We start from the raw sequence: 57671 nt of genomic DNA, 5'->3' as shown, positions 1-57671 counted from the left end.
ATCCCGATTGTTTACAAAAAACAGCAAATCATCCCGATGAGGACCGAACAAAGTGGTTCCTCTGTCAATTTCCCTTGATTTCACCTTGGAAAACTTTTCTTCAAAGCTTGCTACCATTTTCGACAAATCTTGGTCTTCTAATACCTCTACCGAAGGTTTATAACTGATTTCAAGTGTTTCGAGCCCTCTTGAGATCCCTTGGTGAATTGGTTTCGCCCAATTTTCGAGCATGTGAAGAAACTCAAAACGTTTCCGAACAATCTTCACGGCCATTTGGATGAATTGTTCAGTTAATATTTCGAGCATTGTTTCATCGGTCTGTTTTTTAATTTGCATCATTTTCAGGAAATGATTTCTTTGCTGGAGTATTTTTTGATATTGGCTCATATCATGTAAATAAATAGGTGATATTTGGCCAATCTCCATATCAATAAATCGTCTGCGAATCTGTGGACTTCCTTTAACCAGATTGAGGTCTTCGGGAGCAAACATGACTACGTTCATATTCCCGACATATTGACTCAGTTTTTGCTGCTCAATATGGTTCAATTTTGCTTTTTTCCCTTTTTTAGATATGACTAATTGCAGTGGCAGGGAACTGTGCTGTTTTTGTACCCTACCTTCTATTTTAGCATAATCCTGATCCCAACGAATAAGATCTTTATCATTTGAGGTTCGATGTGATTTAGCCATGGCTAAAACATATATGGATTCCATCACATTTGTTTTCCCTTGGGCATTTTCACCTAAGATGACATTTACCTTATTTTCAAATTCAATGGATAATTCATCATAATTTCGATAATTTTTTAATCCTAAGCTTTCAATATGCATGCTCCGACGTCATCCTTTAGTTACTCGGTAATCACGAACTCTCCAAATCCGGGAATGTTAATCTTGTCATCAGTGCGAAGTTTTCTGCCTCGTCTTTGATCCTGTTCTCCGTTGATAAATACATCATGTTCACTTAAAAACCATTTTGCCATTCCGCCTGTTGAAATGACATCTGCGAGCTTTAAAAACTGCCCTAAAGTAATAAATTCTGTATCGATCTTTATTTGTTCAGGCAAAATAATCACCCTCATTCCTAAATGGTCTCAATACTTTATTTTACTAAAAAATCTCGTCGAGTACAAAGGTCATCTAAAAATAAAGCCACCAGCGGGGGTGGCTTATCATTTGTTGGATTTAGATTAATAAGTTCTTACAGGCAAAATCAATTGCAGAATGGTTTCATCATGAAGTGGACGAATCACAAATGGACGCATCGCCCCTGTAAAGTTAATGTGAATATCCTGACCTTCAAGTGCTTTTAATGCATCCATCATAAATTTCGCACTAAAGGAGATTTTTAAGTCTTCTCCTTGAATGGATTCGCTTTGTATTTCTTCCACTACTTTACCGATCTCCGGGGTGTTTGAAGAAATCTCGATAATGCTGCTGTCAATGGTCGATAGCTTGACCACATTATTTCTTCCTTCACGTGCAAGAAGTGATGCCCGGTCAATGGCTTGAAGAAATTCCTTCGTATTCACGGTTATATCGGTTTTGCTGTCTGTAGGAATTAATCGGGAGGTATCCGGATAATTTCCTTCCAACAAACGAGAGAAGAACAATAAATGTTTCGCTTTAAATAAAATTTGATTCTCGGTAATGACAATATCAATTAGATCACTGGAGTCATCGATAATTTTGCTTAGTTCATTTAAACTCTTGCCTGGTATGACGACATTATAGTTTTCATCATTCTCAGTATCAATTTTTGCTTTTCTTAAGGCTAGGCGGTGGCTATCTGTTGCAATACAGGTTAACTCGCCATTTTCTATCTTCCAGTTTACACCTGTCAAGATGGGGCGTGTTTCTGAGGTGGACACTGCAAAATGGGTTTGCCGAACCATCGCTTTTAATAAATCAGCCGCAATATGGAATTTATTATTTTCTTCAATTTGCGGTAGGTGAGGATATTCCTCGGCATCTAGACCAATAAGGTTAAATTCAGATTTACCAGATCGGATGACCGTCTGCAGATGATTCAGTACCTCAATTTCTACTGAGTCTGTTGGCAGTTTCTTAACAATTTCACTAAAAAATTTAGCCTGCAAAACAATGGCACCAGCCTGTTTGATTTCAACAATTTCATCGCCAGCTTCTTCTTTAGGAATAAACGATTCAATCGAAATATCTGAATCACTTCCGGTTAGTGTGACTCCCTCATCTGTAGCTGTAATTTTAATACCAGTCAAAATAGGAATCGTTGTCCGTGAAGTGACTGCTTTCATAACATCTTGAACACTTTGTACTAGACGGTCCCGTTGGATGATAAATTTCATTTTTTATATCCTCCGATTTTAAAAGTAATTTTTTTATCGCCATAGGCATATATTATTATTTATTTTTTAAAAAAAAACAGTAGAAGTACTAGTAGGCCTTGTTGATATGTGGATAACTATTATTTTAACACGGAAACACAGCCTATCCACATGTGGACAGACTGTGCACGACAGTGGCCAAGTTATTCACATAAACCCTAAACTTTCAACAACTCATTTAGTTCTTTCATCTGTTTTTGTAATTGTGGATCGGTTTGGAGCAGCTTAGAAATCTTTTCATGAGCATGGATTACGGTCGTATGGTCCCTGCCGCCGAATTCTTCGCCGATTTTCGGAAGTGAATAATCGGTCAGTTCCCGGGACAAATACATAGCGATTTGTCTAGGAAAGGCAATGGACTTTGTCCGCTTTTTGGCTTTAAAATCCTCCAGCTTAATATTGTAATGCTCGCCGACAACTCTTTGAATTTCAAGTATTGTAATCACTTTTGGCTTTGAACTTGGAATGATATCCTTTAAAGCTTCCGCCGCAAGATCAGCGTTTATGTCTTTGTTGATTAAGGATGAATAGGCAACAACGCGAATTAAGGCGCCCTCTAATTCACGAATGTTTGAGTCAATTTGATTAGCAATATATAGCATGACTTCATTTGGTATATCCAGTCCGTCTGCCTTTGCTTTTTTCCTTAAGATCGCAATCCTCGTTTCTAAATCAGGAGGAGTGATATCGGTAATCAGTCCCCATTCAAACCGCGAACGAAGTCTGTCCTCTAATGTTGGTATTTCCCTTGGCGGCCGGTCACTAGAAATAACAATTTGTTTACTGTCTTCATGCAGTGCATTAAAGGTATGGAAAAATTCTTCCTGGGTTGATTCTTTTCCCGCCAAAAATTGAATATCATCTATCAAAAGAACATCCACATTTCGATATTTATTGCGGAAATTCTCAGCTTTATTGTCACGGATGGAATTAATAAATTCGTTTGTAAATTTCTCAGACGATAAATAAACCACTTTAGCAGCTGGATTATGCTCAAGTACATAGTGTCCAATGGCATGCATCAAGTGGGTTTTTCCTAATCCTACACCCCCGTAGATAAAAAGCGGATTATAGGCTTTGGCCGGTGCTTCTGCAACGGCAAGGGAAGCTGCGTGGGCGAAACGGTTGCCGGAACCAATTACAAATGTATCAAAAGTATATTTTGGGATTAAGACACTGGGTGGAAACTCGGTATGATCCTCGTCTTTTTTACTTTTTTTCGCCGGCGCTGGAATTTCAAATTCTTCCTCTTTAGGATTTTGCGGAATAATAAATTTTACGGCTAACTCTTCTCCGGTAATTTCATAGAGGATTCCAGAAATTAATTGAGAATAACGCTCCTCCAGCCAATCCCGGGCAAACTCATTTGGAGCTGTTATGACAAGCAGATCTCCTTGAAGGGAATGAGCTTTTGTGGATTTAAGCCAGGTATCAAAGCTGGGTTTGCTGATTTTCTTCTCAATATTGGCCAGGGCTGCATGCCAAAGATCCGCAATGTTTTCCAACTAGTATCCCTCCTTTTTTAAAATTGCATAATATGACAGTGGTTTTAGTTGATACTCCCAAAACATTTCCGATAAAAAGTTTTTGTCCCTGCTGCGCATGTCAAAAAACAATAAAATAAGTGCTTTGTGCATATAATAAAGGCTATGAATTTATCATTATACGAAACAGTGGTTGTGGAAAACATATAATAAGGAAAAAATGTGGAGTTTCGACAATATCCACCTCTTGTGGACAACTTTTTACAGAGCCTCTGAATAAACTGTCCACATGTTATCCACAATCTGTGGATAATAAAGATATGACTTCTAGATATTCAGAGTGAAAACACAAATATAATATCAAATAATACTAAGGTATGCAATGGTTTTTCAAAGTTTATCCACAAGTAATCCAGCTGTGAATAAAAATTGTCCACAGGTTGATGGTTTGTGAAAAACCTGTCAATATCTTGTGTGGATAACGAAAAAAATGTCGATTTTCTTATCCACAGCCCAGAAAAACGGATGCACTTGGTATTTTTTTCTGAAGGTCAGAAGATCGATAAGTTCCTTTTGAGGAAAAATTGGAAGAGAACAATATTGGGACAATGGTTGACAATTTCTAGTTATCATCCTTATAATGTATAAGACTGTCTATAACAATTTCAGCAGCAATTCCTCAGGGAGGTGTCATATAATGAAAAGAACATATCAACCAAATAAGCGTAAACACAGCAAAGTTCACGGATTCCGCAGCCGCATGAGTTCAGCAAACGGACGTAAGGTTCTTGCTCGTCGTCGTCGTAAAGGAAGAAAAGTATTATCAGCTTAGACCACTGAAACGTCTCAGTGGTCTTTTTTCTAATAAGACGCAGGAGCGCTTTTGCGCTTTAGGCGGATAAAACAGTTGGACAAGCGCTCGGTTATGTTTATCACACTGGGCGCTTTGCCTAAACTACAAGAGGAAGAAAACTATTTATACATAAAAACGGTGACCAGACTGAAGGTGAAACTGTTGAAAAAAGAATTCAGGATCAAGAAGAATAATGACTTTCAAGCGGTATTCCAAAACGGACGGTCATTTGCCAATCGGCAATTCGTGGTTTACTCCTTGCCAAAAGAAAACCAGGCTTACTTTCGGATCGGTTTGTCGGTCAGTAAGAAACTCGGCAATGCGGTAACCAGAAACCGAATTAAACGATTTATCCGGCAATCAATTTTGGAGTTAAGAGATCAAATCACCACAGGTAATGATTACGTCATTATTGCTAGAAAACCTGCTGCGGATATGGATTTCTTTGAGGTGAAAAGCAGTTTAACGCACGTATTGAAGGTAGGAAAGGTGCTAAAGCGTGCCAATCGCTAGTGAAGGAATTTTCTTACCCGCGACCTCAAGAGGTTGAAGACAAGCTCGAGGTGAACATGGTAAAATAGCAAATGAAACTATACATAAAGCTGAAAACCCACTTGATAATACATGAAGATAGAGGAGGAAATCTTGGTTGAAAAAACGAATATTATTATTATTCGGGATTATTTCGGTATTTTTGCTGCTGGCTGGCTGTACAGAAGTTAATAAGCCAATAACCGCAGAAAGTACGGGCTTTTGGAATGAATATATTGTCTATCCATTATCATGGCTGATTGTTCACATGGCAGATTGGCTTGGCGGCAGCTTTGGATTATCGCTTATTGTGGTTACAATTATTATTCGGACGATTATTTTGCCACTAATGATTAAGCAAACGAAAAGTTCTAAAGCGATGCAGGCTCTTCAGCCAGAAATGGAAGCGCTCAAAAAGAAATATAGCTCCAAAGATCAAAAAACACAGCAATTGCTGCAGCAGGAGACGATGGCGCTATTCCAAAAGCATGGCGTCAATCCGATGGCAGGATGTTTCCCGCTAATAGTCCAAATGCCAATACTTATTGGTTTTTATCATGCGATCAGCAGAACAAGGGCAATTGCCCAAGATAATTTTCTTTGGTTTGATTTAGGCGATAAGGACCCCTATTACATTTTACCAATAGTAGCGGGCATCACAACCTTCATCCAGCAAAAGATGATGATGGCCGGTCAGACGAACCAAAACCCGCAAATGGCTATGATGCTTTGGATGATGCCGATTATGATTGTTATTTTTGCGTTAAACTTTCCAGCAGCTCTGTCCCTGTACTGGGTTGTAGGGAATATTTTCACAATTGTGCAAACATATTTCATAAAAGGACCGGAATTGAGGGCACCAGCCACCGGTAAAGCGGGAGGAGCAAAAAAGTGAAACAGGTAACTGCTACAGGACAAACAGTCGAAGAGGCAGTAGTATCAGCTTTAGCTCAATTGAATACCACCAAAGACCGCGCAGAAGTTAATGTCATTGATGAAGGTAAAAAAGGGATCTTCGGCATTTTTGGGTCACGGCCAGCAGTTGTGAAAGTGACATTAAAAATTGACCCAATTGATGAGGCAAAGAAGTTTATCCAAGAAGTCAGCAGGTCGATGGGGGCACCCGTGGAGATTGATGTTAAGCGGGAAGGAAAACAGGTTAATTTAGTCCTTTCTGGTGAGAAAATTGCTTTATTGATTGGGAAGCGGGGACAAACGTTAAATTCGCTTCAATATTTGACTCAATTAGTAATTAATCGCAATTCAGAACAGTTTTTAACGGTGGTTTTGGATGCAGAGAATTATCGCAACAGAAGAAGTGATACTCTGATTCAGTTGGCAAACCGCCTAGCCCTAAAGGCGGTCAAAACAGGCAAAGATGTTGCTTTAGAGCCGATGCCATCTTATGAACGAAAAATCATTCATAGCGCCTTATCTGAAAACAATCGGGTAAAAACCCTCTCGGATGGAACGGAACCTCATCGTTTTGTGGTAATTTCACCAATAAAAAATAAATAAAATACAAAGTCACAAGGAAAGACATCCTATCTAAAAATAGGGTGTCTTTTTTTGTCGATTTTATTTCTCTTGTTTCATTTTTTCGGGGATATCCACTGTCGGAAAAAATTCATGTTGTTGTTATTCACATGTGGATAAGTTAAAATAGAATTTGACTTTTATTTTGTTGTGGATAAGTCAGTTTGCTCCAAAAGCTGGCTTTTTTATGATATCTTTATACTTTGCAAAAAAATTATGTGTGTGTATATAAATAAGATGTTTTTTTAGTGAGGTGAAAAAAATGGAGATGGATACGATTGCTGCAATCTCGACTCCGATGGGAGAAGGAGCCATTGCGATAGTTAGGTTAAGTGGTGTTGATGCGATACCGATTGCGGACAGACTATTTAACGGTGTCGGTGGTAAAAGGTTGATTGAAGTGGCATCGCATACGATTCATTATGGTCACTTGAATGACCCTAAGACAGGGCAAGTGGTTGAAGAGGTTATGGTCTCGGTTATGAAAGGACCAAAAACATTTACGAAAGAGGATGTAGTAGAAATCAATTGCCATGGTGGGATTGTTTCTGTAAATCGAGTCCTCCAGTTGGTACTAAGGTCAGGTGCACGGCTTGCTGAACCTGGTGAATTTACGAAGCGGGCGTTTTTGAACGGAAGAATTGACTTATCGCAGGCCGAAGCAGTAATGGATTTAATTCGTGCCAAAACAGATAAAGCGATGAATATGGCACTTGGGCAAATGGAAGGACGTTTATCGAGACTGATTCAGAGATTGCGTCAAGAAATCTTAGAGGTCCTCGCACAGGTAGAAGTGAATATTGATTATCCTGAGTACGATGATGTCGAAGAAATGACCCATAAAATGATGAAGGAAAAGGCACAGTATGTACGAGTTGAAATTAGCAAACTGCTGCAGACCTCACAGCAAGGGAAAATCCTGAGAGAGGGACTTTCAACTGTTATCGTAGGAAGGCCTAATGTGGGCAAATCATCCCTACTAAATAGCCTTGTTCAAGAAAATAAGGCTATTGTAACAGATATTCCGGGAACAACGCGGGATGTCATTGAGGAATATGTCAACGTACGCGGCGTGCCGCTTAGACTGCTGGATACGGCCGGAATCAGGGAAACAGAAGATATTGTGGAACGGATTGGCGTAGAGCGCTCGCGTCAGGTCCTTAAAGAAGCGGATTTAATTTTACTCGTATTGAACTATTCCGATGAACTGACCAAAGAGGACGAAAACCTATTTGAAGCCATTGAAGGAATGGATGTCATTATCATTGTTAATAAAACGGACTTGCCTCAGAAAATTGATCTGGAAAGAGTCCAACAGCTTGCGCAAGGCCGCAAGGTGGTCACTACTTCACTGTTGGAAGACCAAGGTGTCGATCAGCTTGAAGAAGCTATTGCAGCCATTTTCTTTGGCGGCCAAATCGAGGCCAAGGATGTTACGTATGTATCGAATAGCCGACATATTGCGTTGCTGCATCAAAGCCTCCAAGCAATTGAGGATGTATTGGAAGGCGTAGAATTGGGAACACCGATAGATATTATTCAAATTGACATGACCAGAACCTGGGAGCTGCTAGGAGAAATCATTGGTGACACGGTCCATGAAAGCCTGATTAATCAATTATTTTCTCAATTCTGTTTAGGAAAATAGAATAGAAAGAGTTTTTCCGCGAGGCTGCGGAAAAAGGAGGAACAAACCATGCAATACGAAGCAGGAAACTTTGACGTTATTGTCGTCGGTGCCGGCCATGCTGGCTGTGAGGCGGGCCTCGCGGCGGCAAGACTGGGTGCCAAAACGTTAATGATCACAATTAATTTGGATATGGTGGCCTTTATGCCATGTAACCCTTCCGTAGGCGGCCCGGCTAAAGGGATAGTTGTCCGGGAAATTGATGCGCTCGGTGGAGAAATGGGCAAAAATATCGATAAAACGTATATCCAAATGCGCATGCTTAATACTGGAAAGGGCCCTGCAGTGCGTGCATTAAGAGCACAGGCCGATAAATTTGCTTATCAGCATGAAATGAAGAAAACACTCGAGGAAGAACCGAATTTAACTTTGCTGCAAGGGATGGTTGAAGAACTAATTGTCGAGGATGGAATATGCACGGGCGTCATAACAAAAACTGGTGCAATCTACCATGCCAAAACAGTGGTGATTACGACCGGTACTTTCCTACGCGGCGAAATTATTATCGGAGAATTAAAATATTCAAGTGGTCCTAATAATCAGCAGCCATCCATTCGGTTGTCAGAACACTTAGAACAGCTTGGGTTTGAGCTAGTTCGATTTAAAACAGGTACGCCGCCACGGGTAAACAGTAATACGATTGATTACAGCAAGACGGAAATTCAGCCTGGTGATGAAGAGCAGAGGGCATTTTCTTATGAGACAACAAAATTTATTACCGACCAGCTCCCCTGCTGGTTAACCTATACCAGTGAGCAAACACATCAAATCATTAATGACAACCTGCATCGTTCACCGATGTATTCTGGAATGATTAAAGGAACGGGTCCTCGCTATTGTCCATCTATTGAGGATAAAGTGGTCCGGTTTAGTGATAAACCGCGGCATCAAATTTTCTTAGAGCCAGAAGGCCGAAACACAAGAGAAGTTTATGTTCAAGGTTTATCAACTAGCCTCCCTGAAGATGTTCAAAAAGAGATCTTAAAAACGGTCCCTGGTTTGGAACAAGCAGAAATGATGCGTGCCGGCTATGCCATTGAATATGATGCTATCAAGCCGACTCAGCTTTGGCCAACCTTAGAAACAAAGGTAGTCAAAAATCTCTATACAGCAGGTCAAATTAATGGTACCTCGGGTTATGAGGAGGCCGCAGGGCAGGGAATTATGGCAGGTATTAATGCGGGATTACGTGCACTTGACCGCGAGGAACTGGTACTAAGCCGATCAGATGCCTATATAGGTGTATTAATTGATGACTTGGTTACCAAGGGGACCAATGAGCCCTACAGATTGCTCACCTCGAGAGCTGAATATAGGCTGCTGCTGCGCCACGATAATGCTGACCTGAGACTGACTGAAGTTGGTTATAAGATTGGCTTAATCAAAGATGAACGTTACTCGAAATTTTTAGCTAAAAAAGCAGCGGTTGAGGCAGAAAGACAAAGACTGCAGGAAACCATCCTCAAGCCATCCGATAAAAGGCTTCAGGATTTGATTAAATCAATCGGCGGCAGTGAATTAAAGGATGGTATTCGTGCCTCTGATTTACTGAAGAGGCCGGAAATGACTTATGCCATGCTTGAGTCCATTACACCATCAGAAGCCCCATTAGATGATGAAATTAAGGAACAAGTGGAAATACAAGTCAAATATGAGGGTTACATTGAAAAATCATTACAGCAGGTTGAACGATTAAAGAAAATGGAAGATAAGCGAATTCCAGAAAATATTGATTATGATGCTATCTCTGGGCTCGCCAATGAAGCAAAACAAAAGCTAAAGAAAATCCAGCCATTAACCCTTGCACAAGCGTCGAGAATCTCCGGAGTCAATCCCGCGGACATTTCCATCCTGTTGGTTTATTTAGAACAGGGCAAAATTGCAAGAGTGGCAAGTAATTAAATATATGCTGGAAAACCAGCTTGTATAGAATAAATTAACTAATGTGAAGCGCCCAGTCTGTGCAGCCGGGCGCCAAGCATGGTTAGGTTAGCGAGGAATAAGAATGAATAGCGACCAATTTGCCGCAAGTCTTCGAGAAAAAGGAATCAACCTTACAGAACAGCAGCTGGACCAGTTCGAAACATATTATCAGACGTTGGTGGAATGGAATGAAAAAATAAACTTAACCGCGATTACTGAAAAAGGGGAAGTTTATTTAAAACACTTTTATGACTCCATTTCGGCTGCTTTTTATTTTGATTTTTCAAGACCCATTCATATTTGTGATGTCGGTGCCGGTGCTGGTTTTCCGAGTATTCCATTAAAAATTGTTTTTCCCCATCTTAAAATAACCATTGTAGATTCATTGAATAAACGAATTCAGTTTTTAAACCATCTTGCTGATGTCCTGAAGCTAGACAATGTTTATTTTGTTCATGACCGGGCGGAAACGTTTGGGTCCAATTCGCAATACCGTGAAAGTTTTGATGTGGTGACTGCAAGAGCTGTAGCAAGAATGTCAGTGCTTAGTGAATTATGTCTGCCACTAGCAAAGCAAGGTGGGCATTTTGTAGCCCTAAAGGCAGTAAATGCTGATGAAGAATTGGCAGCTGCTAAAAAGGCCATTTATGTTCTCGGGGGAAAACTGGAACAAAAGTTTACCTTTACCCTGCCAATTGAAAATTTTGAACGAACTGTCATAGTGATTGAAAAGGAAAAGCCTACCCCAAAAAAATATCCGCGTAAGCCTGGAACGCCAAATAAAACACCAATTGAATAAGCAATCAATGAAGATATTTGGGGAACCTGCCAGCCTATCCCCTGTGGAAGGGGATGACTTTTATAAAGGAAAAATGATATCCTTAGGCAGGAAGAACATTTGTATATAGAGAATAAGTAATAGGGAGTTTTCGTAAAGGTGGTGTTGGGGATGAAGAATTCGTTTACACGCTTTTTTGGTCTTGGTGATAAAGAACAACAAACGGTCGAATTTGAAGAAGAATTAAATCTCGAAAAGAACGAGGAAATCCAGAAGATTCCCATTGATCGAATCGTTCCTAACCGGTTCCAGCCTAGAACTGTTTTTGATGAAGACAAAATTGAAGAATTATCCAGAACGATTCACATACACGGAATTATCCAACCTATTGTCATCAGGCAATTTGATACGAATCAATATGAAATTATTGCCGGGGAACGCCGCTGGCGGGCTATGAAAAAGCTTGGGTGGACGGAAGCACCAGCTATTATTAAAAATTTTACCGATACTCAGACAGCATCCGTCGCGCTAATCGAGAACCTGCAGCGGGAAGAATTATCTCCAATTGAGGAAGCAATTGCCTATGGCAAGCTGCTGGAATTGCATAACTTAACCCAAGAAGCATTAGCCCAGCGGCTCGGAAAGGGTCAGTCTACTGTTGCCAATAAACTGCGCTTGCTTAAATTGCCGCAGCCAGTTCAAGATGCGTTATTGAATAAAGTCATAACTGAGCGGCATGCCCGTGCGTTGATACCGCTGAAGGACCCGGAAAAGCAGGTTGCTTTGCTCGGAGAAGTAATCGAGAAAAACTTGAACGTGAAACAGACTGAAGAACGGGTAGTTAAGTTCTTGGAACAAAAAACCGACAAGCCAAAGCCAAAGCGGAAAGCTTTCAGCAAGGATATGAGAATCGCCGTTAATACGATTCGCCAGTCGTTAAACATGGTCAGCGACAGCGGAATAAATTTAGATTCAGAAGAACAAGAATTCGACGAATTTTACCAATTTACAATTCGAATTCCTAAGAAAAAGTAAACAGTTCATTTCAGAGGATGGCTTTTTTTGCTGTCCTCTTCTTTATTGCCTTCACCGCTCTCACTATTCCTCGGGAAATGCTAATGAATGACAAATAATTGCTTGACTGGATGAATATTTTTTCGAAAAAAAATTCCAAGCTTATCATTTCATGATAAAATAAAGGAATGGTGTTTAAATATTATTCTGTTGGACAAAAAGTGACAAAATTCTCGTCATTTTTAAAAATTACTAGGATTCAAGATTAAAATTTTTGGAGAATTAAAAGGGTAGGTGACATCGTGGGTAAGATCCTTTCTATCGCGAATCAAAAAGGCGGAGTCGGTAAAACGACTACGGCTGTCAACCTAGGCGCCTGCTTAGCTTTTATAGGCAAAAAAGTCTTAATAGTCGACGTAGACCCACAAGGAAATGCTACGAGCGGTGTTGGCATTGAAAAGGCAGAAGTTGACCAATGTATATATGATGTATTAGTAGATGATGTGGAAGCGAAGGATGTAATTCGGCCAACAGCGATTGAAAATTTATCTGCTATACCGGCTACTATACAGTTAGCAGGGGCAGAAATCGAACTTGTTCCAACTATTTCCAGAGAAGTTCGTTTAAAGCGGGCACTGGAGGAAGTAAAAGATCAGTTTGATTATATTATTATTGATTGTCCACCGTCATTAGGACTATTAACGCTGAATGCCCTTACTGCTTCCGACTCGGTTATAATTCCAGTTCAGTGTGAATACTACGCTTTGGAGGGCCTTAGCCAGTTATTGAACACGGTAAGACTCGTTCAAAAGCACCTTAACCAGGATTTAAAAATTGAAGGCGTATTGTTAACGATGTTGGATGCCCGAACTAATTTAGGTATCCAAGTCATTGAAGAAGTGAAAAAGTACTTTCAGGATAAAGTCTATAAAACCATCATTCCAAGAAATGTGCGTCTAAGTGAGGCTCCAAGCCATGGGGAACCAATTATTACATATGATTCCAGGTCCCGCGGTGCTGAAGTATATTTAGACTTAGCAAAGGAAGTGGTCGCAAATGGCTAAAGGTTTAGGAAAAGGCTTGAATGCTTTCTTTAGCATGGAACCTGGTAAAGAGGAAACAGTCCAGGAGATTAAAGTACAGGATCTCCGTCCTAATCCCTATCAGCCTCGAAAAACCTTTCACCAAGAGGCAATTGACGAACTAAAAGCTTCGATTCTCGAGCATGGAATTTTACAGCCGCTTGTGGTTAGAAAAAGTATTAAAGGCTATGAAATTGTGGTTGGGGAACGCCGTTATCGCGCTGCTAAGGAGGCCAAGCTGGGAACTGTTCCTGCAGTGGTCCGGGAACTTTCCGAGCAACAGATGATGGAACTGGCTGTGCTGGAAAATCTGCAGCGGGAAGACCTAAATCCGATTGAAGAAGGACAAGCTTATCAAACTTTAATGGAGAATTTGAAACTGACCCAGGAAGAAGTAGCAAAACGATTAGGCAAAAGCCGGCCCCATGTTGCTAATCATATTCGGCTCCTCTCTCTTCCGCCAAAAATTCAAGTGCTCATTGCCGAAGGGAAAATTACCATGGGCCATGGCCGTGCCCTATTAGGTCTAAGGCAGAAAGGCAAGCTGCCAAGTCTAGTGGAAAAAGTCATTAAGGAATCACTAAATGTACGACAGCTTGAAAAATTGATTCAGGAATTAAATGAAAGTGTTCCACGTGAAACAAAAAAGCCGGAAAAGAAAAAGGATGTTTTTCTACTAGAGCGAGAGCATTCCTTAAGGGAGCGGTTTGGAACAACTGTTAATATTAAACAAAATAAAAGTAAAAATAAAGGTAAGATTGAAATTGAATTCTTCTCCCAGGAAGACTTGGAGCGGATATTAGAAATGCTGGGACAAGAGGAATCAGAGTAGGCCATCTTAAGGGTGGTTTATTTTTTTATGAGAAAAGCGGAAGCGCTAGGGCGCTAGAGCTAGACAATTCTAAGAGGGGTTAAAACAGCATGTTTTTATTAGGTACACTGGTAAATGGATTGTTGATTATCATCGGGACTATGCTTGGCAAGCTGTTAAATCGGATTCCGGAAAGCATGAAAACAACTGTCATGTATGGAATTGGCTTGTCTGTTATGGTTTTAGGATTGCAAATGGGGCTGAAATCAGAGAACTTCCTGATTGTGATTATTAGCTTAGTAGCAGGGGCTGTTATTGGGGAATGGATTCATTTAGAGGAAAAATTAAATCAATTGGGACAATGGTTAGAACGAAAAGTTGGTTCAAGTGACAAAGGCAGTATTTCAGAAGGGTTCGTCACGGCCACACTCATATTTGTCATTGGCGCTATGGCAATTATTGGTGCTCTTGACAGTGGGATTCGCGGCGACCATGATGTCCTTTATACTAAATCTGTTATTGACGGGTTTACGGCGTTAATTCTAACTACCACATTAGGAATTGGAGTCATCTTCTCCGCTATTCCAGTTATGCTTTATGAAGGCTTAATTGCCTTATTCGCCACTCAAATAGACAGGTTAGTGCCTAAGGTACTAATGGATCAATTCATTGTGGAGATGACTTCTGCTGGTGGCATCATGATTTTTGCCATCGGGTTAAATATGATCGGTTTGACAAAGATTAAGGTAGCAAATCTGTTGCCGGGCATCCTAGTAGTTGGTATTTGTGTAACAATTGTATATCTTTACCAAACAGTAATCTGAACGAAAAAAGGAGCATTCACCTATGATGCTCCCATTTTATTATCTAAACCTGAATTAGTTTGTTCTCTCTTCTTCAGCCCATTTCAATTCTGCCCAGCTTTGCCGTTGATGCATTAAACTGGCTTCGTAAATGCCATTTGCAATGGTTTTGGCCATGCGCATGACCAGATTTAATCTGGTGTTTTGCAACACAAAAAACTCCATGAATCCACTAACATTAACGATGCCGGTAATGTGCAATTCGCCGACGGCAGGAAGCTCCTTATTTACTCCTGCACCAGGCTTAACGGGGCCGGCTCCTAACTGGATCATTCCGACATTTTTGATGCGTCCTAGGCAGGCATCGATGCCAATAATATAAGGGTCAATATGCTTGGTTTGAATCTCGGTTAATTTTTCAGCTAGATTTACCGCATGAATTGGGTCATCTAAAGTTCCATATACGGAAAATTGCTTAAGCCCTTTTTCTTCTAATAATGTTCCAACAAGTGGTCCTAATGAATCGCCTGTGGAGCGGTCCGTGCCAATGCAAATGAAAACAATGGGACGGCTTGTCACAGTTGGCAGGTGCTCTAGTAATTCAACAGCAAGGTTTTCAGCAGCGTGGAAATCATCATGCATGAATTGCACCTTGCCACTCCGATCAAATAACTTGGATTTGAGATTCATTAAGTCCACTCCCTAACATTATAAATCCGATAATATGCTTTAACAGTATACGGAAAATAATAGAATTCTATACATTACCTTGGAAGAAAAAGTAAATACACAATGCTATTCTCTACCGAGAAAAATTGCTAAAATAGTAAAAGAAAAAGCGAAGTGCTTGGGCACCTGAGCTGAACAATTCTTAAAATTGGTCATTTTTTAAAATGAAGGAAGGTGCTTACATGAGTTTTACAGAAAAAAGCATGCAGAAAGTTCTTAATAAGTTTCAAAACGAAGATACTTGGCTCCATTTGGGCGAAGGTCTGCTAAAAATTTTAATTATTCTCCTTGTTGCAAATGTCTTGATTCGAATTATTAAGGTGGCCATACGCAACGTTTTTAGGATTAGAAATTTATCGCCGCTCAGCACAAATGTCCGGCGGGAAGAAACATTGGCAAGATTGCTTGATAATGTGGTTGTTTATGTAGTTTATTTCATCGCAATTATGATGATTCTGTCTGTCATGAATATTGATGTAAAGGCATTGCTTGCTGGTGCTGGAATCGTTGGCTTGGCAGTTGGCTTTGGTGCACAAAGTTTAGTGAAAGATATTATTTCAGGATTCTTTATTATATTTGAAGATCAGTTTTCTGTAGGAGACCACATCCGAATTAACCAGTTTGAAGGGGACGTTGAAGCAATTGGCCTCCGTACAACAAAAATAAAAAACTGGACAGGTGAGGTTCATATTTTGCCAAATGGCAGTATTACAGAGGTTACCAACTTTTCACTTCATAATAGTTTAGCAATTGTCGATGTTGGAATTGCCTATGAGGAGGATATTGAAAAGGCTGAAAGGATTTTAAGTGAATTACTGGATACTTTGCCGGATAAATACGAAGAACTGGTAAAGCAGCCTGACCTTTTGGGAATTCAAAACTTGAGCCCATCAGAAGTGGTATTTCGGATTGTGGCTGAGACCCGGCCAATGATGCATGGCGCCGTTGCTAGAAAGATTAGAAGAGATGTAAAACTTTATTTAGATGAGCAAGGAATTGAAATTCCTTATCCAAGAATGGTTATGCTGTCAAGAGAGGAACAATTAAAAGAATCTGGTATATAAAGGGGGATGTTAGCGAATGGAGGAAAAACAGTTTGGAATCAATGATGTAGTCGAGATGAAGAAACAGCATCCATGCGGCACTAACCGTTGGAAAATCATTAGGCTAGGAATGGATATCCGGATTAAATGTGAAGGCTGCGGTCATAGTGTTTTAATCCCTAGAAAAGAGTTTGCCCGGAAAATGAAGAAAATATTGGTGAAGCATGAGGAGTAGTTCATGCTTCATTTTTTTTTAGGATGATAGTATTCTTATTAAATAATAATAGTAATTATTTGGGGGTGAGGAGTTGGCCATAGTCCGTAAGGCGGCATGTCCATTAAATTGCTGGGACAGCTGTGGTTTTCATGTAACGATAGAAAATGACCGGGTAACCAAAGTAGAGGGCGACCCAGATCATCCGATTACACAAGGGAAAATTTGCGCCCGCGGCCGGATGCTCGAAGCGAGAACCAACTCGCCTGAGCGGCTGACTTTTCCTTTAAAAAAAATAAATGGCCGGTTTGAACCCATTTCTTGGGAACAGGCTCTTGATGAGATTGCAGCTGAAATGGTACAAATAAAGGAAATGTACGGCTCGACTGCTATTCTGCATAGTCATGATTATGCGAATAACGGAATCCTAAAGAACCTGGATCAGCGGTTTTTTAATTGTTTTGGCGGGGTAACAGAAATTTATGGTTCGCTGTGCTGGGGTTCTGGGATTGAAGCACAAAAATGGGATTTTGGTAATGCTTTAAGTCATGAACCGGAAGATGTGCTAAATAGTAAAACAATCATAATCTGGGGGCGAAACGTCGCCAGGACCAATATGCATTTTTACGAAAAACTTCTCGAGGCAAAGAAACATGGCGCCCGTCTTTATGTCATTGATCCGCTGTTCAATGCGACAGCTAAACTAGCAAATCGCCATATTACAATAAGGCCGGGAATGGACGGAATTCTTGCTGCAGGTATTATCAAAGAACTGTTGCGATTAGGGCTGGAAGACAAGGAATTCATTGACAAGTTTACTCATGGGTTTAAGGATCTGGTTTCTTTGATAAACTGCGTGTCGCTTGACGAAATTGTGGACATGACAGAGGTACCACGGGAAGTAATAACGGAGCTGGCAAATGTCTATGCTGACAGGCCGGTGTCCACCTTTATGGGCCTTGGCATGCAAAGATATGAAAATGGCGGAAACACCATTCGGTTAATTGACGCACTATGCGCCGTTAGCGGAAATATTGGAATAGCTGGCGGCGGAGCGAATTATGCCAATCTTCAAGTTGGCCAAAGCTTTGCGTTTGATGAGCTGACATTGACAAACCGCAAGCAAAGCCACCGGCAGTTTTCGATTATGAAGCAGGCAGAAGGAATTTTGGAAGCAAAAAGTCCCGAAATTAAAATGATTATCGTGACCTGTGGAAACCCGATGAACCAATTACCTGATACCAATGTGGCAGAAAAGGCATTTTCCTCGGTTGATACTTTGGTGGTCATTGATCAATTTATGACAGATACCGCTAGACTGGCAGACTATGTTCTGCCGACAGCCACAGCCTTCGAGGAAGAAGATATTTATTATTCCTCCATGTACCATCACTATGTGAATTATGGCCCCAAGCTGGTTCCATCACCGGGTGAAGTGAAGTCTGATTTATGGATTTGGTCCCAGCTGGCGGACAGGCTTGGCTTTGGTGCTGATTTTCAGTTTACTAGACAAGAATGGTTAAAGATGACACTAAAACCTTTAGAGGAAAAAGGGTATACACTAGAAAATTTAAAAGAGCGACATTTCATGGAATTACCAGTAAAGAAAATTCCATGGGAAGATAAAAAATTTATAACTAAATCGGGAAAGTTTGAATTCACCTCCTATCTCGGCGAGCTCAAAACCGGGAATGGAAAGTTAACATTAGCTGTCCCAAAAGAATCAAAATGGCGGAATTCTGCTTTGGCAAAGAAATATCCATACAGTTTGCTGACCATTCATCCCATGCGTTCTAACCACTCGCAAAACTATCATTTGTTAGGCAATCGTGTAAAATTGAAAGTGGAAATTGCTGTAAATATTGCAAATGACCGCAACTTAAAAACCGGCGACGTTGTGAGGGTATGGAATGACAGGGGTGAAGTTCAAGGGGTTATCTCTGTTCTCCCTCAAGCCCATCCTAATACCATTAATATCGATGAAGGAATTTGGAGAAAATTTGGGGGCTCGGTAAACCAGCTAACCTCCAGCACTGAATCCGATAATGGGCTTGGCAGCACATTATACGATTGTTTGGTTAATCTAGAAAAAATAGAATAAAAGAAACGGGGCCTCCTCCATGGATCGCCCCGTTTTTTTTACTTGTATTTTGGAATCTCTAATACAAGTTTATATGAATCTAATAAACTATAAAGATTATATATTTGTGACACTTGTTTAGCCGCCCAGCCGATATCGGATGCATATTGGTGGGATGCATAACCTTTTTGTGCAGTTGAAGCTGGATTCCATCTCATTTTATAAAGGGTATCCTGCCCTGCATTTATATAGCCGTTGGCAATAAATTGTGCTCCGCCAATAATAGCCTCTTCGGGTGTGAACCATCCAGCATTATAGGCAAATTGGGCACCGCTGGCTACGGCACTGTTATCGTAAGCACCAATTCCATACATATTGTAAACCACCTTGCCATTGTATAAGACTCCTTTAGCAAGCTCCGATGTCCCATTAGAAGTCTCCAATAAGGCATGGGAAATCAAATACATTTCATTAACTCCATAGGTCATTCCAGCTGTGATAAAAGTGGCGGCAGTGCCTTGTAAAATTCCTTTGCCAGCTAAGACTCGTTCATTTACTTCCTTTGCATCTAAATTAGCAGTTACCGACAATTTAAGGAATTGCAATGAATCAACGGCACTGTTTGTGAAGTTATTGGGATTTACATAATAGGTAACATCATCCGGACTGGCATTAACCCAGGTTTTATTGTATGCCACCTGATACCACTTAATCCCATTGGCATCAGTGGCTTCGCCCAGTATTTGAAGTGTGTCCTGGTTTTTAACTTGACCGACTGTCCAATACTCTGTGCCTGCTCCTCCCCGCAAGTTCCAGCCTGTCCCATTCACAATACCTGTTGCAGGTGTAATTGGCGTTAAAGCATCAGCCCTGATAAAGGTGTTATAGGACTTATCTGTTTGCGGGTCAACTGCCATTTGCAGCTTCACCATATCGTTTAGACTGATATTATAACTTTCCATGACTTTTTCAACGCTGCTGTTAGTTGTATTAGGATTAAATGGTGGAAGATCCGATAAGTATAGGGCACTGACGTAGCCAGTTTTTCCGTTTGCCGTAATCTTGACCCAATTGTTTTCTTCAGACTCAACGTTGACAATGGTTCCACGTGCTAGCTTTGTCACTAAGGCAGCGCTAGTGGAAGGGTTAGAGCGCATATTTAAGCTGGAACCATAAATGACATTGACATATTTAGTTATCTGAGCTGGATTTTGCTGCTCTTGGTCTTGGTCTGGTGAAGAAATGGGCCCTGTTGCAGGGGAATCTCCCGTTCCTGGACTTGGCTGAGGCTCAGCAGGTGATCCGGTTTCTGTGCTTGGATTTGGACTTTGTTCTCCATTTGGAGCAGGCTGTGTACTAGGCTCCGTTGTGTTGTTAGCCGGTTTTCCAAGACTCTTATCTGCTGAAAGGAATTCAGTGCTTACATAGCCCGTTTGTCCATATGCCTCAATTTTTGCCCAGCCATTCGCTTCAGAGAGCACTTTGACCTCCAGTCCTCTGGCTAGTTTCACTAATATGGATGCATTTGCTGCCGTACTTTTGCGCATATTTAATGATGAGCCAACATTGACATTAACGTACTTAGTAATGGCTGCTGGCGGTACCGGTTGTTGGACAGCTGAACCTGGCTTGACGGCTGCGAGAAAACTAGAGCTAACAAAACCTTCTTTCCCGTTCAGTTGTACTTTTGCCCAGCCATTCGTTTCGGAGATTACCTGGACTTCGGATTGAGCGTCAAGTTTTCCAATGACTGCTGAACTGGTTGAAGGAGTCAAACGGACATTCAGACTTGACCCTGAGTTGACATTAACATACTTTGTTGTCAACTGCGGTGCCGGTTTAGGGGAAGCTGATGTGCTGTTAGAATTCGGTGGTGTATCCGATAAAAAGTCAGTACTCACATAACCGGTCTTTCCATATGCTTCTACTTTCGCCCAGCCATTTACTTCAGAGTACACTTTTACAGCAGTCCCTTTTGCCAGCTTGACAATGATCGATGCATTTGGTGAGCTGCCATTGCGCATATTTAAAGAACCGCTGCTAACATTAACATACTTATCCTTTACGACAGTTGGAGCTGGGGGTGGTGCCGGTGTAGAGCCTGGACTTTGCGCTGATAAAAATTCAGTGCTTACATATCCTTGTTTCCCGTTTACTTGAACCTTTGCCCAGCCATTCGCTTCAGAGTAGACAGTAACGGCAGCTCCTTTCACAAGTTTGGCAAGGATAGAACCGCTTGCTGCCGGCTGATCCCGAAGATTTAGCGAGCCACTTTCTATGTTGACGTATTTTACTGTAGTAACAGGTGCAGATGTATTGCTCTTTGCAGTGATAAAAGCGGTGTTGACATAGCCGTCAATGCCATTGACCTGAACATGGGCCCAGCCATTTGCCTCCGAATGGACGGTTAAAGCTGTTCCATTCGTAAGCGAGGCGAGAATGGGCGAACTTGTTGAAGCGGTTTTCCGTAAATTTAATGAGCCGCTGGCTAGCTTTACATACTTCACCGTATTAGAAACCTGGCTGTTTACTCCAGCAGTTGGATTTGCTTCAGCAAATACAGCCTCTTCATAAGCAATTGTAGATAGTACAGCAAAACAAAATGTTGGAATTATCGCTTTTTTAATAACCCCTTTTGATCCATGGGGATGGGTTGTTCTTCTGCTCTGTTGCAGTTCATTTGTCCTTCTCATTACTCTCCTCCAATAAGTGATTCTTTCTACAAATATGTATGGTTTTTCCTTAAATAATGACAAAAGTAGTAGTTTTTATAATAAATTTTACCATATTTACTAGAAAAGTTGGGAAACATTGTAGAAAATTGCTAAAATAATAGGTTGTTTTGTATGATTATAAGATTTTAAATATACACCTGGTGTTTATCTGAGGTGTTAAATATAATGGGTCATTCTTGTCATTTCCTTTGTAAATGCCTATAATTGTGAAAGGCTTGTTTATTTATATATCGGCAACTTACCAGTTAAAATAGATACTTTTTTATAAGGAGTGAACGACAATGGCATTAACAGCAGGTATTGTAGGTTTGCCAAACGTGGGCAAATCAACATTATTTAATGCAATTACGCAAGCAGGAGCGGAATCAGCGAATTACCCTTTCTGTACAATTGATCCCAATGTAGGGATTGTAGAGGTACCAGATGCACGTTTGCAAAAATTAACCGAGTTGGTCCAACCGAAAAAAACCGTCCCAACTGCATTTGAATTTACCGATATTGCCGGTATTGTGAAGGGTGCAAGTAAAGGCGAAGGGTTAGGAAACAAATTTCTATCCCATATCCGTGAAGTAGATGCAATCTGTCAGGTAGTTCGCTGCTTTGCAGATGAAAATATTACCCATGTATCTGGAAAGGTAGATCCGATTTCTGATATTGAAACCATCAATTTAGAGTTAATTCTGGCTGATATGGAAACGGTAGAAAAGCGGATTGGCCGTGTCGAGAAGATGGCAAAGCAAAAGGATAAGGAATCAATGGCGGAGTTTGAAGTGCTGTCTATACTCCGTGATGCATTTGAAGCAGAAAAACCCGCGCGTTCTGTTGAATTCACCGAAGACCAATTAAAAATTGCTAAACATTTACATCTTTTAACGATTAAACCAGTTCTTTATGTAGCGAATGTCAGCGAAGATGATGTAGCAAATCCATCTGAAAATGAGTATGTGAAGCAAGTCCGTGAATATGCGGCTAATGAAAATGCCGAGGTAATCGTGATCTGTGCCAAAATTGAAGAGGAAATTGCCGAGCTTGAAGGGGAAGAAAAGGAAATGTTCCTTCAAGAGTTAGGAATTGAGGAATCAGGACTTGACCAATTAATCCGTGCTGCCTATCATCTGCTGGGTCTTGCTACTTACTTTACTGCTGGTGTGCAGGAAGTCCGAGCTTGGACCTTCAAAAAAGGGATGAAAGCTCCGCAATGTGCCGGTATTATCCACTCTGATTTTGAACGGGGATTTATTCGAGCAGAGACCGTATCGTATGATGACTTAGTTGCTGCCGGAAGTCATCAGGCTGCAAAAGAAGCAGGTAAAGTCCGCTTAGAAGGAAAAGATTATGTAGTTCAAGACGGAGACGTCATGCATTTCCGATTTAATGTTTAATTTTTTAATATCTGTGTTTGAAAATCAACAATCAAGGTTATCAGAAACTAATAAAATAAGGCGATAAAACGAAAAACAGGAAGGTAACATTGCTTTTCCTGTTTCTTTGTGCTATACTTTCAACTTGTGAGTAATGAATAATTGCTCCTTGCCCACACATGTGGGCCGCCTAGACCAAAAGGAGGTGACTGTGATGAATAAGTACGAAATCATGTACATCATCCGTCCAAATATTGAAGATGAAGCTAAAAAAGCTCTTGTAGAGCGCTTTAACAACATTCTTCTTGAAAATGGCGCGGAAGCTGCTGAAAGCAAAGATTGGGGCAAACGCCGTCTTGCATATGAAATCAATGATTTCCGTGACGGATACTACCAAATCGTGAAGACTACTTCTTCTGCTGCAGCAGTACAAGAGTTTGGCCGTCTTGCCAAAATCAGCGAAGATATCATTCGTCATATCGTAATTAAAGAAGAAGCTTAAGTTTAAAGATATATTAAATTTTGAATGTGTTTCACGTGAAACATATTCTGGAAAAAGGAGTTGATTCTGATGATAAATCGCGTCGTGCTTGTTGGCCGTTTAACCAAAGATCCAGAACTGAAATACACACCAAATGGTGTGGCTGTTGCTACGTTTACTCTTGCTGTAAACCGCCAATTTCCTAATCAGAACGGTGAAAGGGAAGCCGACTTTCTCAACTGTGTCGTTTGGCGAAAAGCAGCTGAGAATGTGGCTAACTTCCTGAAAAAAGGCAGTTTGGCTGGTGTTGATGGACGAATTCAAGTTCGTACTTACGAGCAAGAGGGACGTCGTCAATATTTCACTGAAATCGTAGCAGATAGTGTTCAATTCCTTGAACCAAGGAATGCTTCAGGCGGCGGCAACAGGAACAATGATGTTTACGGAGCTCCACCAATGGAGCCTCAAGGGAATCCGTTTGGTGGCGGTAATCAGAATCAACGTCCTTCTAACAATCCAGGCTATACAAAGGTTAATGATGATCCATTCGGCGGAGCCGGTCAAATTGACATTTCCGATGATGATCTTCCATTCTAATGTAAGCCTGAAAGGTTCGGATATAAACTATAAAGGAGGGAAATTCCATGGCAGGTGGACGTAAAGGCGGTCGCGCGAAACGCCGCAAAGTTTGCTATTTCACTGCAAATGGCATCACTCGTATCGATTATAAAGATGTTGATTTACTAAAAAAATTCATCTCTGAACGCGGTAAAATTTTACCACGTCGTGTAACAGGTACAAGCGCTAAATATCAGCGTAAATTAACTGTTGCTATCAAACGTGCACGTCAAATGGCTTTATTGCCATTCGTTGCGGGCGAGTAATAGATAAAGAAGGCAGTTTGGGCTTCCGCCCAGCTGCTTTTTTTTGTAATATGGGGGAATTTGTTTAGGACATGAGAATTGTCCACATTTTTGTTAGTTGAATACATACAGTTATCTAGATAAAATAAAGAGATAGGTATTGAGAGTGATAAGAGGTGGAAAAGTGAAGAATGCCCGTTTACTGACTGAAGGAGCGATGCTCTTAGCAGTCTTTGCTGTACTATTATTAATAACGATTTATGTACCTCTGATTGGAATGATTGTAAATTTATTTTTAGCCGTTCCGTTCATCATCTTTGCTGCAAAGAATGATTGGAAAATAACAATCGTATTTGTGATTGCTTCACTATTTATTTCTATGATTGTAGGATCACTTACCTCATTGCCATTGGCTTTAGCGTATGGAACAACTGGTGCAGTTATCGGCTATTTAATCCAAAAGAAAAAAGACAGGGTAATGATTCTTCTGGTTGCATCCCTCGTATTTCTTGTGAATATTATAGGTGTCTATGCCGTCAGTGTTGCCTTTTTTAAAGTGGACATTATTAAGCAAATGATGGACATGATGGAAGAATCATTAACGACATCGGCTGACTTATTAAAGAACCTTGGTCAGGGAGCCGAAGCGGATAAAACAGTAGCGCAATATAAAAAAGCATTATCCATGATCAGTACATTAATTCCCACTTTATTTGTTATTTCATCAGTGGTTATATCCTATATTACACAATTAGTGTCTTTTCCGATTGTCAAACGATTTGGTATTGAAGTTCAAAAGTGGAAGCCCTTTAAAGATCTTAGTTTGCCAAAGAGTATATTATGGTATCTGCTCATAACATTGACAGCAAGTCTCCTGCTGCACCCAGAGCAAGGCACTTATCTTCATGCAACCCTACTCAATTTAACTTATATTTTGCAATTCTTAATGATGTTTCAAGGGTATACGTTTCTGTTTTACTTTTTCGATTTAAAAGGAATATCGAAATCAGTTTCGGTAGTTTTGGTAATTGCCTCCTTCATTATTCCGATTTTTCTTTATATTATAGGGATATTAGGTATAATTGATTTAGGATTTGATATGAGGAAGAAGCTAGGGAAAAATAGTCTATAGGAGGTCTATTTTGACGTACATATACTGATTAAATGGTGAGTTGAAATAGGATATAGAAACTTTTTCGAACGTTTAACGACTACTGGATTTAGGAGCTGAAAAACTTTGCCTGCATTTTTAGAAAAACGATCCATTCGTTACCCATTCTACGGGTTAATAGGCGTTACAGTAGTACTACTGATCGTCCTGTCTTTATACAATTGGATCTTAAGTCTCGCTGGTCTACTATTAATGTTTTTTCCGCTCTATTTTATGTTTGTTACTGAACAGCGGCAGCGAAAAGAGGTGGAGGAGTATATCTCCACACTTTCCTATCGGGTTAAAAAGGTGGGCGAGGAAGCACTGCTGGAAATGCCCATTGGGATTATGCTCATAAATGATGACTATGCTATAGAATGGACGAACCCATTTTTATCTTCCTATTTTGATGAAGATACGCTGGTTGGCAAGTCCCTCTATGATCTTGCAGATAATTTAGCCCAGCTGCTCAAACAGGAAGCAGAAACTCATATTATTACATTAAATAACAGGAAATTCCGTGTAGTCCATAAGCGTGAAGAGAAGCTCCTTTACTTCTTTGATGTAACGGAGCAGGCGGAAATCGAGCGGAAATACCAAGAAGACCGCACTGTGATTGCCATCATTTTTCTGGATAATTATGATGATTTAACTCAGGGTATGGATGACCAAATGCGTGGCAGCATCAATAATTTAGTAACATCTATATTGAATAAATGGGCGAATGAAAATGGGATGTTTTTAAAAAGAATTAATTCAGAGCGATTTATTGCGGTCTTTAATGAGCAAATTCTTGGCCAACTTGAAAAAAACAAATTTACCATCTTGGATGATGTAAGGGAACAAACTTCCCAGCAAAATGTTTCCTTTACCTTAAGTATCGGAGTCGGTTCAGGAGCATCTTCACTCCCTGAATTGGGATTACTTGCTCAATCAAGCTTGGATTTAGCTTTAGGAAGAGGCGGTGACCAGGTCGCTGTTAAACATCCAAGCGGCAAGGTGAAATTCTATGGTGGAAAAACAAACCCTGTAGAGAAACGCACGAGAGTCCGGGCTAGGGTCATTTCTCATGCGTTAAGAGATTTAATTATAGCGAGTGATAAAGTAATTATCATGGGCCATAAAAACCCGGATATGGATTCAGTTGGCTCCAGTATTGGTGTCTACAAAGTAGCCCAGATGAATCAAAAAGATGCCTACATTGTTATTAATGCGAATGAGATGGATACAGGTGTTTCAAGGCTAATGGAAGAGATTCGCAGCCAAGATAAACTGTATTCAAGATTCATTAATGCGGAAAGTGCGTTGGAAATAGCCAGTGATAAAACATTGCTTGTCATAGTGGATACCCATAAAACGTCTCTGGTGATGGATGAACGGCTGCTAAAGAAAATTGATAATGTCGTGGTTATTGACCATCACCGCCGTGGCGAAGACTTTATCGCTAATCCTTTGCTAGTCTATATGGAGCCTTATGCCTCCTCTACTTCTGAATTGGTGACCGAATTTCTTGAATATCAGCCAAAACGGGGTAAAATTGAAGTAATCGAGGCAACTGCTCTATTAGCTGGTATTATCGTGGATACCAAAAGTTTTACATTACGGACAGGGTCGAGGACATTTGATGCTGCCTCCTATTTGAAGGCACATGGTGCAGACACAATCCTCGTTCAAAAGTTCCTAAAACAAGACGTGAACACGTTTATCAAACGTTCCAAGCTGATTGAGTCTGTTAAATTCTATCGTGATGGAATCGCCATTGCCAGGGGCAATGAAACAGAACACTATAACCAAGTCATTATTGCACAGGCTGCAGATACGTTACTAGCAATGGATAAAATCACTGCCTCATTTGTAATCTCCAAACGCAATGATGAACTGATTGGGATTAGTGCCCGGTCCTTAGGCAACGTCAATGTGCAAATCATTATGGAAAGTCTTAAGGGAGGCGGCCATTTGACTAATGCAGCTACACAGCTGACTGGTATGACGATTGATGAAGCAGAAGCAAGGTTAAAACGGGCGATTGATGATTATTTTGAAGGGAGTAAACAAGAATGAAAGTCATATTTTTAAAAGATGTTAAAGGAAAAGGGAAAAAAGGCGAAGTAAAGAATGTTGCAGATGGCTATGCACATAACTTCTTAATAAAGCAAGGATTAGCAGTTGAGGCAACCAATGCAAATGTTAGCAGTTTAGAGGGGCAAAAGAAAAAGCAAGAAAAAGCTGCTGCTGAGGAATTGGAAGATGCAAAAAAACTAAAGGAAGTATTGGATGCCATCACCATTGAGTTAACAGCTAAAGCTGGAGAAGGCGGCAGGTTGTTTGGTTCGATTACAACGAAACAAGTCGCAGAAGAGCTGCAAAAGAAACATGGCATAAAAATCGATAAACGAAAAATGGAGCTAGACGACGCCATTCGCACGCTTGGGCATACAAAGGTTCCTGTTAAATTGCATCATGAGGTAACTGCTACGTTAACAGTTTCTGTCAAGGAAGTAAAATAACACTTTAAATCGTACTTTGGAAATACAAAAAAATTGCCAGTTCAAATTTTAACTAATCATGATAAAATGAAATAGAAGCAGTATAGAAATGTGATCGGTATAAACTGGTCACTTTTTTCTTTGATTCCATTTTGGACAAGCGCCTCTTTTAGGCTATATCATAAAAATAAATTTACTAAAAAGCAGTTTTCATTGCAAAATGACTTTTTCCCTTTAATAGGAGGTTTTGATACATGGATGATTTATTTGCAGACCGCATGCCTCCACAAAATATTGAGGCAGAACAGGCTGTACTCGGAGCAATATTTCTAGAACCATCTTCTATGATAGTTGCTTCAGAAATTTTAATACCTGAAGACTTTTATCGGGCATCACATCAAAGAATTTTCCATGTGATGCTGAAGTTAAATGATGAGGGAAAGGCGATTGACCTTGTTACCGTTACTGAGGAACTTGCCGCGGCTAAATTGCTGGAGGATGTTGGCGGTGTCAGTTATTTAAGTGAACTGGCAGGATCTGTACCGACCGCTGCCAATCTGCAGTATTATGCTAGAATTGTCGAAGAAAAGTCCCTGTTGCGCAGGCTGATTCGGACAGCTACCACTATTGCAACAGATGGATATACCAGAGAAGATGAAGTTGAAACTCTGTTAAGTGATGCTGAAAAAAGTATTTTAGAAGTCGCCCAGCGAAAAAACGCCGGTGCATTTAAAAATATCAAGGATGTTTTGGTTAATACCTACGATAATATTGAGTTAATGAACAACCGTGTTGGAGATATTACCGGTATTCCTACAGGGTTTGCGGAGCTTGACAAGATTACAGCAGGCTTCCAGCGCAATGACTTGATTATCGTTGGTGCCCGTCCATCAATGGGGAAAACCGCCTTCGCACTAAACATTGCCCAAAATGTAGCGATTAAAGCCCAAGAAACAGTGGCTATCTTCAGTCTTGAGATGGGCGCGGAACAGCTGGTTATGCGTATGCTTTGTGCAGAGGGGAATATTGACGCCCAGCGCCTGCGTACAGGGTCTCTGACTGATGAGGACTGGGGCAAGCTGACCATGGCTATGGGTAGCCTCGCAAGTTCTGGTATTTACATTGATGATACCCCTGGTGTACGGGTAAATGAGATTCGGGCTAAATGCCGCCGTCTGAAGCAGGAGCATGGCCTAGGAATGATTATGATTGATTATTTGCAGCTTATCTTAGGAAGTGGCCGGTCTGGAGAAAACCGCCAGCAAGAGGTTTCCGAAATTTCCCGTTCATTAAAGCAGATTGCCCGTGAGCTTCAAGTTCCGGTTATTGCCTTATCTCAGCTTTCTCGTGGTGTCGAGCAGCGTCAGGATAAACGTCCGATGATGTCCGATATTCGTGAATCAGGTAGTATTGAGCAGGATGCCGATATCGTTGCCTTCCTTTATCGTGATGATTATTATGATAAAGAATCAGACAACAAAAATATTATTGAAATTATTATTGCCAAGCAGCGTAATGGTCCGACCGGTACTGTACAATTGGCATTTGTCAAAGAATATAATAAATTCGTTAACCTGGAGACTCGTTATGATGCTCCAGGGGCTTAAGGGAGTCAGTGTATCTGGCTCCTTTTTTGTGTTTCATAGCTTACTATTTTTACGAACAAAAGTACTAGTTTAATATAAAATGTTCGTGTTTAATTGATTTTTTTGGATAAAATTGATAAACTATGGTGGTGTTAATAAAAAAATATTGAGAAAATGCCTGATATGAGGCGGAGATAGTGTTTATCACCGATAGAAAAGGGAGACTTTCCTATTGGTCCATTATAAAATTTCGGAGGTGCCTTTATGTCATCAGTTGTCGTGGTCGGTACGCAATGGGGAGACGAAGGAAAAGGTAAAATAACAGATTTTCTTTCTGAAAATGCAGAAGTAATTGCTCGTTATCAAGGAGGAAACAATGCTGGACATACCATTAAGTTTAATGGGGAAACGTACAAATTGCATTTGATTCCTTCAGGGATTTTTAATAAAGAGAAAATTAGTGTGATTGGCAATGGTATGGTTGTGGATCCCAAGGCACTAGTTGAGGAACTTGCCTATTTGCATGAAAGAGGAATTTCAACAGATAATCTTCGTATCAGCAACCGGGCCCATGTCATTCTTCCCTACCATTTAAAACTGGATGAGGTGGAAGAAACACGTAAAGGCGCTAATAAAATTGGAACGACGAAAAAAGGAATCGGCCCTGCCTATATGGACAAGGCTGCGCGCGTCGGTATCAGGATCGCAGACTTGCTTGACCGTGAAGTCTTTGAAGAAAAGCTGGAACAAAACCTGGCTGAAAAAAATCGTCTGTTCGAACGGATTTATGAAACAGAGGGCTTCAAGAAAGAAGATATACTGGACGAGTATTATGAATATGGGCAGCAGTTTAAACAGTATGTTTGTGATACTTCAGTTGTATTAAATGATGCTTTGGATGAAGGCAAACGGGTCCTTTTTGAAGGTGCCCAGGGTGTTATGCTCGATATTGACCAAGGTACCTATCCATTTGTTACTTCCTCCAATCCGGTTGCCGGTGGTGTGACAATTGGGTCAGGCGTAGGGCCATCCAAAATCACTCACGTTGTTGGGGTTTGTAAGGCCTATACTTCCCGTGTCGGCGACGGTCCGTTCCCGACTGAACTTCATGATGAAATTGGCAGTCAAATTCGTGAGGTGGGCCGTGAGTACGGCACAACAACTGGTCGTCCGCGCCGGATCGGCTGGTTTGACAGTGTGGTTGTTCGTCATGCACGCCGTGTCAGTGGTTTAACGGACCTTTCGCTCAATTCAATTGACGTGTTGACAGGGATTGAAACGGTGAAAATTTGTACAGCTTACCGTTATAAGGATGAAATTATTACGGAGTATCCTGCAAGCTTAAAGATTTTATCACAGTGTGAACCGATTTATGAGGAGCTTCCTGGCTGGACTGAGGATATTACTGGCTGCAAGTCTCTAGATGAGTTGCCTGCCAATGCCCGCCATTATGTGGAACGTGTCACCCAGCTTACTGGAGTTCCGTTAACAACATTTTCCGTTGGCCCAGATCGTAATCAAACCAATGTGGTCCGCAGCCCATGGAGACAAATCTAACAATATACATGCCCTCTTTTTTAGAGGGCATGAAATATTTTTAAAGTTTTTTTAAAAAAGTATTGCACAATATGACAAATTCATGATAATATAAAAAACGTCGCTGAGACAAGTATTCAGCAACGAGCCATTAGCTCAGTTGGTAGAGCATCTGACTTTTAATCAGAGGGTCGAAGGTTCGAGTCCTTCATGGCTCACCATTTAAAAAAATACAATGGCCCCTTGGTCAAGCGGTTAAGACACCTCCCTTTCACGGAGGTAACACGAGTTCGAATCTCGTAGGGGTCATCGGCATTTGATTGTCAGTGAGTGACTGGCAAGGACGGTTTCCTTGCTGACGATCAATTTATATGGTCTGGTAGTTCAGCTGGTTAGAATGCCTGCCTGTCACGCAGGAGGTCGCGGGTTCGAGTCCCGTCCAGACCGCCATTTATACATAATACGGCTCAGTAGCTCAGTCGGTAGAGCACGATTGAATAAGCTTCTGAGAAATAGCATCAAGCGTATCCATCGAGCTGCTGCTTGAATAAGCTTTCTGAGATGGGGACGAAGGACTTAGGATTATCTTTTTGTAGGGGACAAACTTAATACGGCTCAGTAGCTCAGTCGGTAGAGCAAAGGACTGAAAATCCTTGTGTCGGCGGTTCGATTCCGTCCTGAGCCATAAAAACAGAAGCTTGCAATCGTGCAGGCTTCTGTTTTTTTTATTTTATTACTCGTTGATTGAAGCGGAAATCAACTGCCAGGTATAACAGATCCTTACCATTAAAACTGAATTGTAACATTACTGTAATAAAAGAACTAATTTTTTCTATTTTGACATCAATTTTGCACTATTTTATAAAATGCCAATTATCATTCAAAATAACTAGTCAGACCCTTGATATGAAAGGGTTTTCCTGAAAAGTACCCATAAGTAAATCAGGTAATTATTACTAGCATATTTCAGGGAAAAGTAGAAAAATGTCAGCTGTTATACATTTTTGTTACATTATAGAGATTCTTAAACTTTTTAAAATAAATTATGGTAAATTTAAAACAGTTAAAATTCTGGATAACTCTGAATAATAATTTTGTAAGATTCATAGGGTTTTACCGTGATTTAGGAGGAAAAGAATGTTTTCTTTCAATAATAGATTTAAGTCTAAGAGAATAATTTTAAAAACAGCGATTGCCTCTGCTATGGCAGCATCCGTCATTGCATTCAGCAGTGGACCAGTTGCATTTGCTACTTCATCAAAATTAACAACCATTTATCATGTCTACGTAAATGGTACCTACATGGGCAATGTCACTAATAAAGAAGTACTAGATCATCTTGTAGCTGAAAAGGTCGATTCAGCGAAGCAAAACTTTCAAAACATAAACTTTAACCTTGATTCCCAAATTCAATACATACCTGAGCAAGTATTTCGTACGTCTTCTGCTGTGAACGATTCAGAGACGATCCAAAACTTGAACAGCTCGTTTCAAATTCAAGCGGAGGCTGCAGCTATTGTGATTGACGGTCAGCCTATTGTCTACCTTGATAATAAAGTAACCGCTGAAGAGGTGCTTAAAAACCTTAAGCTGCAATACGTTCCGGCAGATCAATTAAGCGAATTAGAAGCTAGAAAAGCATCAATTGATCCAATCCCGCCACTTGGTGAAAACGAGACTCGTATAGTAGACGTTCGCTTATCAAAAAATGTTTCAGTAGATGAAAGAAAAATTGCACCTGAAAGCATCATGACACCTGATGCAGCACTCACCTATCTTCAAAAGGGGACGCTAGAGGAAAAGAAATATGCGGTTCAACCCGGTGATGCTATTGAAACGATTGCCCATCAGAATGGGCTGAAGACGGATGAACTATTAGCGTTAAATCCAGGCTTAACAGTAGATACACTTTTACATATCGGCCAAGAAGTCAATATTACGGCTCTAAAACCCTATGTTGAAGTAGTGGTTGATAAAGAAGTGAATCAAAGAGAAGAAATTCCTTTTACCCAGAAAACGGAAGAAGATGCTTCGATGGATAAAGGGGATACAAAAGTAAAGCAAGCAGGTCAAAATGGTGCAAGAACTGTTACTTACGCAATTTCAGAGCAAAATGGAGAAACAGTGAAAAAAGAACAAACCGATGAGCAAGTTCTTCAGCAGCCAGTTGATGAAATTGTTGTCAAAGGAACGAAAGTCGTTCCATCCCGAGGGGACGGAAGCTTAGCTTGGCCAACAGTCGGCGGATATGTATCCAGTGAAATGGGATATCGTTGGGGCAGAAAACATAAAGGTATTGATATAGCAAGACCAAGCAACAGAACCATTAAAGCAGCTGATAATGGCGTTGTTGTATCTGCTGGATGGGATAATGGCGGCTATGGCAACAAAGTCATTATCGACCATCAAAATGGAATGCGCACGCTCTATGGACATATGGAATCAATCAATGTTAAACCAGGCCAGACGGTTTCAAAAGGTTCAGCCATAGGGGTAATGGGTGCTACCGGCGATGCTACCGGCATCCATCTACATTTTGAAGTAACCAAAAATGGCAGTTTAGAAAACCCATTATCTTATCTAAGATAATAATCAATCTCTAGTCTATCTAGAGATTTTTTTTTTGAAGATGATACTGACAAATCCTACTAATAGGTGAAAATAAGCAAAAACAGTGGTAAAGTAAAATAGTATAGTTATGACTTCAAATCCGATTAGGACAGCAAGTTATCCCACTGATGGTGCCTTACTTGAGCAAAATAGGATAAAAGCGAAAAGGAGCAATGTTATGGAAAAGAAAATTCTTGTTGTCGATGATGAAAAACCAATTGCAGATATTTTACAGTTTAACCTTAAAAAAGAGGGCTATGACGTTTATTGTGCTTATGATGGTAATGAGGCACTCCGCCTTGTAGATGAAGTTCAGCCAGATTTAATTCTTTTAGATATAATGCTTCCGATGCGGGATGGAATGGAAGTCTGCCGGGAAGTTCGAAAAAAATATGAGATGCCAATCATTATGTTGACAGCAAAAGATTCGGAAATTGATAAAGTCCTGGGACTAGAACTCGGTGCGGATGATTATGTAACGAAGCCATTCAGTACGAGAGAATTGATTGCCCGGGTTAAAGCAAACCTGCGCAGACATCAACAAATTGCTGTCCAGAATGAAGCAGAGAATGAAACTAATGAGTTGATGATTGGTTCACTAGTGATCCATCCAGATGCCTATATTGTTTCAAAACGTGGTGAGACAATTGAATTGACACATAGGGAATTTGAACTGCTGCATTATTTGGCCAAACACATCGGACAGGTAATGACGAGAGAACATTTACTACAAACTGTTTGGGGCTATGACTATTACGGTGATGTAAGAACTGTTGACGTAACGGTAAGAAGGTTAAGGGAAAAAATTGAAGACAGCCCAAGTCATCCAGCATGGATTGTAACTCGCCGTGGTGTAGGTTATTATTTGCGCAATCCTGAACAGGAGTAATCTTAAATGAACAAAGTTGGTTTCTTTCGTTCGATAAAAGTAAAATTTGTTCTCATCTATGTCCTTCTGATCTTGGTAGCTATGCAGATCATCGGGGTTTATTTTGTCAGACAGCTGGAGGACACGTTAAGAACCAACTTCCAGACTTCCATTAAACAGCGGGTAGATTTGCTGCGGTTTAATATCCGTGAAGAAATGGAAAAGCAAAGGACACCTGAAGATCCCTCATTAGAGGCAGACATTAATAAATTGTTGAAAGACTTTGATACGGGTGATATTACCGAAGTAAGGGTAATTGAAAATAGATCCTTAATCATTCTAGGCACCTCCCTTCCGGGGAATCAGGATATGGTCGGGAAAAAGCAAACGGAACTTTTGGTAAAACAATCGATGGTATTAGAGGAAGATCAAAGTAAGATTCGATTGGATCAAAATACGGGTAAACGGACATGGGTGCTCTCCACCCCGATTAAATCTGGGAAAAAGGTAATTGGTGCGATCTATCTAGAGGCAAAAATTGAGAGCGTGTTTGAACAAATGAACACCATAAACAGGATTTTTGCTACAGGGACCGCGATTGCTTTGTCAATCACCGCTGTCCTAGGAGTTTTGCTTGCCCAAACGATTACAAAGCCAATTACCGATATGAGAAAGCAAGCTTTAGCCATGGCAAAGGGGAACTTTTCCCGAAAGGTTAAAGTATATGGCCATGATGAAATTGGGACACTGGCTTTGACTTTCAATAACCTAACCAAAAAACTTCAAGAAGCCCAAGCCATGACGGAAGGGGAACGAAGAAAGTTATCGTCCGTGCTGTCGAATATGACCGATGGCGTGATCGCCACGGACAGAAAGGGCCGGGTCATGCTCATCAATGAACCGGCAGCAGAAATGTTGGATGTTTCACGTGAAACAGTGATGTCGCAATCGATTATTTCTTTATTAGATTTGGATGATACCAATACCTTTGAGGATTTATTAGAAGAAAAGGAATCAATCATTTTGGATTATAGTACGAAATCTGAAACTTATATCCTAAGAGCTCACTTTTCCGTGATTCAAAAGGAGACAGGGTTTGTCAACGGGTTGATTTGTGTTCTTCATGATATTACCGAACAGGAAAAAATTGACGCGGATCGCCGGGAATTTGTTGCCAATGTATCACACGAATTAAGGACGCCATTAACGACGATGCGGAGTTATCTGGAAGCATTGGCAGACGGAGCATGGCGTGATGAAGAAATTGCTCCTAATTTCTTGGAAGTAACCAGAACGGAAACGGAAAGAATGATTCGTTTGGTTAACGACCTATTAACATTATCAAAAATGGATAGCACCGATTATCGTTTGAAAGTGGAGTGGCTGAATTTTGTCGACTTCTATAATCGAATCATTGACCGGTTTGAAATGGCAAAAGAGCAGAATGTCACTTTTAAACGATTGCTTCCTGCACATGCTATCTGGGTTGAAGTAGATGAAGATAAAATGACCCAGGTTTTATATAATATTATTTCCAATGCTTTAAAGTACTCCCCAGAAGGCGGCCAGGTTACGTTCTCGATAGAAGAAGGAAAAGAACAAATTATTGTCGGTGTATCTGACCAGGGGATGGGCATTCCAAAAGAGAGTATCGGAAAAATATTTGACCGTTTCTATCGGGTGGATAAAGCAAGGACTCGCAAAATGGGCGGAACTGGTTTAGGTCTTGCCATTGCCAAAGAAATTGTCAAAGCGCATGGAGGAACGATTGAAGCAAAAAGTCAGGAAGGAAAAGGAACAACGATTTCCTTTACGCTGCCATATGAGTGGACTGAAGAGGATGATTGGTCATGAGTTATGAAAATAGCAAATCGATTATATTAACGATTTTGGTATTAATAAGTGTTTTTTTAACTTGGAATCTTTGGACCTACCATCCTAATTACGAAAAACTAGAAAATAGCAATGTTGTCCCAGGAGTCACCTTGAGTCAAAAACAAGAGGTACAAACCATTATTAAACCTGATATGGTAATCTACCATACAAACGGGGGTTATTTTGGCACCAATAATGCCAAGGACCTGGATACAATGATTAAGGAAATGAGTAAGTGGTCATTTTTTGAAGTGGAAAATTATACGGAAGAAGCAGGTAATATAAAAGAGTTGATCAATGGAGATGGCAAGGCAGAAATTGTCTTCCCTGATGATGTGCCGATTGAGATTTACAGAAATGTGCTGAAGTTGGAGGGGAAAAAGGTGCCCTCGTTTAACTTTGACAGGATTGTCATTGACGCAAAGGATTCCGATTCGGATAACGGTGAGGTCTATTTTGTCTCAACAGAAGCCCAACAAGTGTACATCAGCCATATATCTCCTGCTAATTTGGCGGAGTTTAAAAAGGACTTTTACAAAGAGGCAGCTAGTCAGCCGCGTTATTTTGCCTATGAGCCATCAGCCAGCCGGACCATTTACTTGCCGGATGGCGAAACCAAAATGAACACATTTAAGTATTTCCCTAAAATCCTGGATTCTGAAGAATTAAAGGAAGCTCTTTTTAGCGACCCAAATTATGTGCAAAAAAGTACAGTTCCTCCCTATGAAGAATATACGAACAACTCAAGCAAATTGAGTATTAATCTTGATACGAATATTGTTACCTACATTAATCCGACTACCGAGGAGAAGTATGTAGAAAACTCTTATGATTTGGTTAACCGGAGCATTGGTTTTGTAAATGAGCATGGTGGCTGGACGGACCCTTATCGGTTTGTTTCAAAAGATGAATTTAACCGTTCTGTCACCTTCAGGCTATATACGTCAGATGGGTATCCTGTTTTTAATGGCCGCGGCCTCTCGGAAATTACTGAAGTCTGGGGCAGAAATGAAATTACTAGTTACACTCGTCCGAATATTGCTCTGGAGTTGCCTTTAACAACAGAAATGCAAATGGTCACACAACCATCTGGTCATGAGGTTTTATCTTATTTACAAAATAAGAAAAACTTCAAGTCGGAGCTTTTAGAACAGTTGGTATTAGGCTATAAGATGGAACGGGAAACGGAAGAAAATCGGTTAATTCTGTTAGAACCAGCGTGGTTTTACCGCTATAATGGCAGCTGGGGCCACATAACAATGGAAGAGTTGGGAGGTCCCGAGCATGGATTGGAGTAGAATTAAAACGATCTTTATTATCACGTTTTTGATTTTGGATGTTTATCTGCTCTTTCAATTCATGAAAAGTCGGGATGTCAATAACTATGAAATTTATACAGAGGCAACAGTGGAGCAACAGTTAAAAGATGACCAAATCAGCTATGGGGAGCTGCCAACCGTCCAAATTAAGGCGCAATATCTTAGTGCCAAACCGAAGGAATTCACTAAAAATGACCTTGGCAAGTTAAAAAGCCAAATGGTAACTCTAAGTGACTCAGGCACCACTTTGCAGGCAATATTGGACAAGCCCTATCAATTAAGTGAGAAAGTTGAACCATCGGAAGTACAAGACTTTTTAAGAGAGAATGTACTTAACGGAGAAAAGTATTTGTTTTGGAAAACCAATGAGAAAAAGAACACCATTACCTGTTATCAGCAATACGAAAATGCGCCTTTATATCAAAATATTAACGGAATGATCACCCTGGAATTTAATGCAGATCATCAAATCATTTCCTATCAGCAGACCTACCTTGGGGATATTTTAAAAATGTCATCAAAAGAAGAAGAGATCCTGACAGCCTTAAAAGCAATCGAAACGCTGCATCAAAAGGGTGATCTTAAGCCAAAAAGCAAAATAACAAAAGTTGAACTTGGCTATTCTACCTTGGTTCAATTGGCTGCCTCTCAGGTGTTGGCACCGACCTGGCGCGTGGTCGTTAATGATAAGGAGAGCTTGTACGTCAATGCATTTGAAGGGAAAATTATAGATTTTAACAGCGATGAAAAAACGAGTGTGGAGTGAGTATGAATGTCATTACGTTATAGTATTCTAGCAAGTGGCAGTACGGGTAACGCCCTCTACGTGGAATCAGACGAACATTCCTTCCTTGTGGATGCCGGTTTCAGCGGCAAGCAAATGGAAGCATTGTTTCAGCAGATTGACCGCGATATTAGCAAGCTTTCGGCGGTTTTTGTTACCCATGAACACAGTGATCATATAAAGGGCATTGGCGTTCTCGCCCGTAAGTACAAGCTTCCGGTTTATGCTAATGAGAAAACCTGGAGGGCCATGGAAAGTAACGTTGGGGTCATTCCAACTGAGCAAAAATTTGTTTTTGATATGGAGACTGTTAAAAGCTTTGGAGCGGTCGATATAGAATCCTTTGGTGTTTCACACGATGCGGCTGAACCGATGTTTTATGTTTTTCATCACTCTGACAAAAAGTTAGTGCTCATTACGGATACAGGCTATGTTAGCGATCGGATGAAAGGAATTATTTCCAACGCCGATACGTACATCTTTGAGTCAAACCATGATGTGCAGATGCTGCGGATGGGACGGTATCCCTGGAATATCAAACGGCGCATTCTAAGTGATGTTGGCCATGTTTCCAATGAAGATGCGGCACTGGCAATTGGTGATGTCATCGGCGATCGAACCAAGCGCGTGTATTTAGCCCATCTAAGTATGGATAATAATATGAAGGATTTAGCAAGAATGTCTGTCGCTCAGACGCTGCAAACAAAAGGTTTGATTGTCGGTGAACAATTTGAACTTTATGATACAGATCCAAAAATCCCAACCGTATTAACAGCAGTATAAAAACCGTGAGGCCGTTTTACTAGCCTTGCGGTTTTTATATCCATCACAAATTTAGTGTTGTTGAACAACAGTTTAAGTATTTGCTGTGTTAAAGCTGTCAATGAGATTTTTGCAAATCAACAAGTAAAACAAGGCTAATTATTTTAAAATATTGTCTCTGGAGTATAATGGTAATAGAAAAGCCAAATACAGTTATGAATCATTTCGAAAGAAAGGAATGTGAATATGGGCTATTATGATGATCATTCACAGAACCGGTATCGGGAGCAGAGAGGCAGAAGCGGAATCTTTATTGCCAGCTTAGTTGGTGCTATCCTTGGTGCCATGCTAGTGATTCTATCAATTCCCACCCTATCAAATCATGGTATTCTGCCCTATAACATAGAGACAGGTCAACAACCGGCTGTGGGCAATAAAAGTGATGATTCTCAAAAAAATGCCGTTCAACGTCAGATCTCCTATGATGTACAAACTGATACAACAGCTGCTGTGGAAAAGGCGGCAGATGCTGTTGTGGGAATTACCAATATCCAGACCCAGTCGGCGGGATTTTGGTCAAGTGGTGCAGGATCTGAACAAGAGGCGGGAACAGGCTCGGGTGTTATTTATAAAAAAGAAGGTGGAACTGCTTTTGTAGTGACTAATCATCATGTAGTTGAAGGGGCATCGAAACTGGAGGTTAGCTTAGCAGATGGGACGAAGGTTCCAGCAAAACTACTCGGCAGCGATATGTGGACGGACTTGGCGGTACTATCCATTGACGATGCAAATGTGAAAAAAACGGCAGAGTTCGGCGACTCAGACAGTCTGAAACTGGGTGAACCAGTCATTGCAATAGGAAATCCGCTTGGCCCAACTTTCTCTGGGTCAGTTACACAGGGCATCATTTCTGGACTAAAACGGACTATTCCAATGGATATCAATCAGGATGGTGTGGTGGATTGGCAGTCGGACGTCCTGCAAACGGACGCCGCGATTAATCCAGGAAACAGCGGCGGTGCGTTAATTAATATGGCGGGACAGGTAGTAGGAATTAACTCAATGAAAATCTCCCAAGAGGCTGTAGAAGGCATCGGTCTTTCCATACCGATTAATTCTGCCAAGCCCATTATTAACGATTTGGAAAGCTATGGATCGGTCAAACGGCCATATCTGGGTGTGGATTTACAGTCTGTGGAAGAAATACCGGCTTATTATCAGCAACAGGCCTTACACTTGCCTCATGATATTAATTACGGGGTTGCGATTCGCCAGGTGGTTCCAGGATCACCGGCAGATGTGGCAGGATTAAAGGCATTGGACGTTATAATCGAACTGGATGATAACAAAATTAACGATGTAATTGAGCTTCGTAAACATTTATATCAGGAGAAGAAGGTCGGCGAGCAGATGAAAGTTACCTTCTATCGAGGTGGCAAAAAACAGGAGACAAGCGTGAAGCTTGCTTCTGAGGGTATGCAATAGACTTTTCGGCAGGAAGGTGAAACCAGTAACCTTCCTGTTTTTTATTATGTTATTATTATGAAGGCTGTCAGCATGCCAGGAATGGCAAATAAATAATCGTAAAGAATAAAGATAGGAAGAAAAGGTTAAGGAGGATGACAGATGATTAATTGCTGTGAAGAACATGTAGAACTTGCATTAGATGTGGTTGTGAATGAATACGAAACATTTCCAGTATTAACAAAACTAGATGTGGATAACTTATCAACAACCTGTGAATTTTGTCAAAATCAGGCTGTATATATGGTGGCGAACAAATGATTCCATACCAAATGTGGATAAAAAATGTGAATATGTGGATAACTTCTGTGGATATCTTGTTTGTAAGCTGTTTGTAATTAAGTTGTAAAGGGCTGTGGATTGTGAATATCTCAATTATTACGGTTGGAAAACTGAAGGAAAAGTATCTGAAGCTGGGCATAGATGAATATTTAAAAAGATTATCTGCTTATGCCAAGGTGGAAGTGGTTGAAGTGGCCGATGAAAAAGCACCAGAGGAATTAAGTGCGCTGGAAATGGTACAGGTAAAGCATAAAGAGGGAGAACGGATTTTAGCAAAAATCAGCCAGGATACATATGTGATTGTATTGGCAATTCAGGGGAAAATGCAATCATCGGAGGAATTAGCGGATACGTTAGATAAGTTAGCTACATATGGCAAGAGCAAAATTGCTTTTGTGATTGGCGGATCACTGGGGTTAAGTGACGAGGTGCTGAAACGCTCCAATGAGCAGCTGTCGTTTTCGAAAATGACTTTTCCACATCAGCTGATGCGGCTGATTTTAGTCGAACAGATATATCGGGCGTTTCGGATTAATCGGGGTGAACCTTACCATAAATAGAGGCAGTTTTTTTCCTCAATTACTTTAGAAGGCCACAAAATTTGTATAAAAGTATAGGCTAAACAAGATGTATCATTTCTTACATACTTGTTTAGCCTTCCTTTTGTCTAGTATGCCAGATAATTGACTACAAGCTTACCCAAAAGGTAATTATATATTTGACTCTAATGTCGAAGCCACCTCAGAAATAATGATTTCACTTCCCAAGATAGGTGAATCCTGCCCGGAGTTAGTTGGTCCTGTATGCACTTCTTTAAAGGCATCGCTATTTTTCCATTGGGTAAAGTCTTCCATCGTGTTCCAATACATATTAACATTTAGTTCATCATATTCTGAAAGATTTTTAGTAATTAGTACTTCGACTTTTACAAATCCCTCCATTTCCTGTAAGACTCCTGGTCTTGTGAACATTGGAGCCATTTTTGCAGCAAAGCCTAATTTTGTTTTAATTCTGTTTGTTACGATAACCATTGTTTATTCCTCCTATTAGTCATTTGCAACTTTTATATGAATATCGGCCAGCATTAATTTCCCATCTTCCATTCGATATACTTTGTCACAGTAATCTAACATTCGTTCGTCATGAGTTACCATAATGGCTGCCTTATTTCTATATTTGACCTCTTTTGCAATAAGCTGGACGACTTCGTGAGCTCTTTGAGTGTCAAGACTTGCTGTAGGTTCATCTGCCAAAATAATCGAAGGATCATTCATCAATGCACGAGCAATAGCTGTTCGCTGACGTTCTCCTCCGGATAAATGTTCCGGGAATTTCTTTATTTTTGATTCTAACCCAAGCTGTTGAAGTAACTCTTTGGCATTTTCTTTATCTCTTTTTGTCACTTTACCCGTCATTTTTTTCACAACAAGTAATTGGTCGAGGACATTTAAGTACGGCACAAGATTGCTAGATTGTAATATAAAACCTATTTCTTCAAGACGTACTTTTGATAAGTCCTTCGCTTTTAAATCTCCTATTACATTTCCATTAATGGTTACCTCCCCTTCTGAGGCTTGCAGTAAGGCTCCTGCAATAGAGAGAAACGTACTTTTACCAGAGCCTGAGGGACCAACGACGGCAATAAATTCTCCTTGACCGATGGAAAGGGAAACATCACTAAGCGCAGCCACTTGATTTTCCCCCTGCTGATAGATCTTGGATACATGATTAAACGTTATTCCTGACATTACTCTATCCTCCCAATGGCTTGAAGTGGGTCTATTTTTGTAATTTTACGAATGGAAATCAATGAACTTAATATGGATATTAAGAGCAATATTATAGCATAAATGACAACAAGCTTTAGATCTAGTGTAAATGGCATTCCCTCTGGGAGAATGAGTGCTGTTCCATAGGCTAAGAGTACTCCAACAACAATACTGCTAAGTGAAAGTAGAAATACTTGTGATACTATGGTCTTACCTAAGAATCCATTACTTGCGCCAATCGCTTTTAAAATGCCAAATTGGTTGGATTTTTGCAAGGTAAGTACATAAAAGAAAACAGCTAGTACAAAGGCAGAGATGGCTAAAAGGAAGGCAAGCATCATCATAATTGTACCGTTTTCTTCCTTGTATCCGGGCATTCCTTGGATTGCGTCAGCCTTTGTTACAATCTCCGTGTTATGGAAAAGATTATTTAATTTCTGCGAATCAATATTTTCTCCTTGAAGCATAATCCCATTTACTGGATTTTTAATACCATTATCAGAACCAGGTGCGGCAAATTGTATCGAGCGCCATTTATCTAATGTGGTAAAAATGGCAGGTAAGTGATTGTACGTTTCGTTTTCTACGAATCCGATAATTTTCATTTCCTCTAATGACCCCTCTATGGTGAGTGTGTCCCCAATTTCAAAGCCCTTGTCCTTTAAGGTGTCATTAGCGATAACTTCTAGTGATTTATCATGATTAAGAGGATTTCCTTCCATTACACTTGGTTCTAAAAAACTCCCCGGAGTGATACCTAATATCGCAATATCTACTTTTTCACTTTCTTTGGAAGGAGTGGATTTTAAAACGGTAGCCATTGTGGCCCCCATCGGTGCTGCTGAAGAAACCTGATCTTGCTCCTCCAGTTCGGCCACTAAGGATTCAGGTAATAGTGAACGGCTCATAGAAGCTCTGGATCCTTCTTCAAAAGTAACATAATCTGCTTTCATATTTTTAAATGTGGCAGCACTCAGTGTGGAAAGGCCGTTTCCCAAACCTGATAGAATAAAGACTAGCCAAGCGATAAGGACGGTTATAACTCCAATCATTAGAAAACGATATTTTCCATGTTTTAATTCTTTTAAAGCTAGAAACAATGTAAGTCCTCCTTTAGATATATATGATTAGTCATAGATGATTAATTTAATAGCATTATATTATTATATGTTTGATTAGTCAACTTTGACTAATTGAGCAGAAAGGAACCAAGGGGGGGATTGATCATGCATAAATAGGAAAAGGAAACCCCATAACAAGGTTTCCTTGGATTTAGCATTACTTATAGTGGGAGAATTATTCCAAATGGAGGGCAAGCTTTCCTATCGACTTTTCAAGAAAGGCAACCTCTGCTTCTAACATTGCTATTTTGTGTTCTACCGCAAGATTGACTCCCGATCTTTCTCCGTGGGATGGGGTTTGTTTGATGAGTTCTAATATTTTCTTATTATTGTTTAATCGTTCTTCCAACGCAGGTTTTGTTTTTTCTATAGGGAGAAAATCAATAAACATTAACCCAATATCTCCCTGATAATTTACACTTTCGGCTGAAGATAAATTTTGCAATAATAATTCATAAAAATATTTTTTGCCATTATCATTAATGGAGTACACCTTTCGGGTCGGTCTATTTCCTTCTTGCTCCAACTGAATGTCAATATATCCGTTATGACTGAGTTTATCTAAAGTGGCGTAAGCAGTAGGTTTTTTCATGTCGGTAACTGCACTTAGATTTCTCTCTATAAATTCATTGATTTGGTATCCATGTTGACTTTGACTCATGAGCAATCCAAGTAAAATAAGCGAGCGTTCTTCCATTGATATCCCCCTCTCTGCTATCATCTTATGGTTTATATTTTCTCGCATATTTTATTTGTAGTCAATTGAGGGACTACCGACTACTATGGAGGGTGAACCTTAATTGGAAATGTTAAGGGAACAATGGATGGAGTCGTTCTTGAATATTCTCAAGTTGATTCATGAGTGGAGATGTAATTGACAGAATAGGTGGATTTAGCATCGTCAAAATACTCTTATTAAAACTTTTCATATTATAAGTAAGGTAAAAAACTGCTGGTTAATTGGATACCGTGAACCGTACCATAAGTAAATGAGGTTTTTCCTCAAAGACTGTACAAGCCCTTCCATTACTTATGGAAGGTGCTAGTTAATAGATGAACATTGGTTGCATAAAAGGCATGTTTTTGTTTAACTAATAAATTCTCTTCAACTGTCAGTAAGTAAGTGAGGTTTCAAATCTAGGTGAAATAGCATAAACATCATAAAAATTTGAAAAGGGAATTGGGTGTATCTAATTTCCCTCGCTTTTAGATTATAGCATCTTTGTGTTAAAAAACCTTCTTTGGCAGAAAAGTTTCCTGCAATATTAATGAAGCATTATTGAGCCTCCGTCAACCATGATTGTTTGACCAGTAATATATTGAGAATCCTCAGAGGCTAAGAATACGGCAACACGGCCGATATCATTTTCTACATCACCAAAACGCCCCATTGGAATTTTGCTTTTAACGCTTTCGTAATATTCAGGCTGTGCTTTAGCCCATGCTTGTACACCTGGAGAGTTAGCGAGTGGACTGATTATGTTTACATTAATCCCGAATCTGCCCCATTCGTTTGCTGCTACACGTGATAACCCACGAATTGCTTCTTTAGCAGCAGCATAAGCTGATTGTGTTTCATGTCCCTCAAGGCCAGCACCAGATGCAAAGTTAATAATATTGCCTTTGGACTCCTTCAAGTAAGGTAGTGCAGCTTGCATTAAATAAAATGTCGGATAAAATCCAGTACCAAATGATAAATCTAAATCTGCTTGTGTTGTTTCTTCTATTGTTTTTTGTCTCGAAGCATGGGCATTATTTACTAAAACATCTAATCTACCGTATTTATCAACAACTGTTTTAATAATTTGGCCAAGATTTTCTCGGTCCATTAAATTAGCTTGAAGGAACATGGATTGTGGAGAAAAGACTCTCAATTCTTTTTCCATTTCTTTACCGGTTTCTTCATTAACGTCTACAATAGTCACGATTGCCCCTTCTTTAACCATCGCTTTCGCCATCCCACTGCCGATCCCACCAGCACCACCAGTAATAATAACTACTTTATCATGTAATTTTCCCATTCTATAGATCCTCCTAAGTTAATAATAAATGCAGTTTTGGATCCGAACCTAATGATTGTTCACTAAGACTGTCTTCATGTTCAATAATAAATAATTAAGGTAATAGAGCCGACGTCTATGATTAATTCAATCCAAGTAACAAATCTGGATTCGTTAGAAGTTAAATATAGAACCCTCTTCCAGTTTGAAACAGTAGGGGGATTTTAAGGTTATCTTGCATTACATGGCTGTTAAGCCGCCATCAACGATGAATTCAGCTCCTGTTGAATAGCTTGACTCATCAGAGGCTAAGTAAAGCACTAAGCTTGAAACCTCTTCTGATTGTGCAACACGTTTTAAAGGAATATGTTTAGCGAATTCTTCTACTGCTGATTTAGTATCTTCTTGAATAATCATTGGGGTTGCAATAACCCCTGGGTGCACAGAGTTTACCCGAATTCCGTAATGAGCACATTCGATTGCAGCTGCTTTTGTCATACCACGAACGGCGAATTTTGTATCTGTATACCCGATGGCTCCGGCAACAATTCCATTCATTGAAGAAATATTGATAATGGAACCGCTTCCATACTTTTGCATGAACGGGATAACAGCCTTCATTCCTAGAAATACGGAAACTTGGTTAATGTCGACGATGCGGCGGTATTCTTCTTCTGTTACTGCTAAGATTGATTTTGCCATCGTAATTCCAGCATTGTTGACTAAAACATTTACTGAACCAAAGGCTTTTTCTGTTTGAGCTAAGACAGTTGCCCAATCATCAGCACTTGTGACATTGTGTTTGACAAATAAAGCGTTCTCACCAAGTTCTGCTACAAGGGCATTTCCTTTTTCTTCATTTAAGTCTGTTAAAACAACTTTCGCACCCTCTTCGATAAATTTCCGTGCATGTGATGCTCCCATCCCTTGAGCAGCACCAGTAATAATCGCAATTTTTCCGTCTAAACGTGCCATGTTTTATTCCTCCTATAAATATTATGGTATTTTAAAAATAAACTACATTTGTAAATTAACAGATTATATGAGATTTGTCTAACAAAAAAATTGATGTCATAATTATTATGTCTATTTTAAAAATTTATAGAGGGGGGGAAACCATAAACCTATGTCCAAAAACGACGATCGCCGCACCAAGAGGACGCAAAAAAAATTAAAGCATGCGTTATTGGAATTATTGAAGGAAAAGGAGTTAAACGATCTTTCGATTACGGAGGTAGCACAATATGCTAAATGTAACCGCGTCACTTTTTATTCGCATTATAGGGATTTACATGATTTATTAACTGCGATATTTGATGATTATTTAAAAGAATTAATTACTTACTTTCGTAAAAGTTATCAAAATTTAGAGCGCTTTTCGTCAGATGATGAGTACCGACATCTCCCTCTTTTTGAATTTATCTATCAAAATCAATTTGTTTTTTCCCTTATTTTAAACGGAGAAGTAGTCCCAGGATCGCAAAATCAATTTTGTGAAAGTATAGTACAGATATCTAGCACCGATTTAAAGCTGGGTGAGACAACAGAAATTGAAGTTCCTGCATTAAACTATTTCTTAACATATGGAACTCTCGGTTTTTTCAGGTATTGGATTCAGCAGGATTTCAAAGATTCTCCTGAAGTGATGGCGAAAAAATTGTCGTATCTACAAAGCAAATTGTTTAAGGAGGCAATTGTTTTTGAAGATTGAAATAGGAGAGAATTGAAGACGGTTGAAGAAAAGATAGGTTAGTTCGTACTCGATAGAAGGTGGAATAGTATGAAGAACGATATGGTGTTAAGACAAGTGGAAGTAGTACGAGCCATTACTCTCCAAAAGGTGGAATCTATTACAGAAGATATGGCTGATATTATGCCTAAGGGATTTAACAATACGATCCGTTGGAACGTTGGTCATATCTTAATTGTTCAGGAACAGATTGCTTCGAACTTTGCAGGATTGCCGCAACAACTTTCTCCGGAATTTGTCACCTTATTTGGTAACCGGACGAAACCAAGTGAATGGCAAGTAGAACCGCCAACGTTGCAAACCTTATCCAATGAATTAAAAAAGCAAACGGATTACATCAAGGAATCTCTGGGTAACCGTCTGCAGGAAAAAGCAATAAAACCCTTTGTACGACTTGGTTTTGAGATGGAAACAATTGGAGAAATTCTCACGTTTAGTTTGCACCATGAAGGAATGCATACGGGAGTTATTAATCCGATCCAACGGGCAATAGAAGGTTCCACCCCAAGTAAATGAGGTTTTCCATTCCCATTCGTTTGAAACAAAAAGGTGAAAATAAGCTTTTACCCCATGAACTCTGTCTATACATAAACGAGCTTGTCTACATATCATACCTAGAAGGTTAATATTTAGAAAGAAAGTAGGTAGATTAATGGGACAAGATGTAAAAATCATGTCTTGGGATCTCTATCTAGGCGCCGACGCAACCGTAATTATAGGGGCTGCTCCCGAACAAGTTCCGGAAATTGCCACAAGAATTTACCGTCAAGTACAAGCTACAAATTTTCCGAAACGAGCAAAGGCAATCGCCAAACAGGTTTCCAAGAAACATCCTGACTTTATTTGTCTTCAAGAGGCAGTGATATGGCAGATATTATCTCCTCCTGGTTTTGAGCCGGATATTCACTTTGAGTATGATTTTCTCAAGATACTAATTGAGGCGTTTGGAAATAGAGGTCTGAAGTATGAGGCTGTTGTGATTAATCAGAACCTAGATATTGTGGTGCCGACTAGTGAAGGGTTCCTCCTACATTTAATAGATCGAAGTGTCATTCTTGTAAAGAAACAATCTGATTTTATCCTTTCTAATGCAAATTCCGGTCGATATCAAGCAGCTTTCCTAGCTCCCATTGGCGGCCAGTTTATCCCTATTCCCAGAGGCTGGGCATCTGTTGATGTAAAAAAAGATGGGAAGATGTTCAGATTAATGACGACTCATCTCGACCATGATTCAGAGACAATACGCGATCAACAAGCAGCAGAGCTCGTACAGCTCACAGATGGGGTTGATCTCCCTCTGATTGTAACAGGGGAATTTGAATTTGATGCTGATAGCAGTCCCCCTCCTGAAGCGTACCTTTTATTTTTAAACGCAGGTTTTGATGATGCTTGGACTATTGCAGGGGAAGGTCCTGGGTTTACGTGCTGCCAGGATCCCGATTTATTAAACCTGGTATCGGGGCTTAACTTTAGGCCGAATTTAATTCTTTTTCGTGGTGACTTGAATGTGAAAAGGATGAATCTCGTTGGGAAAAGCCAAAACGACCGCACTTCGAATGCTCTTTGGCCGTCTAATGCCGCGGGGCAATTCGCTAGATTTACTTACTAAATAAGAAAGAGTCAAGAAAGCAAACTCAAAGTATAGTGGAAATCGAAGTTTCAGAGGAGTGTTAACTGCTCTACCCCGAAATGACAGGGAAAACAATATATTTAATAAGAAAGTAGGTAGAAAGAGTAATGGGAGTAAGAGTAAAGGGACAACAAGTAAGAGTCATGACTTGGGATCTCTATTTTGGCGCTGATGCTGAAATCATACTTAATACCACCCCTGAACAAGTCCCGCCAGCTGTTACAGAAATTTACCGGCAAATACAAGCTACAAATTTTCCTAAAAGAGCAAAAGCGATTGCCAAACAAGTTGAAAAGAAGAATCCTGATTTTATTTGTCTCCAAGACGCAGCAATATGGCAGCTATTTTCACCACCTGGATTTGAGCCCGTGATTCAATTTGAATATGATTTTCTTGATATTCTTCTGAAAGAGTTAAAACATAGAGGCTTGAATTATGAGGCCATTGCGTTTAATCAGAACTTAGACATCGACGTTCCGGCAAGTACCGGGTTTATCCTTCATTTCACAGATCGAAATATCATTCTCACAAAGAAAGATTCAGATTTTATTATCTCCAACATAAAATCCAGACAATATCAAGCGCATTTTCTGGCTCCTATTGGCGGCCAGTTATTTATCGAACCTAGAGGCTGGGTTTCTGTAGATGTAACAAAGGATGGGACGAAGTTCAGATTATTGACGACTCGCCTTGACTTTGATTCAGAGGAAGTACGGGAACAACAAGCTGCGGAACTAGTACAACTCACCAATACGGCTGACCTCCCATTGATCATAACCGGGGATTTTGGATTTGATGTTAATACCAATCCTCCACCGTACCACTTATTTTTGAATGCAGGTTTTAAAGATGCATGGACAATTGCGGGGGAAGGCCCTGGGTTTACGTGCTGCCAGGATTTTGATGTCTTAAACCTAGAATCGCAGCTTAGCAGAAGATCAGATTTAATTCTTTTTCGTGGCAACCTAGCTGTGAAAAAGATTGATATAGTTGGAGAAAGCCAGAATGACCGGACTCGAAATGCTCTTTGGCCGTCTAATTCTGCGGGGCTCGTTGCTGATTTTTTAATTTTTAAAAAGAGGCATTAAAGAAAAAAGAATGTCTGTGAGCTTATTTCCATAGTAGCCAGAATAGCAGGCAGGGGATTCCTAATAAAAAGGGATCCCTTGCTTTCCTTTTTTGAGACTATTTAGTACAAAAAGTACAGCCTAGCCAACAAAAGGAGTTTTAATGGGAAACGGCAGTTTCTTGAATGAAATATTGGGATGTCCCCTGTTGTGTATAGAAATTGCCCCCCTCATTTTAGATGCGTTACGTTGAACTCTAACATAAGTAAATGAGGTTTCAGTTGTGACACCTTGTAAACGTAATATGGTTGACTCTCGAAATGATTGTATACAATAATAAGAGCACGATAAAAAACTTTTTGATAGGATGACAAGATGAAAAAAGAAGTCACTTTAACGATAAAAGGCAAGTTTGTAAATAAGTATAAAAGCGGTTATCCGCTCATATCAAAGGAAGCTATTCTTAATTTGAACGAAGTTACTAAAGAAGGAACCATTATCCGTCTCGTTGATGAGAAGAACAGGTTCATCGCAAAAGGCTATTATGGCAAACAAAACAAAGGTTATGGGTGGGTTCTTAGTCGAAACGAGAATGAACAGATCGACCAAAGGTTTTTTGTGAATAAATTGAAAGATGCAATCAACTATCGGGAGCCGTTTTTTAATAGCCGGGATACCAACGCTTTCAGAATCGTAAATGGTGAAGGTGATGGTTTAGGCGGATTAACGATAGAGTATTTTGATGGCTACTATTTAATCAACTGGTATAGCAAAGGAATCTACCACTTTCGGGAGTATATTATCAATGCTCTGAAAGAATTGGTTGAATTTAAAGCCATTTATCAAAAGAAAAGATTTGATGTCAGCGGAAAGTATATTGAAGAAGATGATTTCGTAGCGGGAGAAAGAGGAACCTTCCCGATTATCGTAAAAGAAAATGGAGTAAACTTCGCTGTTTACTTAAATGAAAGTGCGATGGTCGGTGTATTTTTAGATCAAAGGGATGTCAGAAAAAGGATCCGCGATGCTTATGCGAAAGGGAAGAACGTACTAAACACCTTTTCCTACACAGGTGCGTTTTCAGTATTTGCTGCCTTAGGAGGCGCAGTAAAAACGACAAGTGTGGATTTAGCAAATAGAAGCTTAAACAAGACTATTGAGCAGTTTAGTTTGAATGGAATAGATGATGAAGCACAGGATATTATTGTTGAAGATGTGTTCCATTACTTTAAGTATGCGGTGAAAAAGCAGCTAGAGTTTGATATGGTAATCCTGGATCCCCCAAGCTTCGCAAGGTCAAAAAAAACCGTATTCAGTGCCGAAAAGGATTACAAAAATCTTTTAAAAGAGGCTATTGCGATAACAAAAGATGAGGGGATGATCGTTGCATCCACCAACTCAAGCTCTTTTAATATGAAAAAATTTAAAAGTTTTATTGATCAGGCATTTAGTGAAACAAACAGGAAATATCAGCTTGTTGAGGAATTTTCCCTTCCGAAAGACTTTAAGACAATAAAAGAATTCCCAGAAGGCAACTATCTTAAGGTTGTGTTTATAAAAAAATTATCGTAGAAAAAGGCAAATGTTAGCCAAATCTGTTTATGAGTAATGAAAGACACAAAGTTATTCCTTCTGATAAAATGGTAATTATAAAACAAATTATACAAAACATGAAAAAATACAGATACAGGAGAAACCAAATGATTAGAGTGGTATGTAAAGGAAAGCTTAAACCTGAGGCTAATATTGAAAATTATTTGAGTCTGGCTAGAGAAGTTGTCCAGGAAACCAGAAAAGAAAAAGGATGCATCATGTACACCTACCATCAAGATATCAATGACCCATTGGTCCTTACCACAATCGAAGAATGGGAAGACGAAGAGGCGCTTCAACAGCATAATCAAAGTGAACATATTAAGAGATTGGTTCCCGAACTGCGAAAAATGCGGGAAAGTACAGAACTTAATATTTATCGCGAAATATAAAGAGTGCCTAGTCACTGGAGAGTTATAAAAAAGCCGAGGATTCAAGTAATCCTCGGCTTTAAATGTTAGTATTTTATTTTATCTTAAACTTACGTTAACAGTTTTAGTAGTACCATCATCAAGGGTAATTGATATTTTATAAGTACCTGCTGTTAACCCCTTAGTACTTAAGTTGAAGATGTACTGTTTGGATGTTGGGTCGTATCTAAATTCATTTCCAGCATTTGCGTTACTATTAACACCAACCTCAGAAACAGTACCTAATACCATATCAGTAATTTTTCCAAATGAAATGGATGCATGGGCAGTCGAAATAAAATTGCCACTGATATTTTTTAGTTGGAATTTCACAGGTATTGTGCTTCCAGCTTTGAAAACACTGGCCCCGTCACTGTCAATAGGTTGAAGGATTCCACCATAATTATATACAACTGTATAGCTTACAGTCTTCTCGACTGTGTTTCCGGCATTATCGGTTGCAGTGATAGTTTGAGTATGTTTGCCAGGCGTACTTGTATCGATTGTTCCGCTTGCAGGAGTCGCAAGTCCGGACAATGCATCCGATGCAGTCCAAGTTGCAACTTGATTTAATGTATAGGTAACATTGTCATTAATTGTAATAACCGGTGCCGTCTTATCAATATTGATGCCGGATACTGTAGTGGAAGCAGAGTTACCGGCCTTATCAATTGCGATACCAGTGGCAGTTTTGTCAGTACCTTCCCCAAGTGTAACCAGCTCTGTGGCGCTGGCAATTCCTGATAATGCATCAATGGCTGTAAAGCTTACCGTTACATCATGGTTATACCATCCTGCTGCATTAGGCGAACTATCTGCCGCACCGCTGATAGTTGGCACCGTTTTATCAATATTGATGTCGGACACAGTAGTAGAAGCAGAGTTACCGGCTTTATCCGTTGCAGTACCGGTGGAAGATTGACTGGCCCCTTCCCCAAAGATAACTGGTTCTGTGACACTAGCAATTCCTGATAATGCATCATCGGCAGAAAAGCTTACGGTTACATCCTTATTGTACCATCCTGCTGCATTAGGTGAACTGTCTGTTACTCCGCTGATGGTTGGCGCCGTTTTATCAATATTAATGCCAGACACTGTAGCTGAAGAGAAGTTACCTGCGTTATCTAATGCAGTACCAATGACAGTTTGATCGGGTCCTTCCCCAAGGGTATTTGGCTCTGTAACACTGGCAATCCCTGATAATGCATCCTCAGCTGCAAAGCTTACCGTTACATCATGGTTAAACCAGCCTGCTCCATTAGGGGTACTATCAATGATGCCAATAATTGTTGGAACTGTGTCATCAATCGTGTAGGTAAAATCTTCTAATGTTGAATTACCAGCTTTATCAGTGGCCTTAACCGTAACAGTGTGAGTACCTTCCGTAGTTACCAGTGCCTGTGGGTTAGTAACTACTGCAGTATCGAGATTCGCATCAGTTGCAGTAAAGATATTATTGACATTAAAATTTGTTGACTTGAAGAACCAATCATTTGGATAATTAAATGCAATAGTTGGCGCAGTATCATCGATGGTATAAGTTAAGCTTTTTGTAGTTTCATTACCGGCAGCATCTTTAACTGTAACAGTTAGCGTATGAGTTCCTTCTGCTAAATTTAATTCGTCTGCAACAACGCTTACTACACCAATATTATCTGATTCGCTGTAATAGTTGCCTCCATTTAGAAGACTTTCCACATCCTGTGAAGTCATGTAACCTCCATCCGGGATGTTAAAATCAACTTGAGGTGGAGTATTGTCAATTGTATAGGTAATCGACTCGGCCGTTTCATTTCCTGCTTCATCAGTGGCAGTAACTGTTACGGTATGCTGACCCTCTGTTAAATCAAGTGAAGCATCAGATACATTCTTTAAGTGAGCATCAGTTGCCGAAAAGAAAGAATTTTTAATAGATTCTAATGCACTTGATTGATAGAAGCCGCCGTTTTGAAGCGCTGAATTAAATTTAATAACTGGTACCGTATTATCCACGTTGTAACTAACTGTTTTTACCGTTTCGTTATCGGCCTTATCAACAGCAGAAACAGTAGCTTCATAAGTTCCATCTTGGTCATCTACTAAAGCTGAAGCATTTACGCTTAATAAGTTAGCATCAGTAGCTGTATAATAATCACCCAGTGCCTCTAAGCCTACTTTGTTGTAATACTTGGTTGGGTCGAGCTTAATGGTTACACTAGGAGCAGTATCGTCAACCGTATAAGAGGCACTTGTACTGCTTGAGTTTCCGGCCAAATCAGACGCAATTACCTTCACACTCTGATTGCCCTCTCCAAGGTTAAGTGATGGTGCATTCACACCATTAGGATTTGGGTGAGCATCTGTTACTTTATAATAAGGGTTAAGACTTGATAGAACACTAGATTTATAGAATCCATTGTTAGAAAAATTAAAGGTAATCACCGGCGCCGTATTGTCTACAGTGTAATGAATCGTTTCAGTGGCCGTATTTCCAGCTTTATCAGTTGCCGTTATCACAGCTTCATGGTCACCCTCAGTAGTATCTAGAAGCGTTCCAGAAACTGTACCTGGATTTGCATCTTGGACGGAATAGTAGGTTGACCCCATATTTTGGAGTGTGGTCTCATTATAAATACCATCATCCACTAAAGTTGTTGAAATGGTAGGAGCAGTATTATCGACAGTATAGGTAGCACTAGCACTGCCGACATTTCCAGAACCATCTGTAGATGTTACTGTGACTGTATGGGTGCCTTCTGTGTTATCCCAACCGGTAACCAATTCTGTATGACTATTTGCCTCCACAATAGAATACTGTGGTGAAACAGGGAGCGCACTAGACTTATAATACCCATTGTTGGCCGGAGAGGAGATGGTTACAACCGGAGCGGTAGTGTCTGATGAAATAACGTTAACGGTAAATTTGTCAATAACTTCGTTTATAATTCGATTCTTATTATTTGTTCCATTCGTTGCGTTTTCGACAGTCATTTTAATTGGTACTGTTATATTACCTGCGGATAAATTAGCGGCAACAGTTACACTTGCTGGGATGATTAATGTACCATTTTGTGCCATCTTTGCCGATTTAGACGGAGTGTCTGAAATAACTGAGCCATCTGACTTTAGGTAGTATTTAGTGTCTACTGACACATCTGCGTCGACATTGTAACCAGTCGGTACTGTTACTTCAATGGTAAAATTAACTGTTTGACCCGAAGCGATGGTTACAACACCATTTTGAGAGATTGCAGTAATTTCAACTGAAGGATCAACAAATGCAAACACAGGAACCCCCGTCTGCAGTGCCCCTGTAAGGGTAAGAGCAGCAACAGTACTCACTGCAGCCTGCTTCCTGAACCTCTTCTTCATTTTTTTTAACATAATCTTCACTCCTCTTAATATGTAAGAGGGCCGGTTACACTAGTAGCTCCTTATAGCCCAAGTGTCCAGTTACAGGCTATAATTCAACGCTTCCCAATAATGATTGGAATATCCATACATTATTGTTCAGATATATCTCGTGGCCACATCCAATATATCGAACAGCATTTCTATGAAGTAATTATAAATGAAACAATAGTCGAAAAGTACCAAATACATTCGACAAGACGCAACAAAAAATCGACAAAATTCCTTCAGAAAAATGGGTCTATAGTTAACCGTTAATATAATGATGGGACTACGTTATCTTTAATGAAGATCTTGTTAAAAAGTAACAGCACCTCTCCTATTATCATGGAGAGGTGCTGTTTTACAATGCATATCTAGATGAAGAGCATTTGTTGCATAAATAGTCGTTTTTACCTACTTTAATATTCTCCCTTAATCACAAAAAACGAGCCCCGAATGGTTCCAGCTAGTTTAGACTTCTGCCTGGCAAACTTAAACTTTCCTTCTAACTCCTTTGGTACTTCCATCCCTTCAGACAGCTTAAAACCAACTGCCCGCTTCTTAGGATTATCAATCGTATACAAGACGTTGACCGAAAGACCATCCTCATAAAAGACGTAAGTCCAATCGATATTTTCCACTTGAAAACGCGATGTTTCTAAAGGTTTGGCGGCAAACTCAATATCACGTTCCTCTTTCAAGATCCGGTTTACGTAATCAAGTGTATCCTGACTTTCACTAGCTGGTACAACCGTAAATTCATGCTTGTATTTGTTCATAAAGTAACGCGCTTCATTAGCACGCAAACCAGCAAGTGCCTCTGCTACTGGTGAAGACTCTAAACCAACCGTAGACACATTTTTAAAATCAACGATATAGGACATTTCCATTCCTCCTCTCTTTACTTCCGTACTACTGGAATCCACATTTCACCAAATACTAAGCCGTTTCGCTGTCCCATTTCAACCGTTGTATTGGGCCCGCCAACATAGGCAAAGTTCGCAGCTTCCGGCAATACTTGACCGAAGGCAATGCCAGAAAGTTTATTGCTTAACTCATCAGCCGTCTTGCCTTCCCCTTTCACAACCAGGTACTCCCCTTTAGGAAATTGGATGACTCTGTGTTCTTCTGGTACCGTTGCCTCTGTCATGACACCGGCATAATGCATCATCTTGTTATTCACTGCTTCATTTACGGCAAAAATGTAGTCATTTGTGGCAATCGATTTTAATTTATCAAGCATTCCATTTTGTTTAACGGCCTGCCAAAAATCTGCCTTTTCCTTATTAATGCCTGCATAGTCTGTATAGTTGCTCTTAAGCTCTGTTCCAATGCCTAAAACGGTAAAACTTTTTTTCTCTTCTAAAGAATAGTCTGCCATGTTCAAAAACTTCCTTTCAAATAAATTTGTTTTTTCACTTGATGAGTTTATAATAGCGTTAAATCATGTCAAAAAATGATACTGTTTAGGAGTCACGATGAAAAAAGTTGAACGGATTAACACCATCATGCGGTACATCAATAACCGCTCCCACTTTACCATATCTGAGATCATGCAAGAATTTAACATCTCTCGTTCGACAGCAATTAGAGATATCAGAGAAATAGAAGCCATGGGGATGCCGCTTGTCGCTGAGGTTGGAAGGGATGGGGGCTATTTTGTCATGCAAAACTCTGTCCTTCCCATTGTTCGTTTTACTGATAATGAGGTCAAAGCGCTTTTTATTGCCTTTATGGCAACAAGAAATCAGCAGCTTCCTTATCTAAAGAGCCGTCAGTCTTTAGCTGAAAAGTTACTGG

At 40.0% G+C, this 57671-nt stretch carries 54 protein-coding genes, 4 tRNA genes and 1 riboswitch (2 of these 59 only partly in view); of the genes, 43 read left to right on the top strand and 15 right to left on the bottom strand.

From position 1 onward, the window contains the following. The 4 genes from recF to dnaA form a co-directional block, all read right to left on the bottom strand. Nucleotides 1-834: the 5' portion of a DNA replication/repair protein RecF gene (gene recF / locus BN2425_RS22175; RefSeq protein ID WP_042464274.1), read on the bottom strand. It extends 285 nt beyond the left edge of the window; only the first 834 of its 1119 coding nucleotides appear in the window; the start codon lies at nt 832-834; the stop codon falls past the left edge of the window. A 20-nt stretch (nt 835-854) separates the two neighbouring features. Next, nucleotides 855-1070 carry a S4 domain-containing protein YaaA gene (yaaA, locus tag BN2425_RS22170; RefSeq protein WP_042464272.1) on the bottom strand — a complete coding sequence of 72 codons (216 nt, stop codon included), beginning with the start codon at nt 1068-1070 and terminating at the stop codon, nt 855-857. Nucleotides 1071-1193: 123 nt separating this feature from the next. Then, nucleotides 1194-2330 (bottom strand): DNA polymerase III subunit beta, encoded by a 1137-nt coding sequence (gene dnaN / locus BN2425_RS22165; protein ID WP_042464271.1) that lies wholly within the window; start codon nt 2328-2330, stop codon nt 1194-1196. A gap of 197 nt (nt 2331-2527) precedes the next feature. Next, nucleotides 2528-3874: a chromosomal replication initiator protein DnaA gene (gene dnaA / locus BN2425_RS22160; protein ID WP_042464269.1), complete on the bottom strand. Its 1347-nt coding sequence runs from the start codon at nt 3872-3874 to the stop codon at nt 2528-2530. Between the two features lie 676 nt (nt 3875-4550). Between dnaA and rpmH the strand changes: the two genes are divergently transcribed. The 11 genes from rpmH (at nt 4551) to BN2425_RS22105 (ending at nt 14892) form a co-directional block, all read left to right on the top strand. Further along, the gene (rpmH, locus tag BN2425_RS22155; RefSeq protein WP_066059809.1) at nt 4551-4685 is read left to right on the top strand and encodes a 50S ribosomal protein L34; all 135 of its coding nucleotides are present in this window, start codon (nt 4551-4553) and stop codon (nt 4683-4685) included. A 183-nt stretch (nt 4686-4868) separates the two neighbouring features. Continuing rightward, nucleotides 4869-5219: a ribonuclease P protein component gene (gene rnpA, locus BN2425_RS22150; protein ID WP_042464305.1), complete on the top strand. Its 351-nt coding sequence runs from the start codon at nt 4869-4871 to the stop codon at nt 5217-5219. Nucleotides 5220-5355: 136 nt separating this feature from the next. Beyond that, nucleotides 5356-6132, top strand: coding sequence for a YidC family membrane integrase SpoIIIJ (spoIIIJ, locus tag BN2425_RS22145; protein ID WP_042464267.1), 777 nt, complete (start codon nt 5356-5358; stop codon nt 6130-6132). After that, nucleotides 6129-6755 (top strand): RNA-binding cell elongation regulator Jag/EloR, encoded by a 627-nt coding sequence (jag, locus tag BN2425_RS22140; RefSeq protein WP_042464265.1) that lies wholly within the window; start codon nt 6129-6131, stop codon nt 6753-6755. The genes spoIIIJ and jag overlap by 4 nt, the downstream gene beginning before the upstream one ends. Before the next feature lie 280 nt (nt 6756-7035). After that, nucleotides 7036-8421: a tRNA uridine-5-carboxymethylaminomethyl(34) synthesis GTPase MnmE gene (gene mnmE, locus BN2425_RS22135; RefSeq protein WP_042464263.1), complete on the top strand. Its 1386-nt coding sequence runs from the start codon at nt 7036-7038 to the stop codon at nt 8419-8421. 48 nt (nt 8422-8469) lie between these two features. Then, on the top strand, nt 8470-10362 hold the full coding sequence (mnmG, locus tag BN2425_RS22130; RefSeq protein WP_042464261.1) for a tRNA uridine-5-carboxymethylaminomethyl(34) synthesis enzyme MnmG: 1893 nt from the start codon (nt 8470-8472) through the stop codon (nt 10360-10362). Nucleotides 10363-10465: 103 nt separating this feature from the next. Then, a complete protein-coding gene (rsmG, locus tag BN2425_RS22125) occupies nt 10466-11182 on the top strand; it encodes a 16S rRNA (guanine(527)-N(7))-methyltransferase RsmG (RefSeq protein ID WP_042464259.1) in 717 nt (238 codons plus the stop codon). Nucleotides 11183-11332: 150 nt separating this feature from the next. Further along, a complete protein-coding gene (noc, locus tag BN2425_RS22120) occupies nt 11333-12196 on the top strand; it encodes a nucleoid occlusion protein (protein ID WP_042464257.1) in 864 nt (287 codons plus the stop codon). 281 nt (nt 12197-12477) lie between these two features. Further along, a complete protein-coding gene (locus BN2425_RS22115; RefSeq protein ID WP_042464255.1) occupies nt 12478-13239 on the top strand; it encodes a ParA family protein in 762 nt (253 codons plus the stop codon). Continuing rightward, on the top strand, nt 13232-14089 hold the full coding sequence (locus BN2425_RS22110) for a ParB/RepB/Spo0J family partition protein (RefSeq protein ID WP_042464253.1): 858 nt from the start codon (nt 13232-13234) through the stop codon (nt 14087-14089). The genes BN2425_RS22115 and BN2425_RS22110 overlap by 8 nt, the downstream gene beginning before the upstream one ends. Nucleotides 14090-14178: 89 nt before the next feature. Then, nucleotides 14179-14892, top strand: coding sequence for a DUF554 domain-containing protein (locus BN2425_RS22105; protein ID WP_042464251.1), 714 nt, complete (start codon nt 14179-14181; stop codon nt 14890-14892). A gap of 54 nt (nt 14893-14946) precedes the next feature. Here the strand turns inward: BN2425_RS22105 and yyaC are convergent, their stop codons facing one another. Continuing rightward, a complete protein-coding gene (yyaC, locus tag BN2425_RS22100; RefSeq protein WP_042464249.1) occupies nt 14947-15561 on the bottom strand; it encodes a spore protease YyaC in 615 nt (204 codons plus the stop codon). A 221-nt stretch (nt 15562-15782) separates the two neighbouring features. On the opposite strand from yyaC, the gene BN2425_RS22095 reads away from it, so the two are divergent. From BN2425_RS22095 to BN2425_RS22085, 3 genes are all read left to right on the top strand, one after another. Next, nucleotides 15783-16664: a mechanosensitive ion channel family protein gene (locus BN2425_RS22095; protein ID WP_042464247.1), complete on the top strand. Its 882-nt coding sequence runs from the start codon at nt 15783-15785 to the stop codon at nt 16662-16664. Nucleotides 16665-16680: 16 nt separating this feature from the next. After that, nucleotides 16681-16878, top strand: a complete 198-nt coding sequence (locus BN2425_RS22090; RefSeq protein WP_042464245.1) for a DUF951 domain-containing protein — start codon at nt 16681-16683, stop codon at nt 16876-16878. A gap of 73 nt (nt 16879-16951) precedes the next feature. Then, nucleotides 16952-18958, top strand: coding sequence for a molybdopterin-dependent oxidoreductase (locus tag BN2425_RS22085; RefSeq protein WP_042464243.1), 2007 nt, complete (start codon nt 16952-16954; stop codon nt 18956-18958). Between the two features lie 38 nt (nt 18959-18996). On the opposite strand, the gene BN2425_RS22395 is transcribed toward BN2425_RS22085, so the two are convergent. After that, nucleotides 18997-21630, bottom strand: a complete 2634-nt coding sequence (locus BN2425_RS22395) for an SH3 domain-containing protein (RefSeq protein WP_081798168.1) — start codon at nt 21628-21630, stop codon at nt 18997-18999. Nucleotides 21631-21953: 323 nt separating this feature from the next. Between BN2425_RS22395 and ychF the strand changes: the two genes are divergently transcribed. From ychF to rlmH, 22 genes are all read left to right on the top strand, one after another. Next, nucleotides 21954-23054 (top strand): redox-regulated ATPase YchF, encoded by a 1101-nt coding sequence (ychF, locus tag BN2425_RS22050; RefSeq protein WP_042464241.1) that lies wholly within the window; start codon nt 21954-21956, stop codon nt 23052-23054. A gap of 193 nt (nt 23055-23247) precedes the next feature. Next, a complete protein-coding gene (gene rpsF, locus BN2425_RS22045; protein ID WP_042464239.1) occupies nt 23248-23535 on the top strand; it encodes a 30S ribosomal protein S6 in 288 nt (95 codons plus the stop codon). Nucleotides 23536-23604: 69 nt separating this feature from the next. Beyond that, nucleotides 23605-24111 (top strand): single-stranded DNA-binding protein, encoded by a 507-nt coding sequence (gene ssb / locus BN2425_RS22040; RefSeq protein ID WP_042464237.1) that lies wholly within the window; start codon nt 23605-23607, stop codon nt 24109-24111. Nucleotides 24112-24158: 47 nt separating this feature from the next. Next, the gene (rpsR, locus tag BN2425_RS22035) at nt 24159-24398 is read left to right on the top strand and encodes a 30S ribosomal protein S18 (RefSeq protein ID WP_007088219.1); all 240 of its coding nucleotides are present in this window, start codon (nt 24159-24161) and stop codon (nt 24396-24398) included. Nucleotides 24399-24561: 163 nt separating this feature from the next. Beyond that, on the top strand, nt 24562-25509 hold the full coding sequence (locus tag BN2425_RS22030) for a YybS family protein (protein WP_235714716.1): 948 nt from the start codon (nt 24562-24564) through the stop codon (nt 25507-25509). A 105-nt stretch (nt 25510-25614) separates the two neighbouring features. Continuing rightward, nucleotides 25615-27588 (top strand): DHH family phosphoesterase, encoded by a 1974-nt coding sequence (locus BN2425_RS22025; RefSeq protein ID WP_042464234.1) that lies wholly within the window; start codon nt 25615-25617, stop codon nt 27586-27588. Then, nucleotides 27585-28034 carry a 50S ribosomal protein L9 gene (rplI, locus tag BN2425_RS22020; RefSeq protein WP_042464232.1) on the top strand — a complete coding sequence of 150 codons (450 nt, stop codon included), beginning with the start codon at nt 27585-27587 and terminating at the stop codon, nt 28032-28034. The genes BN2425_RS22025 and rplI overlap by 4 nt, the downstream gene beginning before the upstream one ends. A gap of 233 nt (nt 28035-28267) precedes the next feature. Next, the gene (gene dnaB / locus BN2425_RS22015; protein ID WP_042464230.1) at nt 28268-29620 is read left to right on the top strand and encodes a replicative DNA helicase; all 1353 of its coding nucleotides are present in this window, start codon (nt 28268-28270) and stop codon (nt 29618-29620) included. Between the two features lie 243 nt (nt 29621-29863). After that, complete coding sequence (locus BN2425_RS22010; RefSeq protein ID WP_042464228.1) at nt 29864-31156, top strand: adenylosuccinate synthase; 1293 nt, start codon at nt 29864-29866, stop codon at nt 31154-31156. Nucleotides 31157-31280: 124 nt separating this feature from the next. After that, nucleotides 31281-31356: transfer RNA gene (locus BN2425_RS22005), tRNA-Lys, on the top strand. 16 nt (nt 31357-31372) lie between these two features. Beyond that, a tRNA-Glu gene (locus BN2425_RS22000) sits at nt 31373-31444 on the top strand. A 64-nt stretch (nt 31445-31508) separates the two neighbouring features. After that, nucleotides 31509-31585 (top strand) — tRNA-Asp (locus BN2425_RS21995). A 162-nt stretch (nt 31586-31747) separates the two neighbouring features. Then, nucleotides 31748-31820 (top strand) — tRNA-Phe (locus BN2425_RS21990). 452 nt (nt 31821-32272) lie between these two features. After that, nucleotides 32273-33724, top strand: a complete 1452-nt coding sequence (locus BN2425_RS21985) for a peptidoglycan DD-metalloendopeptidase family protein (RefSeq protein WP_042464226.1) — start codon at nt 32273-32275, stop codon at nt 33722-33724. Between the two features lie 199 nt (nt 33725-33923). After that, nucleotides 33924-34634 (top strand): response regulator YycF, encoded by a 711-nt coding sequence (gene yycF / locus BN2425_RS21980; protein WP_042464224.1) that lies wholly within the window; start codon nt 33924-33926, stop codon nt 34632-34634. 6 nt (nt 34635-34640) lie between these two features. Then, entirely contained in the window at nt 34641-36467 is a 1827-nt protein-coding gene (gene walK, locus BN2425_RS21975; RefSeq protein WP_042464222.1) for a cell wall metabolism sensor histidine kinase WalK, read from the top strand. Continuing rightward, on the top strand, nt 36464-37786 hold the full coding sequence (locus tag BN2425_RS21970) for a YycH family regulatory protein (protein WP_042464220.1): 1323 nt from the start codon (nt 36464-36466) through the stop codon (nt 37784-37786). The genes walK and BN2425_RS21970 overlap by 4 nt, the downstream gene beginning before the upstream one ends. Further along, nucleotides 37773-38573 (top strand): two-component system regulatory protein YycI, encoded by an 801-nt coding sequence (locus BN2425_RS21965; protein WP_042464218.1) that lies wholly within the window; start codon nt 37773-37775, stop codon nt 38571-38573. Before BN2425_RS21970 ends, BN2425_RS21965 begins: the two co-directional genes overlap by 14 nt. 6 nt (nt 38574-38579) lie before the next feature. Continuing rightward, entirely contained in the window at nt 38580-39374 is a 795-nt protein-coding gene (locus tag BN2425_RS21960; protein WP_042464215.1) for an MBL fold metallo-hydrolase, read from the top strand. A 225-nt stretch (nt 39375-39599) separates the two neighbouring features. After that, nucleotides 39600-40838 (top strand): trypsin-like peptidase domain-containing protein, encoded by a 1239-nt coding sequence (locus tag BN2425_RS21955; protein WP_042464213.1) that lies wholly within the window; start codon nt 39600-39602, stop codon nt 40836-40838. Nucleotides 40839-40979: 141 nt separating this feature from the next. Further along, entirely contained in the window at nt 40980-41138 is a 159-nt protein-coding gene (locus BN2425_RS21950) for a CxxH/CxxC protein (protein ID WP_074433116.1), read from the top strand. A 101-nt stretch (nt 41139-41239) separates the two neighbouring features. Further along, nucleotides 41240-41719, top strand: coding sequence for a 23S rRNA (pseudouridine(1915)-N(3))-methyltransferase RlmH (gene rlmH / locus BN2425_RS21945; protein WP_042464211.1), 480 nt, complete (start codon nt 41240-41242; stop codon nt 41717-41719). 150 nt (nt 41720-41869) lie between these two features. Here the strand turns inward: rlmH and BN2425_RS21940 are convergent, their stop codons facing one another. From BN2425_RS21940 to BN2425_RS21915, 6 genes are all read right to left on the bottom strand, one after another. After that, on the bottom strand, nt 41870-42190 hold the full coding sequence (locus BN2425_RS21940) for a heme oxygenase (RefSeq protein WP_042464209.1): 321 nt from the start codon (nt 42188-42190) through the stop codon (nt 41870-41872). 15 nt (nt 42191-42205) lie between these two features. Continuing rightward, a complete protein-coding gene (locus tag BN2425_RS21935) occupies nt 42206-42907 on the bottom strand; it encodes an ABC transporter ATP-binding protein (protein WP_042464207.1) in 702 nt (233 codons plus the stop codon). Next, nucleotides 42907-44028 (bottom strand): ABC transporter permease, encoded by a 1122-nt coding sequence (locus BN2425_RS21930; RefSeq protein ID WP_042464204.1) that lies wholly within the window; start codon nt 44026-44028, stop codon nt 42907-42909. Before BN2425_RS21930 ends, BN2425_RS21935 begins: the two co-directional genes overlap by 1 nt. A 196-nt stretch (nt 44029-44224) precedes the next feature. Beyond that, on the bottom strand, nt 44225-44746 hold the full coding sequence (locus tag BN2425_RS21925) for a PadR family transcriptional regulator (RefSeq protein ID WP_042464202.1): 522 nt from the start codon (nt 44744-44746) through the stop codon (nt 44225-44227). A 568-nt stretch (nt 44747-45314) separates the two neighbouring features. Then, nucleotides 45315-46070, bottom strand: a complete 756-nt coding sequence (locus BN2425_RS21920; RefSeq protein WP_042464200.1) for an SDR family NAD(P)-dependent oxidoreductase — start codon at nt 46068-46070, stop codon at nt 45315-45317. A gap of 219 nt (nt 46071-46289) precedes the next feature. After that, nucleotides 46290-47024: a glucose 1-dehydrogenase gene (locus BN2425_RS21915; protein ID WP_042464198.1), complete on the bottom strand. Its 735-nt coding sequence runs from the start codon at nt 47022-47024 to the stop codon at nt 46290-46292. Between the two features lie 151 nt (nt 47025-47175). Here BN2425_RS21915 and BN2425_RS21910 point away from each other — a divergent pair, with 151 nt between their 5' ends. The 6 genes from BN2425_RS21910 (at nt 47176) to BN2425_RS21885 (ending at nt 52481) form a co-directional block, all read left to right on the top strand. Beyond that, the gene (locus BN2425_RS21910) at nt 47176-47760 is read left to right on the top strand and encodes a TetR/AcrR family transcriptional regulator (protein ID WP_042464196.1); all 585 of its coding nucleotides are present in this window, start codon (nt 47176-47178) and stop codon (nt 47758-47760) included. 69 nt (nt 47761-47829) lie between these two features. Beyond that, nucleotides 47830-48315: a DinB family protein gene (locus tag BN2425_RS21905; protein WP_042464193.1), complete on the top strand. Its 486-nt coding sequence runs from the start codon at nt 47830-47832 to the stop codon at nt 48313-48315. A gap of 136 nt (nt 48316-48451) precedes the next feature. Next, a complete protein-coding gene (locus tag BN2425_RS21900) occupies nt 48452-49408 on the top strand; it encodes an exonuclease/endonuclease/phosphatase family protein (protein ID WP_042464191.1) in 957 nt (318 codons plus the stop codon). Between the two features lie 128 nt (nt 49409-49536). Next, nucleotides 49537-50517 (top strand): exonuclease/endonuclease/phosphatase family protein, encoded by a 981-nt coding sequence (locus tag BN2425_RS21895; protein WP_042464189.1) that lies wholly within the window; start codon nt 49537-49539, stop codon nt 50515-50517. Nucleotides 50518-50871: 354 nt separating this feature from the next. After that, nucleotides 50872-52068, top strand: a complete 1197-nt coding sequence (locus tag BN2425_RS21890) for a class I SAM-dependent rRNA methyltransferase (RefSeq protein ID WP_042464187.1) — start codon at nt 50872-50874, stop codon at nt 52066-52068. A 128-nt stretch (nt 52069-52196) separates the two neighbouring features. Then, nucleotides 52197-52481, top strand: coding sequence for a putative quinol monooxygenase (locus BN2425_RS21885; RefSeq protein ID WP_042464185.1), 285 nt, complete (start codon nt 52197-52199; stop codon nt 52479-52481). 78 nt (nt 52482-52559) lie between these two features. Here BN2425_RS21885 and BN2425_RS21880 read toward each other — a convergent pair whose 3' ends face one another. The 3 genes from BN2425_RS21880 to BN2425_RS21870 form a co-directional block, all read right to left on the bottom strand. Beyond that, nucleotides 52560-55862: an Ig-like domain-containing protein gene (locus tag BN2425_RS21880; RefSeq protein ID WP_042464183.1), complete on the bottom strand. Its 3303-nt coding sequence runs from the start codon at nt 55860-55862 to the stop codon at nt 52560-52562. 19 nt (nt 55863-55881) lie between these two features. Further along, a riboswitch (cyclic di-GMP riboswitch) is annotated at nt 55882-55965 on the bottom strand. A gap of 325 nt (nt 55966-56290) precedes the next feature. Next, nucleotides 56291-56755, bottom strand: coding sequence for a hypothetical protein (locus BN2425_RS21875; protein ID WP_042464181.1), 465 nt, complete (start codon nt 56753-56755; stop codon nt 56291-56293). A gap of 17 nt (nt 56756-56772) precedes the next feature. Continuing rightward, a complete protein-coding gene (locus BN2425_RS21870) occupies nt 56773-57252 on the bottom strand; it encodes a GyrI-like domain-containing protein (protein WP_042464179.1) in 480 nt (159 codons plus the stop codon). Between the two features lie 97 nt (nt 57253-57349). Between BN2425_RS21870 and BN2425_RS21865 the strand changes: the two genes are divergently transcribed. After that, nucleotides 57350-57671, top strand: partial view of a helix-turn-helix transcriptional regulator gene (locus BN2425_RS21865; protein WP_042464177.1) — the 5' end (the start) only. It continues 641 nt past the right edge of the window; 322 of the gene's 963 nt are visible here — the first part of the coding sequence; the start codon lies at nt 57350-57352; its stop codon lies beyond the right edge, outside the window.

The sequence above is a fragment of the Neobacillus dielmonensis genome (genome assembly GCF_000612665.1).
Classification (GTDB): Bacteria; Bacillota; Bacilli; order Bacillales; family Cytobacillaceae; genus Neobacillus; species Neobacillus dielmonensis.
Note: the sequence above shows the minus strand (reverse complement) of the source record. Positions and strands in the feature narration are given on the sequence as shown.

Excerpts from the sequence above, each read along its gene's own strand:
- BN2425_RS21905 (WP_042464193.1), top strand. The coding sequence starts at position 47,830 with ATGAAGAACGATATGGTGTTAAGACAAGTGGAAGTAGTACGAGCCATT.
- dnaN (WP_042464271.1), bottom strand. The coding sequence starts at position 2,330 with ATGAAATTTATCATCCAACGGGACCGTCTAGTACAAAGTGTTCAAGAT.
- BN2425_RS21970 (WP_042464220.1), top strand. The coding sequence starts at position 36,464 with ATGAGTTATGAAAATAGCAAATCGATTATATTAACGATTTTGGTATTA.
- BN2425_RS21900 (WP_042464191.1), top strand. The coding sequence starts at position 48,452 with ATGGGACAAGATGTAAAAATCATGTCTTGGGATCTCTATCTAGGCGCC.
- BN2425_RS21920 (WP_042464200.1), bottom strand. The coding sequence starts at position 46,070 with ATGGGAAAATTACATGATAAAGTAGTTATTATTACTGGTGGTGCTGGT.
- yyaC (WP_042464249.1), bottom strand. The coding sequence starts at position 15,561 with ATGAATCTCAAATCCAAGTTATTTGATCGGAGTGGCAAGGTGCAATTC.
- mnmE (WP_042464263.1), top strand. The coding sequence starts at position 7,036 with ATGGAGATGGATACGATTGCTGCAATCTCGACTCCGATGGGAGAAGGA.
- BN2425_RS22090 (WP_042464245.1), top strand. The coding sequence starts at position 16,681 with ATGGAGGAAAAACAGTTTGGAATCAATGATGTAGTCGAGATGAAGAAA.
- yycF (WP_042464224.1), top strand. The coding sequence starts at position 33,924 with ATGGAAAAGAAAATTCTTGTTGTCGATGATGAAAAACCAATTGCAGAT.
- BN2425_RS21955 (WP_042464213.1), top strand. The coding sequence starts at position 39,600 with ATGGGCTATTATGATGATCATTCACAGAACCGGTATCGGGAGCAGAGA.
- BN2425_RS21885 (WP_042464185.1), top strand. The coding sequence starts at position 52,197 with ATGATTAGAGTGGTATGTAAAGGAAAGCTTAAACCTGAGGCTAATATT.
- BN2425_RS21950 (WP_074433116.1), top strand. The coding sequence starts at position 40,980 with ATGATTAATTGCTGTGAAGAACATGTAGAACTTGCATTAGATGTGGTT.
- BN2425_RS21875 (WP_042464181.1), bottom strand. The coding sequence starts at position 56,755 with ATGTCCTATATCGTTGATTTTAAAAATGTGTCTACGGTTGGTTTAGAG.
- BN2425_RS21925 (WP_042464202.1), bottom strand. The coding sequence starts at position 44,746 with ATGGAAGAACGCTCGCTTATTTTACTTGGATTGCTCATGAGTCAAAGT.
- noc (WP_042464257.1), top strand. The coding sequence starts at position 11,333 with ATGAAGAATTCGTTTACACGCTTTTTTGGTCTTGGTGATAAAGAACAA.
- BN2425_RS21890 (WP_042464187.1), top strand. The coding sequence starts at position 50,872 with ATGAAAAAAGAAGTCACTTTAACGATAAAAGGCAAGTTTGTAAATAAG.
- BN2425_RS22095 (WP_042464247.1), top strand. The coding sequence starts at position 15,783 with ATGAGTTTTACAGAAAAAAGCATGCAGAAAGTTCTTAATAAGTTTCAA.
- rplI (WP_042464232.1), top strand. The coding sequence starts at position 27,585 with ATGAAAGTCATATTTTTAAAAGATGTTAAAGGAAAAGGGAAAAAAGGC.
- BN2425_RS21915 (WP_042464198.1), bottom strand. The coding sequence starts at position 47,024 with ATGGCACGTTTAGACGGAAAAATTGCGATTATTACTGGTGCTGCTCAA.
- walK (WP_042464222.1), top strand. The coding sequence starts at position 34,641 with ATGAACAAAGTTGGTTTCTTTCGTTCGATAAAAGTAAAATTTGTTCTC.
- BN2425_RS22110 (WP_042464253.1), top strand. The coding sequence starts at position 13,232 with ATGGCTAAAGGTTTAGGAAAAGGCTTGAATGCTTTCTTTAGCATGGAA.
- BN2425_RS22105 (WP_042464251.1), top strand. The coding sequence starts at position 14,179 with ATGTTTTTATTAGGTACACTGGTAAATGGATTGTTGATTATCATCGGG.
- BN2425_RS22010 (WP_042464228.1), top strand. The coding sequence starts at position 29,864 with ATGTCATCAGTTGTCGTGGTCGGTACGCAATGGGGAGACGAAGGAAAA.
- dnaB (WP_042464230.1), top strand. The coding sequence starts at position 28,268 with ATGGATGATTTATTTGCAGACCGCATGCCTCCACAAAATATTGAGGCA.
- BN2425_RS21910 (WP_042464196.1), top strand. The coding sequence starts at position 47,176 with ATGTCCAAAAACGACGATCGCCGCACCAAGAGGACGCAAAAAAAATTA.
- rsmG (WP_042464259.1), top strand. The coding sequence starts at position 10,466 with ATGAATAGCGACCAATTTGCCGCAAGTCTTCGAGAAAAAGGAATCAAC.
- rpmH (WP_066059809.1), top strand. The coding sequence starts at position 4,551 with ATGAAAAGAACATATCAACCAAATAAGCGTAAACACAGCAAAGTTCAC.
- mnmG (WP_042464261.1), top strand. The coding sequence starts at position 8,470 with ATGCAATACGAAGCAGGAAACTTTGACGTTATTGTCGTCGGTGCCGGC.
- rpsF (WP_042464239.1), top strand. The coding sequence starts at position 23,248 with ATGAATAAGTACGAAATCATGTACATCATCCGTCCAAATATTGAAGAT.
- BN2425_RS21935 (WP_042464207.1), bottom strand. The coding sequence starts at position 42,907 with ATGTCAGGAATAACGTTTAATCATGTATCCAAGATCTATCAGCAGGGG.
- BN2425_RS21880 (WP_042464183.1), bottom strand. The coding sequence starts at position 55,862 with ATGTTAAAAAAAATGAAGAAGAGGTTCAGGAAGCAGGCTGCAGTGAGT.
- ssb (WP_042464237.1), top strand. The coding sequence starts at position 23,605 with ATGATAAATCGCGTCGTGCTTGTTGGCCGTTTAACCAAAGATCCAGAA.
- ychF (WP_042464241.1), top strand. The coding sequence starts at position 21,954 with ATGGCATTAACAGCAGGTATTGTAGGTTTGCCAAACGTGGGCAAATCA.
- BN2425_RS22395 (WP_081798168.1), bottom strand. The coding sequence starts at position 21,630 with ATGAGAAGGACAAATGAACTGCAACAGAGCAGAAGAACAACCCATCCC.
- BN2425_RS21985 (WP_042464226.1), top strand. The coding sequence starts at position 32,273 with ATGTTTTCTTTCAATAATAGATTTAAGTCTAAGAGAATAATTTTAAAA.
- BN2425_RS21965 (WP_042464218.1), top strand. The coding sequence starts at position 37,773 with ATGGATTGGAGTAGAATTAAAACGATCTTTATTATCACGTTTTTGATT.
- BN2425_RS21870 (WP_042464179.1), bottom strand. The coding sequence starts at position 57,252 with ATGGCAGACTATTCTTTAGAAGAGAAAAAAAGTTTTACCGTTTTAGGC.
- rpsR (WP_007088219.1), top strand. The coding sequence starts at position 24,159 with ATGGCAGGTGGACGTAAAGGCGGTCGCGCGAAACGCCGCAAAGTTTGC.
- BN2425_RS21895 (WP_042464189.1), top strand. The coding sequence starts at position 49,537 with ATGGGAGTAAGAGTAAAGGGACAACAAGTAAGAGTCATGACTTGGGAT.
- BN2425_RS21940 (WP_042464209.1), bottom strand. The coding sequence starts at position 42,190 with ATGGTTATCGTAACAAACAGAATTAAAACAAAATTAGGCTTTGCTGCA.
- BN2425_RS21960 (WP_042464215.1), top strand. The coding sequence starts at position 38,580 with ATGTCATTACGTTATAGTATTCTAGCAAGTGGCAGTACGGGTAACGCC.